The organism is Neorhizobium alkalisoli (assembly GCF_002968635.1).
Classification (GTDB): Bacteria; Pseudomonadota; Alphaproteobacteria; order Rhizobiales; family Rhizobiaceae; genus Neorhizobium; species Neorhizobium alkalisoli.
Map to the genome: position 1 here is coordinate 401,006 of NZ_PVBN01000003.1, position 57,671 is coordinate 458,676.

General features: G+C 59.2%; 50 protein-coding genes and 2 pseudogenes (2 of these 52 running past the window's edge). 17 read left to right on the top strand and 35 right to left on the bottom strand.

Annotated features, from left to right (window positions below; all coding sequences use genetic code 11):
• Positions 1–134 carry the end of an iron ABC transporter ATP-binding protein gene (locus C5L13_RS09255; protein ID WP_105382978.1) on the top strand. 625 nt of this gene lie to the left of the window's left edge, so only the last 134 of its 759 coding nucleotides appear in the window; the start codon falls outside the window, past its left edge; the stop codon is at positions 132–134.
• Between the two features lie 52 nt (positions 135–186).
• Here C5L13_RS09255 and C5L13_RS09260 read toward each other — a convergent pair whose 3' ends face one another.
• The 5 genes from C5L13_RS09260 to C5L13_RS09280 form a co-directional block, all read right to left on the bottom strand.
• Positions 187–1,905, bottom strand: coding sequence for an ATP-dependent acyl-CoA ligase (locus tag C5L13_RS09260; protein WP_245571184.1), 1,719 nt, complete (start codon positions 1,903–1,905; stop codon positions 187–189).
• 29 nt (positions 1,906–1,934) lie between these two features.
• Complete coding sequence (locus C5L13_RS09265) at positions 1,935–2,993, bottom strand: ABC transporter ATP-binding protein (RefSeq protein ID WP_105382979.1); 1,059 nt, start codon at positions 2,991–2,993, stop codon at positions 1,935–1,937.
• An 83-nt stretch (positions 2,994–3,076) separates the two neighbouring features.
• Entirely contained in the window at positions 3,077–3,967 is an 891-nt protein-coding gene (locus C5L13_RS09270) for a carbohydrate ABC transporter permease (protein ID WP_105382980.1), read from the bottom strand.
• A 2-nt stretch (positions 3,968–3,969) separates the two neighbouring features.
• Positions 3,970–4,938 carry a carbohydrate ABC transporter permease gene (locus C5L13_RS09275; protein ID WP_105382981.1) on the bottom strand — a complete coding sequence of 323 codons (969 nt, stop codon included), beginning with the start codon at positions 4,936–4,938 and terminating at the stop codon, positions 3,970–3,972.
• 62 nt (positions 4,939–5,000) lie between these two features.
• On the bottom strand, positions 5,001–6,290 hold the full coding sequence (locus tag C5L13_RS09280; RefSeq protein ID WP_158693421.1) for an ABC transporter substrate-binding protein: 1,290 nt from the start codon (positions 6,288–6,290) through the stop codon (positions 5,001–5,003).
• A 466-nt stretch (positions 6,291–6,756) separates the two neighbouring features.
• Here C5L13_RS09280 and C5L13_RS09285 point away from each other — a divergent pair, with 466 nt between their 5' ends.
• From C5L13_RS09285 to C5L13_RS09330, 10 genes are all read left to right on the top strand, one after another.
• The gene (locus tag C5L13_RS09285) at positions 6,757–7,689 is read left to right on the top strand and encodes a LysR family transcriptional regulator (protein ID WP_105382983.1); all 933 of its coding nucleotides are present in this window, start codon (positions 6,757–6,759) and stop codon (positions 7,687–7,689) included.
• 231 nt (positions 7,690–7,920) lie between these two features.
• Positions 7,921–8,841 carry a sugar phosphate isomerase/epimerase family protein gene (locus C5L13_RS09290; protein ID WP_105382984.1) on the top strand — a complete coding sequence of 307 codons (921 nt, stop codon included), beginning with the start codon at positions 7,921–7,923 and terminating at the stop codon, positions 8,839–8,841.
• Positions 8,842–8,871: 30 nt separating this feature from the next.
• Positions 8,872–10,551 (top strand): GMC oxidoreductase, encoded by a 1,680-nt coding sequence (locus C5L13_RS09295; protein ID WP_105382985.1) that lies wholly within the window; start codon positions 8,872–8,874, stop codon positions 10,549–10,551.
• 148 nt (positions 10,552–10,699) lie between these two features.
• Entirely contained in the window at positions 10,700–12,250 is a 1,551-nt protein-coding gene (locus C5L13_RS09300) for a UbiA family prenyltransferase (RefSeq protein ID WP_280952608.1), read from the top strand.
• A 53-nt stretch (positions 12,251–12,303) separates the two neighbouring features.
• Positions 12,304–12,702 carry a GtrA family protein gene (locus tag C5L13_RS09305; protein WP_105382986.1) on the top strand — a complete coding sequence of 133 codons (399 nt, stop codon included), beginning with the start codon at positions 12,304–12,306 and terminating at the stop codon, positions 12,700–12,702.
• A 7-nt stretch (positions 12,703–12,709) separates the two neighbouring features.
• Complete coding sequence (locus tag C5L13_RS09310; RefSeq protein ID WP_105383145.1) at positions 12,710–14,035, top strand: FAD-binding oxidoreductase; 1,326 nt, start codon at positions 12,710–12,712, stop codon at positions 14,033–14,035.
• Positions 14,032–14,781 carry an SDR family oxidoreductase gene (locus tag C5L13_RS09315; RefSeq protein WP_105382987.1) on the top strand — a complete coding sequence of 250 codons (750 nt, stop codon included), beginning with the start codon at positions 14,032–14,034 and terminating at the stop codon, positions 14,779–14,781. Before C5L13_RS09310 ends, C5L13_RS09315 begins: the two co-directional genes overlap by 4 nt.
• Positions 14,778–16,391 (top strand): hypothetical protein, encoded by a 1,614-nt coding sequence (locus C5L13_RS09320; protein ID WP_105382988.1) that lies wholly within the window; start codon positions 14,778–14,780, stop codon positions 16,389–16,391. Before C5L13_RS09315 ends, C5L13_RS09320 begins: the two co-directional genes overlap by 4 nt.
• Positions 16,388–17,923 carry a hypothetical protein gene (locus C5L13_RS09325; protein WP_105382989.1) on the top strand — a complete coding sequence of 512 codons (1,536 nt, stop codon included), beginning with the start codon at positions 16,388–16,390 and terminating at the stop codon, positions 17,921–17,923. Before C5L13_RS09320 ends, C5L13_RS09325 begins: the two co-directional genes overlap by 4 nt.
• A 7-nt stretch (positions 17,924–17,930) precedes the next feature.
• The gene (locus C5L13_RS09330; RefSeq protein ID WP_245571185.1) at positions 17,931–19,499 is read left to right on the top strand and encodes a hypothetical protein; all 1,569 of its coding nucleotides are present in this window, start codon (positions 17,931–17,933) and stop codon (positions 19,497–19,499) included.
• 24 nt (positions 19,500–19,523) lie between these two features.
• Here the strand turns inward: C5L13_RS09330 and malQ are convergent, their stop codons facing one another.
• The 3 genes and pseudogenes from malQ to C5L13_RS29240 form a co-directional block, all read right to left on the bottom strand.
• The gene (malQ, locus tag C5L13_RS09335; RefSeq protein WP_105382990.1) at positions 19,524–21,446 is read right to left on the bottom strand and encodes a 4-alpha-glucanotransferase; all 1,923 of its coding nucleotides are present in this window, start codon (positions 21,444–21,446) and stop codon (positions 19,524–19,526) included.
• Positions 21,447–21,605: 159 nt separating this feature from the next.
• Positions 21,606–22,346, bottom strand: a pseudogene (locus C5L13_RS09340) (SDR family NAD(P)-dependent oxidoreductase); the annotation flags it as partial.
• Between the two features lie 39 nt (positions 22,347–22,385).
• A pseudogene (locus tag C5L13_RS29240) lies at positions 22,386–22,755 on the bottom strand (DoxX family protein).
• A gap of 141 nt (positions 22,756–22,896) precedes the next feature.
• Between C5L13_RS29240 and C5L13_RS09350 the strand changes: the two are divergent.
• Together C5L13_RS09350 and C5L13_RS09355 are read left to right on the top strand one after the other, a co-directional pair.
• Positions 22,897–23,283 (top strand): winged helix-turn-helix transcriptional regulator, encoded by a 387-nt coding sequence (locus C5L13_RS09350; protein WP_105382992.1) that lies wholly within the window; start codon positions 22,897–22,899, stop codon positions 23,281–23,283.
• Between the two features lie 185 nt (positions 23,284–23,468).
• Positions 23,469–24,371 carry a MurR/RpiR family transcriptional regulator gene (locus tag C5L13_RS09355; protein ID WP_105382993.1) on the top strand — a complete coding sequence of 301 codons (903 nt, stop codon included), beginning with the start codon at positions 23,469–23,471 and terminating at the stop codon, positions 24,369–24,371.
• A gap of 9 nt (positions 24,372–24,380) precedes the next feature.
• On the opposite strand, the gene C5L13_RS09360 is transcribed toward C5L13_RS09355, so the two are convergent.
• The 16 genes from C5L13_RS09360 to C5L13_RS09440 form a co-directional block, all read right to left on the bottom strand.
• Positions 24,381–25,094: an aspartate/glutamate racemase family protein gene (locus C5L13_RS09360; RefSeq protein ID WP_105382994.1), complete on the bottom strand. Its 714-nt coding sequence runs from the start codon at positions 25,092–25,094 to the stop codon at positions 24,381–24,383.
• A gap of 18 nt (positions 25,095–25,112) precedes the next feature.
• Positions 25,113–26,018: an ABC transporter substrate-binding protein gene (locus C5L13_RS09365; RefSeq protein WP_105382995.1), complete on the bottom strand. Its 906-nt coding sequence runs from the start codon at positions 26,016–26,018 to the stop codon at positions 25,113–25,115.
• Between the two features lie 13 nt (positions 26,019–26,031).
• Positions 26,032–27,180 (bottom strand): ABC transporter ATP-binding protein, encoded by a 1,149-nt coding sequence (locus tag C5L13_RS09370; RefSeq protein ID WP_105382996.1) that lies wholly within the window; start codon positions 27,178–27,180, stop codon positions 26,032–26,034.
• A 4-nt stretch (positions 27,181–27,184) separates the two neighbouring features.
• Complete coding sequence (locus tag C5L13_RS09375) at positions 27,185–28,018, bottom strand: carbohydrate ABC transporter permease (protein ID WP_105382997.1); 834 nt, start codon at positions 28,016–28,018, stop codon at positions 27,185–27,187.
• Positions 28,018–28,923 (bottom strand): carbohydrate ABC transporter permease, encoded by a 906-nt coding sequence (locus tag C5L13_RS09380; RefSeq protein WP_105382998.1) that lies wholly within the window; start codon positions 28,921–28,923, stop codon positions 28,018–28,020. Before C5L13_RS09380 ends, C5L13_RS09375 begins: the two co-directional genes overlap by 1 nt.
• Positions 28,924–28,946: 23 nt before the next feature.
• A complete protein-coding gene (locus C5L13_RS09385; protein WP_105382999.1) occupies positions 28,947–30,203 on the bottom strand; it encodes an ABC transporter substrate-binding protein in 1,257 nt (418 codons plus the stop codon).
• Between the two features lie 54 nt (positions 30,204–30,257).
• Positions 30,258–31,694, bottom strand: coding sequence for a M24 family metallopeptidase (locus tag C5L13_RS09390; RefSeq protein WP_245571186.1), 1,437 nt, complete (start codon positions 31,692–31,694; stop codon positions 30,258–30,260).
• Positions 31,695–32,293: 599 nt separating this feature from the next.
• The gene (locus C5L13_RS09400) at positions 32,294–32,719 is read right to left on the bottom strand and encodes a hypothetical protein (RefSeq protein ID WP_342588164.1); all 426 of its coding nucleotides are present in this window, start codon (positions 32,717–32,719) and stop codon (positions 32,294–32,296) included.
• Between the two features lie 611 nt (positions 32,720–33,330).
• Positions 33,331–33,654 (bottom strand): hypothetical protein, encoded by a 324-nt coding sequence (locus C5L13_RS28715; protein WP_158693422.1) that lies wholly within the window; start codon positions 33,652–33,654, stop codon positions 33,331–33,333.
• 404 nt (positions 33,655–34,058) lie between these two features.
• Complete coding sequence (locus C5L13_RS09410) at positions 34,059–35,864, bottom strand: ABC transporter ATP-binding protein (RefSeq protein WP_105383003.1); 1,806 nt, start codon at positions 35,862–35,864, stop codon at positions 34,059–34,061.
• Positions 35,865–35,867: 3 nt separating this feature from the next.
• Positions 35,868–36,797 (bottom strand): ABC transporter permease, encoded by a 930-nt coding sequence (locus C5L13_RS09415; protein WP_105383004.1) that lies wholly within the window; start codon positions 36,795–36,797, stop codon positions 35,868–35,870.
• On the bottom strand, positions 36,797–37,771 hold the full coding sequence (locus C5L13_RS09420; protein WP_105383005.1) for an ABC transporter permease: 975 nt from the start codon (positions 37,769–37,771) through the stop codon (positions 36,797–36,799). Before C5L13_RS09420 ends, C5L13_RS09415 begins: the two co-directional genes overlap by 1 nt.
• 4 nt (positions 37,772–37,775) lie before the next feature.
• The gene (locus C5L13_RS09425) at positions 37,776–38,750 is read right to left on the bottom strand and encodes a nucleoside hydrolase (protein ID WP_105383006.1); all 975 of its coding nucleotides are present in this window, start codon (positions 38,748–38,750) and stop codon (positions 37,776–37,778) included.
• Positions 38,747–39,706, bottom strand: a complete 960-nt coding sequence (locus tag C5L13_RS09430; protein ID WP_105383148.1) for a nucleoside hydrolase — start codon at positions 39,704–39,706, stop codon at positions 38,747–38,749. Before C5L13_RS09430 ends, C5L13_RS09425 begins: the two co-directional genes overlap by 4 nt.
• Positions 39,707–39,745: 39 nt before the next feature.
• Positions 39,746–40,627: a dihydrodipicolinate synthase family protein gene (locus tag C5L13_RS09435; RefSeq protein ID WP_105383007.1), complete on the bottom strand. Its 882-nt coding sequence runs from the start codon at positions 40,625–40,627 to the stop codon at positions 39,746–39,748.
• Positions 40,628–40,648: 21 nt separating this feature from the next.
• Positions 40,649–42,199 (bottom strand): ABC transporter substrate-binding protein, encoded by a 1,551-nt coding sequence (locus C5L13_RS09440; RefSeq protein WP_105383008.1) that lies wholly within the window; start codon positions 42,197–42,199, stop codon positions 40,649–40,651.
• A gap of 135 nt (positions 42,200–42,334) precedes the next feature.
• On the opposite strand from C5L13_RS09440, the gene C5L13_RS09445 reads away from it, so the two are divergent.
• Both C5L13_RS09445 and C5L13_RS09450 read left to right on the top strand, forming a co-directional pair.
• Positions 42,335–43,228: a LysR substrate-binding domain-containing protein gene (locus C5L13_RS09445; RefSeq protein ID WP_105383009.1), complete on the top strand. Its 894-nt coding sequence runs from the start codon at positions 42,335–42,337 to the stop codon at positions 43,226–43,228.
• A gap of 132 nt (positions 43,229–43,360) precedes the next feature.
• A complete protein-coding gene (locus C5L13_RS09450; RefSeq protein WP_105383010.1) occupies positions 43,361–43,726 on the top strand; it encodes a VOC family protein in 366 nt (121 codons plus the stop codon).
• A 40-nt stretch (positions 43,727–43,766) separates the two neighbouring features.
• Here C5L13_RS09450 and C5L13_RS09455 read toward each other — a convergent pair whose 3' ends face one another.
• Positions 43,767–45,026: an MFS transporter gene (locus C5L13_RS09455; protein ID WP_105383011.1), complete on the bottom strand. Its 1,260-nt coding sequence runs from the start codon at positions 45,024–45,026 to the stop codon at positions 43,767–43,769.
• A 139-nt stretch (positions 45,027–45,165) separates the two neighbouring features.
• A complete protein-coding gene (locus C5L13_RS09460) occupies positions 45,166–46,368 on the bottom strand; it encodes an MFS transporter (protein ID WP_205836819.1) in 1,203 nt (400 codons plus the stop codon).
• 659 nt (positions 46,369–47,027) lie between these two features.
• On the opposite strand from C5L13_RS09460, the gene C5L13_RS09470 reads away from it, so the two are divergent.
• On the top strand, positions 47,028–47,657 hold the full coding sequence (locus C5L13_RS09470; RefSeq protein WP_342588165.1) for a MarR family winged helix-turn-helix transcriptional regulator: 630 nt from the start codon (positions 47,028–47,030) through the stop codon (positions 47,655–47,657).
• 103 nt (positions 47,658–47,760) lie between these two features.
• On the opposite strand, the gene C5L13_RS09475 is transcribed toward C5L13_RS09470, so the two are convergent.
• The 7 genes from C5L13_RS09475 to C5L13_RS09505 all read right to left on the bottom strand — a co-directional run bounded on the left by C5L13_RS09475 (position 47,761) and on the right by C5L13_RS09505 (position 54,604).
• Positions 47,761–48,597 carry an inositol monophosphatase family protein gene (locus tag C5L13_RS09475; RefSeq protein ID WP_105383014.1) on the bottom strand — a complete coding sequence of 279 codons (837 nt, stop codon included), beginning with the start codon at positions 48,595–48,597 and terminating at the stop codon, positions 47,761–47,763.
• Positions 48,594–49,421: a glycerophosphodiester phosphodiesterase family protein gene (locus C5L13_RS09480; protein WP_105383015.1), complete on the bottom strand. Its 828-nt coding sequence runs from the start codon at positions 49,419–49,421 to the stop codon at positions 48,594–48,596. Before C5L13_RS09480 ends, C5L13_RS09475 begins: the two co-directional genes overlap by 4 nt.
• Before the next feature lie 20 nt (positions 49,422–49,441).
• A complete protein-coding gene (locus tag C5L13_RS09485) occupies positions 49,442–50,272 on the bottom strand; it encodes a glycerophosphodiester phosphodiesterase family protein (RefSeq protein WP_105383016.1) in 831 nt (276 codons plus the stop codon).
• Positions 50,269–51,411 carry an ABC transporter ATP-binding protein gene (locus C5L13_RS09490; RefSeq protein WP_105383017.1) on the bottom strand — a complete coding sequence of 381 codons (1,143 nt, stop codon included), beginning with the start codon at positions 51,409–51,411 and terminating at the stop codon, positions 50,269–50,271. Before C5L13_RS09490 ends, C5L13_RS09485 begins: the two co-directional genes overlap by 4 nt.
• Positions 51,412–51,413: 2 nt before the next feature.
• Positions 51,414–52,331: an ABC transporter permease subunit gene (locus C5L13_RS09495; protein ID WP_105383018.1), complete on the bottom strand. Its 918-nt coding sequence runs from the start codon at positions 52,329–52,331 to the stop codon at positions 51,414–51,416.
• Positions 52,332–52,334: 3 nt separating this feature from the next.
• Complete coding sequence (locus C5L13_RS09500; RefSeq protein ID WP_105383019.1) at positions 52,335–53,225, bottom strand: carbohydrate ABC transporter permease; 891 nt, start codon at positions 53,223–53,225, stop codon at positions 52,335–52,337.
• 68 nt (positions 53,226–53,293) lie between these two features.
• Entirely contained in the window at positions 53,294–54,604 is a 1,311-nt protein-coding gene (locus tag C5L13_RS09505) for an extracellular solute-binding protein (protein WP_407070415.1), read from the bottom strand.
• Positions 54,605–54,787: 183 nt separating this feature from the next.
• Here C5L13_RS09505 and C5L13_RS09510 point away from each other — a divergent pair, with 183 nt between their 5' ends.
• Complete coding sequence (locus tag C5L13_RS09510; RefSeq protein ID WP_105383020.1) at positions 54,788–55,948, top strand: ROK family transcriptional regulator; 1,161 nt, start codon at positions 54,788–54,790, stop codon at positions 55,946–55,948.
• A gap of 117 nt (positions 55,949–56,065) precedes the next feature.
• Here C5L13_RS09510 and C5L13_RS09515 read toward each other — a convergent pair whose 3' ends face one another.
• Together C5L13_RS09515 and C5L13_RS09520 are read right to left on the bottom strand one after the other, a co-directional pair.
• The gene (locus tag C5L13_RS09515; protein ID WP_105383021.1) at positions 56,066–57,016 is read right to left on the bottom strand and encodes a sugar kinase; all 951 of its coding nucleotides are present in this window, start codon (positions 57,014–57,016) and stop codon (positions 56,066–56,068) included.
• A 13-nt stretch (positions 57,017–57,029) separates the two neighbouring features.
• On the bottom strand, positions 57,030–57,671 hold the 3' portion of the coding sequence (locus tag C5L13_RS09520) for an ABC transporter ATP-binding protein (protein ID WP_105383022.1). Its footprint extends 420 nt past the window's final position; 642 of the gene's 1,062 nt are visible here — the last part of the coding sequence; its start codon lies off the right edge, out of view; its stop codon occupies positions 57,030–57,032.

Below are 57,671 nucleotides of genomic sequence, written 5' to 3' on the forward strand. Positions count from 1 at the left end.
TGAAAACCGGCCGCGTGGTTGCCGATGGTGCGCCGTCAGAGCTACTCACCCCGGAAACCTTGCACGCCATTTTTGGATTTGAGATGCGGGTGGAAACGATCGACGGCATCCCGATGGTGGTGCATCTTCGTTAGGCAACCACGCCCTTAAAGGGTTCGCCTGGCATCCTGAATCGAACAGTTGCTTTCACCGTGAAAGTACGTAGCCAACCTTCTCCCGATCCCAGGTGGTGTCCGTCACACCTTTCGCTATGAGCCTGTACTTTTGAACTTTACCATTCTCTGTAAGCGGCAGTTCATCGACAAAATCGATGAAGCGGGGGACGGAAAAGTACGACATGCGGGGCTGACAGAAATCGAGAATTTCCTCCGGAGAAATGGTGGAATCCTTCTTGAGAACGATGGATACCATCACCTCATCCTCCGCTAATTCCGACTGAACAGGGAAGACCGCGGCATTTTCCACGGCCGGATGAGCAACCAGAACCTGCTCCACTTCAAAGGAGGAAATGTTCTCTCCACGTCGACGGATTGCATCCTTCATCCGGTCAAGAAACCGCACATATCCATCGCTGTCTCTGGTTACCCGATCGCCCGTATGGAACCAAAGATTGCGCCAAGCCTCGACGGTCCTCTCCGGCATGCCGAAATAGCCGGTCGCGATCGAGAACGGTGCCACGGATCGGACGACCAGTTCTCCGTGGGTACCGTCGGGTACCTCATTGTCGTCACTGTCGAAAACGGCAATTTCAAAGCCGGGCCTGACCTTGCCCATCTTGCCCGGCTTCTGTTCATGAAGAAGACTGCCGATAACAAAGTTGGTTTCGGTTGAACCGTATCCGTCGATAATCGAAACACCAAAACGTTCAGTGAAGGGCGCATGAAACTGTGGCGGGACGCCTGGTGCAAGGGCGGTTCGGGTCTTGTGCCCCCGATCGGCCTCTGAAGCCTCCTTGGACAGCAATATCGGGATCATTGCGCCGAGGAGATAGGTAACGGTAGCTCCTGAGCTCGCCAGAGACGTCCAGAACCGAGAAGCTGAAAACTTTGGTTCGATAAACACCGGAGCGCCAGTCAGAAGCGCCTGGAAGAACGTGTTGAGGGCATTGGTGTGAAAAAGCGGCAAGCAGGTCAACAACACGTCGTCTTCGGAAACACCGAGCAGGGCAGCGGTATGCACACCCCACCAGAAATACTGCGCATGAGGACAGCATACACCTTTTGAAAGCCCTGTCGTGCCGGAGGTATAGAGGATCGCCACGGTGTCGGAAGGACGACTTGCGTGAGGCTCCATATCGCCCGTTATTTCCGGCAGAGGCGCGTGCGCAAATTGCACGTCCGCGCCTTCAGGAACTTCACCGACGGTCCAGATTTGCTGAAGGGGCACGCCAGCGGACGCCAAATTTCCGAAAACCTGTAGATGGCTGACCTCCACAAGTGCGAGCTTGGCCCCGCAGTTCTTCAAGATATGCTCGAGCTGGACGCCGCGGGAGGCCGTGTTGATGGGCACAGCGATTGCACCGGACCATGCGCAACCCAGGAATATCTGCAGAAACTCCAAGCGGTTGCTACACATGATCGCGACGGTATCGCCGGGATTGATACCGGCAGCCCGCAAGGTCTTGCCGGCGCTCGATGCCAACCTTTTGATTTCTGAAAAGCTCAGCGTCGAATTGCCGATTGTGATCAGTTTCCGGGCGCCATAACGCTCTGCCTGCCGGATCAACATCTCGGGGACGGTTCGCGTCGAAGGAGGAAAAACATTGGTCAGGCCGAAGACACTAGCCTCCTTCAACAACTCGATCTCTTGCGCTCTCATCATCGTTTCCTGGTGCCGGTTTTGCATAATATTCCCGCGCGCGTCTTTCTGAAGCGATCCCCATCCCATTCGCAGCTGACTGTGCAACAGCAGCGTTTTCGGAAGAGAACGATCGCTTAGTTTATTCGTTGTTCGGTTTGGTGGTCGAATAGATGGACCTTGCCAAGGTCGACCGCGACGCGAAGGATGTCGCCGGGGCGCGTCATAACCCGCTCCCGGAACACACCGGTGATCCGCTGCCCTGCCATGTGCCCTACGACATGCGTCTCAGCACCTGTCGGCTCGATAACCTCAACGACAAGCGGCAAGCCGCCTTCCTCAACAATGGCCAGATTTTCAGGCCGGATGCCATAAATCACCTGTCGCCCTTCGTTTGCGGAGGCCGGAGGCTCCGAAACCGGAAGCGCGAGATCCCCGGTCCGCACCGCCCCTTGGCTATATCGGCCTGTCAGAAAGTTCATGCCCGGAGAACCGATGAAGCCAGCGACAAAATGATTGGCGGGCCGGTCATAAAGAGCAAGGGGAGAGCCGACTTGCTCGACAAAGCCGTCCCTCATCACCACGATCTTGTCGGCCATCGTCATGGCCTCGATCTGGTCATGCGTCACGTAGATCATCGTGCTTGCCAGTCTCTGATGGAGCGCCTTGATCTCGCCGCGCATCGTGACGCGCAACTTGGCATCCAGATTGGATAGCGGCTCGTCGAACAGGAACACCTGGGGATTACGCACGATCGCTCGTCCCATGGCAACGCGCTGCCGCTGGCCGCCTGATAGTTGCCGTGGATATCGCTCGAGCAGCGGCTCGAGGTTGAGAGTTTGGGCGGCCTTTTCGACCTTGACGCGGATATCTGCCTTTGTGGCTCCGCCAAGTTGGAGGGAAAACCCCATATTCTGAGCGACGGTCATATGCGGGTAGAGCGCGTAGCTCTGGAAGACCATGGCGATGTCGCGGTCCTTCGGGGACATGTCATTGACGACCCTCGAGCCGATATGAACCTGGCCGTCGCTGATTTCCTCCAGCCCGGCGATCATGCGCAGCAATGTCGACTTCCCACATCCGGACGGCCCGACCAGAACGACGAACTCGCCGTCGTCGATATCGACATTCACGCCATGGATGACCTGGGTTTGGTTATAGACTTTTCTGACGTCGCGGAGATTTACGTTGGCCATTCTCAATTCCTCGTCTTGTGCGCCCGACTCTCCGTCCGGCGCAGCGGATTGCTTCGCGTTGCAGGGATCGCAAGCGTCGATGATTATCCCTTGACGGCGCCGCCGAGCACGCCGCGTACGAAGTATTTCTGAAGGGTCACGATCAGGACCAAAGGTACGACCACGGAAATGAAGGTCGCCGCGGTCAGCGTGTTGAGGCCACCAGCGTTGGTTTGCGCCAGGCTCGCGACCTGCACCGTCAGGGGCGAAAGCGAGCCGGATCCCAAGAAGATCAGCGGGATCAGAAGGTGGTTCCAGGCAATCATGAACTGCAGGATTGCCAACGATGCGAGGACGGCTCCCGAGAGCGGCAGAATGATCTGGAAGAATATCCGCGGTTCGGAAGCGCCGTCGATGCGTGCGGCCTCCACGAGATCGGACGGAATGCTGGCGAAGAAGCCATAAAGGAGGAAGATACCGAAGGGCACCGTCAACCCCATCTCGATGATCCAGACCGGGACAAAGGTCCCCGTGAGGCCGAGCGCAAGGAAAAACTTGAGCATCGGCACCAGAACGAGCTGGGGCGGGAGCACCTGGAAACCGACCATCGCAAGGAACAGGGCCGTGCGCCCCCGAAACCGCATCCGCGCCAGGGCAAAGGCGCCGATTGCGGAAAACAGGACGGTACCCAGGACGGTCGGAATGGTCAGCACGATCGAATTCACGATGCTGCGGCCGACGCCGGTCAGATACATCGCCTCGACATAGTTCGACAGTACCGGCCGCCACTCGACGAAGGCATACCACCAGCCCGTCAGCGAGGAGTCGCTTTCGGTTCGAAACGTCGTCACGAAGAGCGACAGGATCGGCGTGAACCATACCAGACAAAGCAGGAAGACTGCGGTGTGGAGACCTATCTGCTTCAGCCTGTTTGTCAGCTTGGAGGTCACCTGTAAGGATACGGGCATGGTTTCGCGGTTTTCGACAACGGTCATCCTTATTCTCCTCCTTCCGACCTGATCTGCCTGATATTCATGAAGATCACCGGCGACGCGAGTATGAGCAGAAGGACAGCGATGGCGCTCGCCGTTCCGAGATTCTGCTTCACGAAAAGCTCCGAATACATCTTGTTGGCGATCACATCGGTGCCGAAGGATCCATTGGTCATCACGTAGACGATGTCGAAGACCTTGAGGGAGAATATCGCCTGGGTCGTCAGGACCACCAGGATCGTTGGCCACAACGAGGGAAGCGTCACATACCTAAAGATCGCCCACTCTCCGGCCCCATCGATGCGGGCGGCTTCGACCAGTTCCCGGGGAATGTTCTTGACACCCGCCGAGAGGATCAGCGTCGCAACACCGATGCTCATCCAGACTGCAACAAAGATCAGGGCATAGTTGTTGACGCGCTGATCGATCAGCCAGGCGATCGGCATACCACCGGTGATCTTTGTCCAGAGCGCATTGAGCGTACCGGTCTGGGGCTGCATGGGCGGCGCGTAGGTGTACATCATCTTCCAGATAACGGCACCCGCGACGAAAGACATCGCGGTGGGCAGGATCAGGAAGGTCCTGGCGATGCGTTCGTATCTGACCCGGTCGAGCATGATGGCGGCCGAAAGGGCGAGCAAGGCGGTGAGCAGAGGGAAGACCACGATCCACAAGACGTTGTTGATCAGGACGGGCCGCATCGCGGTCCCAAAGGCCCAGACGAAATTGCTAAGCCCGACCCATTTGCTGGCAGTGGCGTCGCGGAAACTGAAGACGATCGATGCCACGAGCGGATAGGCGATAACCAGGCCGACCAGAGCCAGAACCGGCGACAGCCAGATCCACGGCCGCAGGCTGTTTTGACGTTTCTGAGGAAATCGTCGCAGAGCCAGTTCGCCCGGCAAGATGATGACCAGGGCCACGGCGGGCAAGGCGAGGAGCCCGAAGAAGAGTTGCAGAATCTGACTGCTCATGAGGCTTATTCCGTCTTTTGCCGGGAGTAGCTTGAAGCCACTCCCGGAATTGATCGCCAGGCTTATCTCGCGGCGTCGATGGATTGCAGCACGCCGTCGAGGCTGTTGGGGTCAAGCACATATTGTACTATCCCCTTCCATAAGGCCTGGATCACGGGCGGGTCGACGACCTGCGTCGGTTGGGCGACAAGCGTGACGCTCGGCTTAAGCAACGTTTCACGAGCCCGCTTGAGGAGCGGATTGGAATAGTCGCCTGGCTGAACAGCCTGGCTTGCGACGGTCCAGTTGCCGGCGGAAGCCACGAGCTTCTGCGCCTCGTCCGAGACGAGATAGGACAGGAACGCCTTGACCTGCGGGGTATCCTTGAACGCCATGTAGAGTGTGCCGCCGAAAGTCTCATAGGCCGCGTTTTCCGGCTTTCCGGGTACCGGCATGAAGTCCAGGTCCGCGATCGGCTTGACTTTCGGATAGATCAGGGTGGTCAGACTGCCTGCATATGTCCCCCAGAGAAGGACCGAACACTGGGGCGGTTCATAAAAAAGTCCGGTCCCGACTTTGACTGCGGGTGTCGACATGGCCGCAACCGGACCGCCTGGAACCATCTTGGGGTCATGGGCGACTTTACCGAAGGCTTCGAAGGCCGCCTTGACCTCCGGGGCGGTCCAGGAGACGGAGCCATCGGCAAGACCCTGCAGCGCCTCGGGGCCGGAATTCTTCAGGATATACGCCTGGATCCAGTTGCCGGCGAGCGCGCCGGAGGAGGCGCCACGCTCATCGCTATAGCACCAAGGCGTTTTGCCGGCGTCCGCCCGCTGCACGGCCCAAGCATCGAACTGTTCCCAAGTCGGGGAATCCTTCGGGCCATCATAGGTGTGGACGTTGTACCAGACCATGAAGTTGTTGAGCTCGGTCCAGACACCGTAGATCTTGCCATTCAAGCTCGCAGCGTCGACGAGGCCGGTATCGAACTTCCCCTTCAAAGCGCCTTCGCCGATCATGGCGCCGACATCCTTCAAAGCCCCCTGCTTGGCAAAGCGGACGAGGTTGTTGATGTTGGTGGAGCCCGCAAGATCCGGTGGATCGCCTGCCTGAACCCGGGTCTGCAGCACGGCGGCAAAGTCGGTGGTCCCGGTATAGTCGACCGTAATGCCGGTCGCCGCCTGAAAAGGCGCCCAGGCGGCCTTTAACATCTCGAGCTCCCGGCCACCATTGACGCCCAGTACCGAGACCTTACCGCCGATCTTCTGCCCACCGGTGAGTTTCGACGCATAGTCTTGCGCGGCATCGATAAGCGGCTTCGGAAGCTCAACCGCCTGGGCATGCGCTCCTCTTTCGGATGATGCCAGAGCCATGGCCGCCACGAGACACGTGGATAGCCGGGTCGATACGCGCGATGTCGTTTGGATCTTTCGGAACATCATAATGCAATTGCCTCCTCTTATACGGTCTGTTCGTCACTCTGACGTCTGCGCACACGACTTCATCGGCATCTTCAGGATGCTGGCCATTCGGTCGTCTGATTAGGTTCCGGCACGGCTGCGGCCGGCCGTTTTCACGTTTTCCGTGACTTTAACGCTAAGCCTGTGGGTTTCGGAATTTCGTGCGTAGTCATCATGTTCCCCTATCGTGGCCAATGTTTTGGCCAACCATATCGCCGTGACTGCTTCTCGGCGGCGATATCTCATGACGGTGTTAAGCCCCGTCTTGTTACGCGACAGTCTGTTCGCCGGCGGCTCGAAGTCAAACAACTAACATTGCCCGAGGTATAACCTTTAGTCATACTGTCTCGGTAAAAATGTCTCTTCGCGACTAGGAATCATGAACAGAAACCTTTACCGGCTCGATCTTCGGCAGCTCCGGCATTTCCTTGCGGTCGTGCACACGGGAAGCTTCAGCATGGCGGCCGAAAACCTGCGGCTCACCCAACCTGCGCTCAGCAAGAGCATCCGCAGCATGGAGCAGGCGCTCGGAGTTCGTTTGCTCGACCGGGGGCCAAGCGGCGTTCAAGTCACGCTGTTCGGTCAGCGCCTTATCGGCTACAGCGAATTGCTGTTGTCATTGGCCAACGAGGCGGTCGATGAAATAGATGCACTTCGCGGCGCGCGCCGTGGCTCGCTTCGGATCGGAAGTATGGCCGCCGCCTTGCGGCAGCTTATCCCCGACGCGTTGACCCAATTTGCGGTCGCCCGCCCGGATGTAGGCCTCATGGTGCATGAGGGCATAAATGAAGTCCTGCTTCCCCAGCTCTTCGCGGGAAAGCTCGACGTGGTTTTCACCGTAAAACCCAGCGAGATCCTGAACGAGGATTTTGAATGGCGACTTGTCGCGAGGGAGCCGGTGCGAATCGTTGCACATCAATCACATCCGCTTGCAGATCGCGAAAATCTGACAGTCTCCGATCTCGCAGAATACAGCTGGGTCCTGCCGCCGCTACCGGAGACAGACAGGCTGCTACTCGAATCCCTTTTCCGCAGCGCGGGCTTGCCAAAACCTGTGGTAGCCGTCGAAACGACATCAATAAATTTTCTGACGTCGATGGTCTCGCGCACTCACCATCTGGCCTATCTGACGCGAGCGAACCTTCAAGGAAGCGGGTTGGGGTTGGTTGCTCTCGACTTCAACGAGATTTCACTGACCCGAGACATATATGCTGTCTTTCGCCGCAAGGGTGAGGTCCGTCCGACAGTTTCGGTGCTTCTGCGGGAAATCGAACGATCCAGCGGTATAAACGCATCCCCTTCGCCGGAATAAGCGCCCTATGACGATGAGTTATACCTTCGCCAGTCGAAGTTATTTTATTCGATGAACGCACTCATGTACCTCTTGGCCCGGTCGTCGCCAGCCAATCGTTAACCCGGCGAACCCAACGTCCATCCGTGCCGTGAAGGCATTTCACATCATCCGGGCACCTCGTCCGGCTGCGTGCGAAAGCATGCCTGAGCACGGGGACGAGGGATATGGAAACCAAAGCGGGCATCATCCATGACAGAACCTTTCCTTGCTTCCGGCGGCTACAGATTTGCTCTCAACCCCATGCAGTGGTTCGCCACAGAGGACGGTTGGCTCGATCCGACCAAGGGACCGGCGCCGCGGGACCTGTTGAAGGAGATCGCACGATCCGGATTTCAGGCCGTCCACGCGCAGGTCCCGGCCGGGTGGACGATAAAAGAATATAAGAACGCCTTGGAGGACGCTGGGCTTCAACCTGCGCCGGGCTACCTGTCGATGGCGCTCCCGGAACACGGCGTCGAAATGGAGGCGACGCTCGAAATGGCACGTACGAGTGCCGCGCAGCAGGCGCAGCTCGGCCTCACCGACATGTTCATCGCCACCCGAATGACCAAGGATGCGCCGCGCGTTACACGTCCAGGCGTCGGGGCGGAGTTTGACGAGAGCCGCTTTGCATTGATCTTCGATCTCGTCGATCGGGCGTCTTCCATACTGAAGGAAGAAGGCATCAGGGCGGCCCTCCATCCGCATATCGGCACCTGGATCGAGACCGAGGCCGAAACCCGCCACCTCCTGGACAATATCAGCTCCGATCAGCTCGGTTTCGGCCCGGACACGGGGCATCTGTCATGGGCAGGCGCCGACGTTATCGGGCTGATCACCGATTACCGAGACCGGACACGGGTGGTGCATGTCAAGGATTGCCGGCTGAGTGTGCGCGATGCAGCCAGGACCACGGGAATGACCTACCAGGAGACCGTCGTTTCGGGTCTTTGGGCCGAGCCCGGTACCGGCGAACTCGATCTTGCCGGGATGATAGCTGCCTTGGGCAGCGATTTCGACGGCTGGCTGATCGCAGAAGTCGACTTCCCGACGCTGCCGCCCTTCGAGTGCGCCAGGGTCAGCGCCGAATGGCTGGCGAAGTTGCGACGCCCTTCACGCTCCTCCCATTGAGCAGCATGGTGGACAGGATACTGAAAAACGATGTCTCAAGTCATTTATGATGCGCTGATAATCGGATCAGGCGCGGCTGGATCCTTTGCCGCCAAGGAACTCACCGCCCAGGGTCTGTCGGTCCTTCTTCTTGAGGCAGGCCCTTCGATCGGCCCGAAGGACTTCGACCCTTCCCGCAAGAAGGCGTCGCCAAAGGACATCAATATCTGGGATCGGGCTCTGGCCACGGCAAACGGGCAGGCGGTCCAGGCGCGCGCTGTCTTCTTCAAGGAGTGGATGAGCCACCTCTTCGTCAACGATCGCAAAAATCCGTACACGACGCCGCCGGATGCTCCGTTCCTGTGGATCAGAGGGCGCCAGGCCGGCGGAAGGCTGCACACCTTCGGTCGCGTTCTTCTGCGCTGGAGCGACGACGATTTCAGGGCGCAGACCCAGACCGGCCAGGGTGTCGACTGGCCCTTGTCGTATGCGGATCTCGACCCCTTCTATGCGGAGGTCGAATCCTATCTTGGCCTCTACGGCCAGAAAGACCATGTCTCGACGTTGCCCGACGGCGTTTATGCGAAGCGAGCCAAACTCACGCAGGCAGAGGAATCTTTCAAGGTCGCTGTCGAAGGACGTTGGCCGGAACGGCGTGTCGTTTCCTGGCGCTATGTTGCGCCCGAAGCGGAACGCATTCCCCGTGCCCTGCGAGATGCACAGGCAAGCGGCCGGCTGACTGTCCGGTACAACGCAATCGCGCGCCGCATTACAACAGATGACAACACCGGTATGGCAACCGGCGCGGAACTGACAGACATTGTCACCGGCAGGACCGAAACAGTTCGCGCATCCAACGTGGTCGTGTGTGCCTCCCCGATTGAAAGCATCCGGCTTCTCCTGAACTCGGCCTCGTCGAGCCACCCAAATGGCCTCGGCAACAGCTCTGGGACCTTGGGCCGCTACTTCATGGATCAATTGCCGTGCCTGGCGGTCGGTTCATTTCCGCCAGTCCCGGGTTGGTCGAAGGATGATTCTGCTCCACCGGATCCATTTTACAATGCCTCGGGCGGTATTTTCATTCCGCGATTCGAGCCGTCGTCGAACGGCGGGCAGAGGGGCGATTTCGCCTACCAGGGGACGATCGGCAGGGGGCCGGTTTCCAGCGATACGCCGGCTCGTTTGGCCTTCTTCGGTTATGGCCAGATGCAGCCGCATCCGGACAACAGAGTCACGCTGGATGTCCGCAAGACGGACGCCTGGAAAATTCCGGTTCCACACATCCGTTGCGTTATGCGGACCGAAGAGCGAGATCTCCTGGCTAGGCAGGAGCAGACATTGGTCGATCTGGTGAACACGGCCGGCGGCGAGTTGGAGTTCGTGGGGTCACCGCTTGGCCTCAAGGAGATGGGCAAGGGCGCTTATCCCAATGCCGACGCTTTTAGCCGCTTCCTTTTCCGAAGAATGTTCCACAGGAGCATGTCGATGGGTGCGGCCATCCACGAAAGCGGCGGAGTGCGGATGGGAGCTTCGCCGAAGACGTCGGTTCTAGACCCGTGGAACCAGAGCTGGGACGTTCCCAATCTTCTTGTCACCGACGCCAGTTCGTTTCCTACCAGCGGCGTCGCCGGAACGACGCTTACCGTGATGGCTTTGACCGTCCGTGCCTGCCGTCGGCTGTCAGAGCAATACCGATCGGGCCGACTGCGGACGGCAACGGCGAAGTATTGAACTACCCATCCCGCCTCAATCTGACACTGTCTGCTGTTTTCGATATCCCGACAGACAGCTCGGCCGTCGATGGAACCTAACAGGCGGGAATGCTGTTAGCACACCTCGAAGCCTCCGCGCCCTTGGGGGCTGCAGGAAAGGGTGCGATGTGAGCGAACTGCAGCAGGAGTTTCCCGAATCACCCACACAATTCCGCTTTCGGAACCCGGAAGAGGGCCGCCAGAAGCATCGCCGTCAGACAAAGGCAGTCGCCACCGGAAACTCATCGGCATCGGCGCTCTCAGGACCGGCACGGCCGCTGGTGGTAGATCTTGACGGCACGCTGGTTCGTTCGGATCTCCTGATCGAGACGGCCTTTTCAGAACTCAGTCACCGCCCCTATTCGATCATCGACATGATCCGCGCGCTGTCAAAAGGGAAGGCGTGCCTAAAGCACCGCATTTCCGAACCCGCCGATTTCGATCCGGCCATGCTGCCCTATGACGGGACGGTTCTGAAGCTGATCCAAAACGCCCTGGACGAGGGGCGATCTGTTTACCTCGCATCGGCCAGCCATGAGCGCCTGGTGTCCGCGATTGCCGACCATCTCGGCTTTTTCACAGGCTGGTTTGCGACCGACGCCGTTACGAACTGCGCTGCCGAAATCAAGGCGGAGAAACTCGTCGCAGCCTTCGGTGAAAGGGGCTTCGATTATATCGGCAATGATTCCGCCGATCTCCCGGTCTGGCGTCGCGCCGCAAAATCCTATGCAATTCGAACGCCAACGGTGGTGGCGCGAAAGCTTTCGAGCCAATGTAGCGACGTCGAACATCTGTCGCATGACAAGCCGACGTGGCGAACCTGGGCAAGGCAACTGCGGGTACACCAATACGCCAAAAACGGGCTGGTGTTTATTCCCCTTCTGACCGATCACCTTTTCGATTGGCAAAGTGTGCTGCAGGCACTCCTCGCCGCGGTCGCCTTTTCCCTTTGCGCTTCAAGTGTCTATATCTTGAATGACCTCGTCGATCTGCAGGATGACCGGGCGCACCGTACCAAATGTCGGCGGCCGCTGGCATGTGGAGACATCGCCCTGGGCCAGGCACTGATGGCCATCCCGATCCTGTTTCTGCTGTCACTCACTATAGCAGCCTGGGTTTCATTGGATTTTCTCGGCGTTCTCGCGGCCTATTTCGCACTGACCACCGCCTATTCATTTCTTCTGAAGCGCAAGATGATCATCGATGTGGTGGCCCTTGCGGGGCTTTATACGATGCGGGTGATTGGCGGCGCCGTGGCGCTCTCCGTCTGGGTTTCCCCCTGGCTGCTCGCCTTTGTCATGAGCTGGTTCCTGTCGCTTGCTCTCGTCAAGCGCTACGTCGAACTCAAGGCCAGGCGCGAGGCGAACCTGCCGGATTCGAAGAGCCGGGGCTACCGCAACAGCGACCTCGATGTGGTCGGCGCCTTGGCAACCGCATCCGGTCTGAATGGGCTCACTCTGTTTGCTCTGTATATTTCAAGCGACGGCGTCCAAGACCTCTATGCCCGGCCCGAAATCCTGTGGCTCGTCGGCCCGATCCTGACCTATTGGATGGCCAGGGTATTGATGCTCGCACACAGAGGTCTGATGAATGACGATCCCGTCGTCTTTGCGCTGAAGGACAAAATAAGCCTCGCGACGCTCGGTGCAGTCGGGGCCGTCGTCATCGGCGCAATTTGAGGTCACAGCCACATGCCCATTACTCTGTTCGCTGTTGCCCGAGGTCACGCCTGATGAGGCTTGCCGCTCGTTATGTCGTCTTCGCCGTCGCCTCAACCGTTGTAAATTTTGCAGTCCAGGAGACGGTTGTGCAGACCGCGCCGACCGAGCCATTGGCACTGTCGATCCTGGCCGGCACGGTTGCCGGCTTCGCCGTCAAATACGTCCTCGACAAGAAATGGATCTTCTTCGACGACTATACTTCGCATGAAAGCGAGATCCGGAAGATCGCTCTCTATGGCATGTTCAGCGTACTGACGACGGCGGTATTCTGGTGTTTTGAAGTCGCTTTCTGGTCGCTTTGGCGGACGGAGTTCGCGAAATACTTCGGTGGCGCCCTCGGACTCGCGATCGGATATATATCGAAATACGCCCTGGATCGTAGGTTCGTATTCAGGTCGGAGAGGACGTGACATGAGCCTGCAGGGCTGGGGGCGTTATCGGAACTACGACAGCGAGGTGCTGGAATGCCTCCTTCCGCAGTCTGTGGGAGCCATGGTGCCTTCCCGGGCGGGCCTCATCGCACGCGGTAATGGTCGCTCCTATGGAGATGCCGCAGTTGGCGAGCTGGCGACATTGATATGTGGCGGTCTCAGCCGGATGAAAGCTTTCGATGCGGGCAACGGCATTCTCACTGTGGAAGGCGGCACTTTGCTTTCAGACATATTACGGGCCTTCATTCCTCGCGGCTACTTTCCGCCAGTGGTGCCGGGCACCAAGTTCGTCACGGTCGGCGGCATGATCGCATCCGACGTGCACGGTAAGAACCACCATCGGGTAGGCGGGTTCGGCGATCACGTGACGCAGTTCAAGTTGGTCGTCGCAAGCGGGGAACTGGTGACCTGCAGCCGCACGGAAAACCCCGAGCTTTTCTACGCGACCATCGGCGGCATGGGCCTGACCGGCGTCATCGTCGAGGCAAGTTTTGAAATGAAGCCGATCGAGACCGGCTGGATCCTGCAGAAGACGACGGTCGCGCAGGACTTGGCCGGGGCTTTGAAGGTGCTGCAGGCGACGGATGAACTCACCTATTCGGTCGCCTGGATCGACTGCCTGGCGGGGGGGAAGTCGATGGGCCGATCACTCGTCTTTACCGGCGAGCATGCAACGCGGGAGCAGGTTTCCGCTCGAATGCCGCAAGCGGAGTTCTTTCCAGCGGCAAGGGAACCGAAGCTCGGCCTCCCGTTTGATTTTCCCGCCTGGATGCTCAATGGCGTGAGCGTGTCCGCTTTCAATGAGATGTATTTCAGGGCCGGTGCACGGAAGGCCGGATCTCCATCGCTGGTCCACTGGAACCCTTATTTCTTCCCACTGGACGGCATTCATCGATGGAACCGCCTTTACGGCAGGCGAGGCTTCCTTCAACACCAATGTGTCGTGCCAGAGGGCAACGCGCTTGCTGTCCTCGGCGAGATGCTCGAACGGTTTGTTCGCTCGGGCAAAGGTTCCTTCCTCGCCGTACTCAAGAAGCTTGGTCGGGGCGGCGGTCTCATCTCCTTCCCCACGTCGGGCTACACTCTAGCCCTCGACCTTCCAGCGACCACCGACGTGTTTCCGCTTCTGGAGGAAATAGACAAGATCGTTGTCCAGGCAGGGGGTCGGCTCTATCTAGCCAAGGATGCGCGACAATCCCGTCATACATTCGAAGCCGGTTACCCGCAACTTTCGGCATTCAGAGAGCTGCGGCGGGTAACCGGCGCCGATCGTCGCTTTCGATCCCATCTTTCGACAAGGCTCGGCATATGAACAGAACCGGGAAAACCCTTCTCCTGATCGGCGCGACCTCGGACATCGGCCGGGCAACCGGGCTGGTCTATGCCATGGCCGGCTGGGACGTGCAGCTTGCGGGGCGAAACCTCGAAGCCGTTCACCGCGAAGCGGATGACATCGGAACGCGAAGCGGCGCCTCGGTCTCTGTCCATCAGCTGGATATTCTGAACACCAGCCGATTTGAGGACTTCTGTGACACCTTGCCGAAATTGCCGGACACGGTTGTCTGTGTTGTTGGCCAGCTTGGCGAACAGCGGCGTGCCGAACGCGAACTCGATCATGCAACGGAGGTGCTGCGGACGAACTTTGAAGGACCGGCGCTGCTTCTGGGCCTGTTTGCCGAACGCTTCGCGAAACGGGGCTTCGGTACGATCATTGGCATCAGCTCGGTCGCAGGCGACCGCGGTCGGGGGTCGAACTATGTCTATGGCGCTGCAAAAGCAGGTCTTAGCGCATTCCTCTCCGGGTTGAGAAACCGGCTCGCATCTGCGGGTGTTCGAGTCCTCACCGTCAAACCCGGCTTCGTCCGCACCCGAATGACGGCAGCAATGAAACTCCCACCTCTGCTCACGGCCGAGCCGGCCCAGGTTGCCGACGCAATCTTTTCCGCGTCCGAGACGAAGAAGCAGCGCGAGGTCATTTACGTCCGGGGTCTGTGGTGGCCAATCATGCTTGCAATTCGCTCGATCCCGGAGCCGATCTTCAAAAGGCTGCGGTTATGAGCGAATCTCTGACCGGTACGAAGACATTCGGAACCTCCAGGCGGCTCCGGCTCTCGCCGACCATGTGCATCTTGCTGCTTGGTTTTTTGTTGGCAGCGCTTCTTGCGATCCCTGGGGTTACGGTCACAACAAAATCGCTCGATCAACTTTTTCTCGCTTTCGACTGGATACAGCGCCTCTTGAAAGGGCAGGTGCCAAGCGCCGACTTCCACAGCAGCCTTGGCCCCCTCGCCTATTTTCTGCCGGCGCTCGGCTATCGCCTCACCGGAAGTTTTGGCGGCGCCCTGCCGGCGGCGCTTGCGCTCGTCGTTGTGGTCATGACGATCGTATCGAGCCATGTGCTCGTCACCCGACTGCGACCTTATCTAGCAATTCTCTTTGCAGCCTTCGTGCTGCTGATACTGTCGGCCCCGATAAAGCTCGGCGAGCCTGTCACCGCGTTATCCTTCGGCTTATACCACGACCGGATTGGCTGGGCCGTCATAGCGCTCCTGTTCGCCATGTATCTACGGCCAAATCATCCGGTGGGCTGGCAAACGGTTATCGACGCGGTTTCCGCTGCCATCATGACGATGGTCCTGGTCTACATACGTGCCACCTATGGGTTGCTCGCCCTCGCCTTTCTCATCTTCATGCTCACGGACAAGCGCCAGCGCCTATGGGCTGCCGCAGCTCTTTTTCTTGTCTTTGTCGCAATCATCACCGTCGAGACGACCTTCATAGGCTCCTTCGCCTATGTGAATGACGTCTGGCACCGGATCAAATCGGACGGCGTTGCGGGTGGAGGTCTGCCGGATTTGCTCGACAAGGGGCTCGGAAACCTTGCCGATCTGTTGCTTCTTTCGGTTCTAGCCTCGCTTGTGCTTTGGCGAAATCGAAGCTTCCGCGATCTTGTTTTCGTGCTTCTGTGTGCCGCCGGTGGCTTGTGGCTCTTAAGCCATAACCTGCAGCGCTGGGGCATCATCACGGTTCATGCAGGAGCCCTGGTGATGACAGAACTCCTCCTGCGCCGAATGGACGAGGATCCACAATACCGGGAGAGACTCGTGGTCAATCCCGCAGGGGTCAGCCTGTTCTTCCTTGCCTTCGTGCTGCCGACCATTCTCCAGTGCGGGATGGCCTTGGCGTTGCACGCTGGCGCTGCAGTCGCCAAAGCGGGCCAATCCCTCGCTCTGCCGCGCATGGATGGTATTCAGCTCGCCGATCTTTGGACTACGGGAGATTTCCGAGCAGCATCCTTCTATCTTGAAATGGTGCAGGAGGGGCGAGGCCTGCTCGACCGGCATCAAGAGCCGATCAAGAACCTGTCCGTACTCGGCAGCGTCAACGTGTTTTCCGCCGCTCTGGACCTTGAACCCACGCAAAGGGTCATTGCGGACGTTCGGTGGGATTTCGCTGACCAACAGCCTAAAACCGCCACGCCGGCAGAATTGCTCGGATCAGCCGATACGGTTCTATTGCGGAAGTTTGAAGACCCCGCGGACGATTTGCGGCAGCTCTATCTGCCGTACCTGCAGCAAAACTACCTGCAGGTCGGCGAAAGTGAGAATTGGATGCTCTTTCACCGGCAACAACCGGTTCCCGGGCAGTCACGGCAGACCTCACCATGACACGCAGTGTTCAGGCAGCAGTTCCGATCGCGGCAATAGCGATAGTTTGTGCGGCAATGCTCTGGCTGCCGGGCCGCACGATTACGGCCGGCTTCATCAACGACGTGCTGATATTCGTCGACGGTGCACATCGCATCGCCTTCGGACAGGTGCCGAACCGCGATTTCCATTCGGCGCTCGGACCGCTTGTTTTCTACCTCCCCGCACTTGGATACTGGCTATCGGGCAGTTTCGGCGCTGCGATGCCGGTCGGAATGGCAATATTGCTGATCGGCTTTCTCCCCGCGATGATCCGCATCCTCCCATCGCGCCTTTCTCCTTTTCTGGCTGTGGTGCTTGGCGCCCTCTTGATCGTTATCCTCGCCGCCCCGATCAACCTTGGCAGCCCGGTGACGCTGCTGACCTTCGCCATGTTCTATAATCGCATCGGCTGGGTGGCCTTGGCGCTGCTGCTTGTGATGTATCTCCGGCCCGCCGAGCAGACGGCGAAATCCCGCCTCTTCGACGCGTTGGCCGCAAGCTTCCTCCTCCTGGTGCAGATTTACACGAAGGCGACCTACGGCGTGGTGGGGTTGGGCTTTGTCGTCATTCTGCTTCTCGACGGGCGGCAGCGTGGCTGGGCAATGATGTCCCTGGTTCTGACGGCGAGCGCCATGATTGCGATCGAGCTGGCCTGGGGCGGCTCCCGCCAGCATCTGGCGGATCTGATGGCGGCGGCGAGCGTAAGCGGCGGGCGCGATGTGGCGAGCCTGATCCGCAACATGCTGGACAACATCTCGGACCTGACCCTGTTTTGGTTGGTCGCGGGTATTGCGGTTTGGCGAGCGCGCAGTATCGCTGACCTTCTCTTCTACGGGTTCTGCTTCGTTGCAGGTCTGCTCATCCTAAACCAGAACGCCCATGGCTGGGGCATCATCACCCTTTACAGTGGCGTCGCTGTTGCGGTGGAGCGCACTGTGCGATTGGCTTCCGCTGAAAAACCGAACCCCGGGCTGCCGCAGCTCATCTTGGGCCTGCCGCTGCTTGTCCTCTTCTTCTTCCTCCCCCCCATTGCCCATTATGGGGCGGCGTTGGCACTTCATTCAGCGCTTGCCGGAGCAGATGCCGGCGAGCCTCTCGGACCGCCTCTCTTTGACGACCTGAGAAACTTCGAGCCGCCGGAGGGCCAGCCCCGGTTCATGATGCAGTATGTGGACAGCATAAAGAGCGGTGGCGACCTGCTACAGACGCTTGGCGTTGATCTTGAACGGGTGCTGGTGCTCGATTTCGTCAATCCCTTTTCGGCGGGATTGAACATTCGTCCCCCGACGGGAGACAGCTCCTGGCTGCACTGGGAGCGAAACATCAACAAACGAAACCATCCGCCTGCCGAAGTCCTCTTTGCCGACGTGAAGATCGTAATGATCCCGAAGCCCGGCATCAACGGCCTTCCGTTACAGGACCTTTACGGGAACTACATCTCGAGGGAGTTCCAACTGCTAAAGGAGACCAGCGAGTGGACAGTCTACCTGCGACGTCAAGCGGGTGATTGAGGTGAGCATGGCAGAAGTCCCGGAAGCCCCTACCCGCCTGACGGCCATCTGCAACTTTATGGGGCTGCGTGGGACTATCATCTGTATCGGTCTGTTGCTTGCAGCCGCCCTTGCACTGCCCGGCCGGACCGTTACGACGAGATATGTCAACGACCTGTTCATTTTTCTGGACGGATTATACCGGATCTGGTCGGGCCAGGTGCCGAATCTCGACTTCCACAGCTCCCTCGGCCCGCTTGTGTTCTATCTGCCCGCCGCGGGATTTGGCCTCACCGGCAGCATGGGCGCTGCAATGCCCGTGGGCATGGCTATCATGGTTCTCATGCTGGCGGTGGTCTCTGCGGAGATAATCGGCAGCCGCATGGGTTGGATGACCGGTCTCCCCCTATCACTGTTCCTGCTTCTGATAGCAGCCGCTCCTGCCAACCCGGGCGAAAGGATCGGCGAACTTTCCTTCGCGATGTTCTATAACCGCATGGGCTGGGCGGCGTTGGGTCTTTTGCTGGTGATGTATCTGCCGCGCCCGGTGCGGTCGGCAAAAACGGACCTGCTGGACGGGATCTGCGCGTCTTTTCTCGTGCTTCTCATGCTCTACACGAAGGTCACCTATGGTTTAGTCCAGCTCGCCTTCCTGGTTTTTATGCTGTTCGATCGGCACCAGTTCCGCTGGGTTCTGCAGGCTCTGCTTACCATTGTAACCGTGCCGCTCCTCATCGAGTTGATCTGGCAAGGTGGGGGGATGTATCTCTCTGACATTCGCTCGGCGGCAGAGGTCAGCGGCGGCTTGCCGACATTGCAAGGGTTGGCGGATGTCGTTTCCAAGAACCTGCACGATATTGTCGTCTATGGAATATTTGCGTGCATCCTTGTCGTTGCCCGAAGGAGGTTCAGGGATGTCTTTTATATCGTCTTCTGCGCAGCAACCGGGCTGCTGATCATCGACCAGAATTTCCAGTTCGTGGGTATCTTAACGCTTGGGGCGAGCGCCGCGGTGATCGCCGACCTGCTTTTGCGATCGCGACTGCCAAGCAAATATCGGGCTTTGGCAACGGGGCTTCCTCTCCTTCTTGTGATGCAGCTTTTGCCAGTGACTTTCAGCAATGCCGCCACGCTCGGCATCCATGCGGGCACGGCGATCTCTGGCAATGGCGAGCGGATTTCGCTTGGGAATTTTTCCGGTATCCGTCTGGTAAAGATGTGGGACGAAGATCAGTACCGGTATTTCCACCTCTACAACGAAACGCTAGCCGACGCTGCCGCAGCTCTCTGGAGGATCGAGGCGGCGCCAAAGCCGGCCGTAGTGCTGGATTTTGTCAATCCGCTCTCGGCCGGCATGCCGCTTCCGGCTCCGGAAGGAGACAGCGTTTGGTACCATTGGGGCCGCACCCTCCACGGTGACAGCTATCCCCCTGCAGAAGAGCTTTTTGCACATGCAGAATTCATCCTCGACCCGAAGTCGCCCATCGAAATCTGGACCGCTTTGGGGATGCGGAACGTCTATGCCGGCTATATCGCACAGCATTACACCTTGGCGGCTGAGACGGAGCATTGGCGGATCCATCGACGGCGCCGTTGAACCTGGGGCATGTCTCTCGACCACTCAAGCTTGATCAGCGCCGCCAGAAAGAGAATGAGGGCCTAGCCAACGGTGTGGTTTGGGCCGCTCTTCTGATAGAGCCGCGGAGATCGTTCTGTAGACTGGATTGGCTGGCAGGTCTTCCACCAGTACTTTCAGTTTCAGCTGCCAGTTCGGATATTCGCTCGATGTGCCCGGGATGTTCGTCGCGAGGCTCTCGCCTATCAAATCGGATAGGCGCGCGGTCACCAGCATGCTTGATACCCGTGCCAGCAAGCGGTGCAGGCCGACCGCGATTTCGGGGGCAATTGCCTCGTCGTCGGTCGGGATGACCATGTCGGACGGAAGAAGCCCAATATGCACTAACCCTTGAAGCAATGCCCGTTTCCGCTTCTGCCTTTCGGAACGCAGTTGCAAGGCGACCTGCGGATCGATACGGCCAAGACTTTCCTCCAAGGAGATATCGTCACTGCGCCACCAGCCGGCAAGCGGCGAAAGATCGTGAGTCGAGAGACAGGCGAGCGAATGATAGGGGATAGCTTCGAGATTGAAGCCCTGATCGTCGTAATCTTCGAAGTAAAGGACCCGGTAACCCAATATTCCCGCCTTCTCCATAGCGGGGCGGAATCCCTCTGGAACGTTTCCGAGGTCTTCCCCCACAATGAGCGTTTGCTGGACCTGAGAAATTTCCGCCAGGCTTTGGATCATCTCGGGGAACGGGTAGCGCATATACCCCCCAGTCGCCGGTGTTTCTCCCTCGGGGATGAGAAAGAGCTGCCATAGGCTCATGGCATGGTCGAGCCGGAGAGCTCCCGCAAATGACATCGAGGCGCCGACCAGCTTTTTGTAGTGAGAGGTGGATTGGTCGGTCAACTGCGCAGGCGACAACGGCACCAGTCCCCAGTCTTGCCCCGCGGCACTAAAGGCGTCAGGCGGTGCGCCAATATGCATTCCCCGAAGCACAAGGTCAGACCTAGACCAGGTGGAAGACCCATCGGGAACATCGCCTACGGCAAAGTCGAAATAAAGACCAATGCCAAGGCCAACGGCCCTGGCGTAGGTCACGACCTCCTCGATCTGCAGCGTTGTCAGCCACTGGAGCCACGCGTGGAAGTCGACGTCTTCCTCATACGCGGTCGCGAAGTCCTGAACCTCCCGGCTTTGACAGTCGCGAAACGGCTGGGGCCAATCCAGCCAACCACTCCCGTAACCTTTCTCCGTCATCTGGCCCGAAATGGCTTCGAACAGGCAATGCCCACAAAGGTCATGGCCGCCGGCGGTTTTGAAATCTCTGAACGCGCTGCTGCTGAAGCGGGGATTTGATGGATCGCTGCCTTTCCACCGCTGCCAGAGCGTTTTGAGCGCCGCAAGCTTGACGTCGGCCACTCCAACATAGTCCACGGTCTCAGAGTATCTGAGTCTGGCGGCCATTTTCTGGTCGATCATATCCTCGGAAAACCCCGGGACGTTGTCGACGGCAAGGTAGAGAGGGTTGAAAAACAGACGGTTGGAAGGTGAGTATGGGCTGCAGCGGGACGGGTCCGACAAAAAGAGCGCGTGGAGGGGATTGAGCCCGATGAAGTCTGCCCCGGCGTCTGCCGCGATCCGACAGAAGTTTTTCAGATCTTCGAAGTCCCCTATTCCATGGTTACGCGACGACCTAAGTTCATAAAGCTGTAAGGAAATCCCCCAGACCCGCTTCTCTTGAAGCATATCCGGAAGATAGCATTTCGTGCCCTCCGGCACTTCCAGTCGGGGTGTTTGCCGGTTCTCAACCGAGCCCCGCGGGACTTGATCGTGAAATCCGAGTGCTTGCAGCAGCCGAAGCCTCGTCGAACGTGGAACCTCCTGCACGACGCCTTGAAGATCCTCATAAGTCGCCTGTATCCCGAGCTTCTCGGCAAGCCTGTCGATTGCGATCTCGTTCTCGGCTTGATTGTTTGTCATCGAGGTGATCCTTGCCGGTTACGCCGACCTAGCGTTGCGCAAACCGGCTTCTCCTCCCAAGGTTCCCGGCAAGTATCGAAAAGCGTCTGGTTGGCCCGGCAGAATCTCCGTTGAGCTCACCGGCGTTGCGCCCCGGAACAGCAGCGTTCTTAAGCTCAGCGCGCTATCGATGATCGAACCGCCATCTGGAGTGAGGCTGTACCCGGTGATGTACTGCCCATCCTTACTGGCGAGAAACAGGATCACCGGCGCAATGTCTTCCTCCGGCGAGCCAAAGCGGGCGAGCGCGTTGTTCGGCGGGGGTGCATTGGAAGTGGCCGCGCCCCAGGTATCCGCGACCGGCAGCACATTGTTCACGGTGATGTTGTCGCCGCCCCATTCTCGCGCTGCTGTCCGCGTCAGCGCGCGAACCGCCTCCTTGGCCATGTTGTAGGGTCCATAGGGCAACAATCCGGTGATACCTGCAAGCGAGGCGAAGTTGATGACACGGCCCTCTCCGCTGGTCTTGAGGTAGGGATAGCATGCCTGCATCGTCCGCAAGTAGGCGATCGGCCCCATGTCGAAATTGCGCTGCAATTGTTCGACGGAAAGGTCATTGGTCGACGACTGGACCACGGACGGATCGAATGCATTGTTTACGAGAATGTCGAATCCGCCGTAGGCGGCTACCACCTTCTCCACCGCTCGGTGGATTTGTTCGTGATCAGAAACATCGCAGACGAGGCCCAGTGCAGAACGGCCGTCGGCAACGATGTCGGCGACGACTTTCTCCACATTCGTGGCCGTGAACGAAACCACGGCGACCTTTGCGCCTTCCGCCGCAAACAGCTTGGCAACGGCGCGACCGATGCCGCGGCCGGCGCCCATGACAATGGCTACTTTTCCGTCAAGTCTACCCATCTTCGTCTCCATTCCATAAAGTATTGGTGGTGTGCCGCGTCAGAACATCATCGCCTGCACATAGGGTGACGGGATTTCCCGAGCGGCGTTCTGCGTGACAAAAGAAGCGATCAGCAAAGCAAGCCCCGCGATCGCCGGCACTGCACCCGAAGGCTTGCGGACGCCGATATGGGCCAAGCCCGACAGAAGCAGATGATAGAAAATGCCGGCATAGGCGAGATCGCTGAGTACCTGCAGCTACTCCCAGGACCTTCACGACGATCATGACCGGTACGAGATAAGCGGGGTATCCGAGATCGGCGAGTGCCTGGCGGATCCAGTCTCCTTTGGTTGCGTACATATAGGCAGAAGTCACGTAGAGCAGAGACAGAAGCGTCGTACTGATCCAGTATATGTATATCTCGAACATAAATTTCCTCCGCATCAATATTTCTTTGTTCAACTTATGATTGCTGCTGAATAATAGCGGTTATCTTTCAATTTGCAGCCTATATTGAAAATGACAACTAATATCGATGTTATCAAGTAGGATGATTTACTTGCAGTTAGTATGGAAAAGCAGACTATGGGCGACGAAGAGATCAATATGCACGAGGAGATGCGGCGCGCATTCGCGCTGCTCTCAGGCAAATGGAAGCTGGAGATCATGTGGCTCCTCAACCAGCGGGTCTATCGATTCGGTGAACTGAGGAAGGCCATCCCCGGCGTCACCCAGCACATGCTGACGGCGCAGCTGCGGGAACTCGAAGCCGATGGTCTGGTCTTGCGCACCGTGTTCCCCGAGGTGCCGCCCCGTGTCGAATATGAGATCACACCCAAAGCACGGGGGCTCGGCCCCACGATGGAGGCGCTGACGGCCTGGTGGAACGAGTACGGAAAAAGCGTTCCGACCAAGGCGACGGCGCGCGGTCGAAAACCTTCAGGCGAGAGGGTTTGATTCCGGCTCCTGGGCGAACGAACCTCGCGGCCCTGTAGTCTGCTTTCCAGTTATGAAACTTAGTGACTTCGTTTCGGCCTTCGTTCGTCGCTGGCCGGCTGTCGCACGTCACCGCCCAGCGTTGGCCTTGCCGGTGCGCAATTTTCCAGGTTAGATCGGAGAAGGACGCAAGTAAGGGAAGTTTCGTGAGATCCGCAACAAAGCTAGAGGGCACGCAACGCCCACGATCACTCGAAGCCCGCATCTATGCCATCTACTCCTCGCTGTCCCCGGCCGAAAAACGGCTGGCTGACGTGTTGTTGCAGTACCAGATGGATCTTCCCAGCTACACTGCCGGTGAACTTGCGGACAAGGCGCATGTCTCGAAGGCGACGGCTGCCCGTCTCATCCGGACCCTCGGCTATAAGACCTATCCCGACGCGAAGCGGCAGATTCGCACCGACCAACATTGGGGGGCCCCTCGAGGCGGCCTTGCCGATCCCGATCGCGCTCCTTCTGAGAAAGTCTTGATCGCCCAGACAGTGCAGATGGATCTCGACAACATCCGTACGACCGCCGAGAGCTTGTCTGACAAAACCCTCCAGGATGTCACAGACGCGATAGTATCAGCGCGACGCGTTTGGATCATGGGCCTGCGAAGTGGCTATGGACTGGCCCATCAGGCCGCGCATTACCTAACCCTGATGAAAAACGATGTGCAGGTTCTTCCAGCCGGCGGGGCGAGCTATTCCCACGAAATTGCCTCCATCGCCGAGGGCGACGTGATGATCGTCATTGCCTTTCGGCGAAGGCCTCGCCTGCTGCCGACGATCATCAAGGAGGCGCGGGCCGCGGGCGCAGTGACCGTGCTGATTACCGATCTCAGCGCTGCCGCAAGCGCAAAGGCCGCCGAGCACGTGCTGCGCTGCAGATGCCAGTCCCCCTCCCCGTTCAACTCGTTCGTGGCGGCGCTGACGATCATCAACTATCTCGCCTGGAGCGTGGCGACGGCGATGGGCGAAGACAGCTTGAAACGCTACGAAAAGATCGACCGTCTGGTGAAATTGCTGGACGACGTGTCGACGCCGCAGACTAACGTGGGTCGCTGAGTAAAAATTTCAGAATTTTTCAAGGATGTGACGCCGCGTAGGCTGTGCCCAGACGCCGGCCTTCGACGTCGTGAGGCGGCATTTCACGAGCGTTTCAGCGAGCCCGACGGCAGCCGTGACGCCATCGACAACGGGAATGGCATGGGCGCGTTGCAGGTCCTCTGCGAATTCCGCCATGCCGGCGCAGCCGAGAGCGACCCCTTCGGCGCCGATCTCCTTGCCCTTGCGGATGAAAGCCGAAATTCGCTCGGCGGCGCCGTTTGTCGGATTCTCCAGTTCCAGCACCGGAATATCCGTCGCAAAGACGCGGCGGCAGCGCTGGCTGAAACCGTAACGCAGGATATTGTCCTCGATCACAGGTGCGGAACGAGACAAGGTCGTCACCACGCAGAAGCTGTGCGCGACGAGGCTGACAGCGTGAAACGACGCCTCGCCGATGCCGATGACAGGCTTGGTTGCAATGGCACGCGCGGCATCGAGACCGGTGTCATCGAAGCAGGCAATGATGTGTGCGTCGGCGCCATCGACTTCGGCGGCGACGATCTCCCTCAGCAATCCCGGCACCGAAAGCGCACCGTCAAAGGGTCCTTCGATTGCTTCCGGTCCGAGCGCCGGCTGGCGTCCCAGGATTTCGGTACTGGTGCCCGCCACTCGGCGCGCCGCAGCAGCGATGCGATCGGTCATGGAAACGGTGGCGTTCGGATTGATAACGGCGATGCGCATCATTTTCCTGCCCTACTGTTAAGACTTGGCGAAAACCGCCGTCGGCCGCTCGTCAATCAGTTCGCCGTAAAGAATTGGCGCCGTCGTCAGATGTCCTTCAGAAATTCCCCGCTGCCAGCGAGCGTAAGCATCTGGATCTATGTGCGGTGTGGTCCACATTCCGTTGGAGCGATAGACGTTGGTCAGTCTGACCAGAATATCGGGAGCGAATTTGGGGAAGGTTTTCGCCAGGAATTCGCGGTAGCATTCGGCATCGTTGGCGAGGATCCATTCCATGCCGCGCCGGAGCGCACGCGCAAAGCGAGAGTGCGTTTCAAGCCGCACATCGTCTGCCTCGCCATCCGAATAGTAAACGCTCCAGGGGACGTTGCCGCCGGTGACCGGCAGTGCCTGCACCACATGGCCAAGGCCTGCCGCCTCGAGCGTCACCGCCGACGGATAGTCGATAACCAGATAATCCCCCAGGCCGCCCACGAACAAATCCGTCAGCATCTTGCCGTCGAGGTCCTGTACGAAATGTACATCGGCTGGATCGACCCCGCGTTCACGTAGCAACAACTTGATGAACAGGCCGACGCTGGCACCGTTGCTGCCCTTCATCGAGACGGTCGTTCCTGGCATGGCCTTCCAGTCGAATTCTGCGGGCTTTTGGCGACCAACGATGGCAAGCGGGGCACGTGCGGCGACCTGGGCGAAAGGCACGTAGCGCTTGCCACGGCCATGAAACATTGAAGGCACCCAGATACCCCCGAGTGCGACATCGGCCGTGCCAGAGCCGATGTCGCCGAGGACGAGATCCCATGGCGAGGGAACGCTTGCGGTGACGTTCAATCCCTCTTCTTCGAAGAAGCCCTGCCAGACGGCGACATATTCAGGAAGGTAGTTGAGGCTGTGACCCGTGGCGGAAATATGGAAGTTCTGCATGTTCTATTCTCTCTCAAGATAGCCGCTGCCCGGTATCGACGTCGAACCACAAGACATCTTCGGCCCGGTAATCCAACGAGCAAGGCTCGCCGATCTGCATTTTCGGGTTCCCCGACACGCGCACGAAGACGAGGTCGGTTTCCAGCAACCGCCCGCTCTGATCGTCCTCTCCGGTTAGCAGACGGCAGCCGATCACGGTTTCGGCGCCAAGCCGTTCGACCACGGTAACCCGGGCGGGGAGCCGGCCTTCACCGGCGGCATGGAGAGAGAGCTTTTCCGGCCTGATGCCGAAGGTGACTTCGCGCTGACTTGGCAGCGCCGTGCCGTGCTCGACGGCAAGCTTTCCCGACAGTTTGAGACCCTTGTCTCCAACCGAGGCCGCGATCAGGTTCATTGGCGGCGAGCCGACGAAGCGCGCGACGAAGGTGTTGGCCGGCCGATCATAGATCTCGTCAGGAGTATCCACCTGCTGCACGATACCCTTGTTCATGACGATGATACGGCTGGCCATCGTCATGGCCTCCACCTGGTCATGCGTCACATAAACGAAGGTCTTGCCGACCTTGTGGTGCAATGCGGAGATTTCCGACCGCATTTGGGTACGCAGCTTAGCGTCGAGGTTGGAGAGCGGCTCGTCGAGGAGGTAGAGCGACGGGTTGCGCACCAATGCGCGTGCCAAGGCCACACGCTGCCGCTGGCCGCCGGAGAGGCTGGCCGGACGGCGGTCGAGCAAGGACTCCAGTTCGAGCTGCTGCGCGATCCGCAGAGTGCGTTCGGCAATATCCGGCCGCCTCATCAAACGATGGCGCGCTACGATGTTGACGATCGGCAGATGATACCATTTGCGGAATGCATCCATGATCAGCGGAAAAGCGATATTTTCGCGGACCGTCATGTGGGGATAGAGCGCATAGGTCTGGAAAACGAAGGCGACACCCCTTTTCTTCGGTTCCCAGTCGTTGGCAATATCGCCGTTGAAGAGCAGATCTCCCGAGGTGATATCGCTCAGCCCCGCGATCATACGCAGCAGGGTCGACTTCCCGCAGCCGGACGGGCCGAGAAGAACCAGGAATTCGCCGTCATGAATATCGGCGCTGAAGGCATTGATAACGGTGTTGTCGCCGAACGTCTTGGAGACATTCGTGAAGGTCAAAGCGGGCATGGAGCTATCCCTTTACGGCACCGGCGGTCAGGCCGGCGACGATTTTGCGCTGGATAAGAAGGAAGAAGACGATGGCCGGAAGGCTGAAGACGAGCGCAGCCCCCATGACAGCCGACATCGGAGTTTCGTACTGGCCGACGAACGAGGCAAGGCCAACGCTGGCGGGCCAGTTGCCCCGATCCATCAGGAAGGTGGAGGCAAACAGGAACTCGTTCCAGCCCGCGAAGAAGGCAACAACCGCTGCCGCCGCGATGCTCGGCATGATCAGCGGCAGGATGATCATCGTCAACACGCTGAAGCGTGGGCAATTGTCGATGATCGCGGACTCCTCGATCTCATAGGGAACGGCATCCATCGCTCCCTTGAGCACGAAGCAAGCGACCGGCAATGAAAAGCCAACGTTGGCGAGTACCAGCCCGGTCAGACTGTTCAGCAACCCGAAGGTGATGAACATGGCATAGAGCGGAACGAGGATCAGCGCTTCGGGCACGACCTGTGTCATGAACAGCAGGAAGCCGACCACTCCCTTGCCATGAAAGCGGAAGCGGCTCAGCGCATAACCGGCAAGGGAGCCAAGGGTCAGGCTAAGCACCGTGCCGCCCGCCGCGATCAGGAGAGTGTTGAAGAGCCAGAGGCCAATGGGTACCTGGCCAAGCTCGAGCATGAGCTCGGGAAAGTTCTGCGGCTGCGGCCAGACGACTTGGCCGGTGCCGTAGAGTTCGGAGTTCAACGACAGGGCGGTGGCTGCCATCCAGTAGACGGGAAAGCCGGCAAGAACGACCAGCACGCCGATCAGCAGGTAGCGCAGGAATTTGAGTGTGAGCTTATTGAACGACATCAGCGAGACATCCACTTCATGCGGCGTTGTTCCACAACGTAGTGCACAGAGGCGATCGCCAACGCCAGGACCAGGCCGACGGCGCCATAGGCGCTGGCCATGCCCAACTCGTGACCCTCGAACGCCGTTTGTCGGATCTTGACGACGAGCGTGCTGGTGGTGCCGACCGGCCCCCCACCCGTCAGCAGGTAGATGATATCGAAGCGGCGGATGGACCAGACGCAGACGAGAAGCGAGGCAAGCTGCACGGCCGGCCTGATGTGGGGCAAGGTGACGGCCCGGAAGGTATTCAGGCCATCGGCGCCGTCGATGCGTGCAGCCTCCCTCACCTCGTGCGGCACCGACTGCAGTGCCGCCAGAACGACGAGCATCACGAATGGTGCCACCTGCCAGACAGTCACAGCCAGGATCGCGCCGAGCGCCAGATCAGTGCTGGTCAACCAGCCGAAACGGCCGATGCCGAGGTATTCCGTGATCCGATTGAAGACGCCCGAACGATCGTTGTACATCCACAACCAGATCAACGAAGCAGCGACATTCGGCACGGCCCAGCCGAAGAGCAGGATCGCACGCACGATTGTTCTGCCCTTGAATGGACGATCGATCGCCAGCGCCGATATCACACCAAGCGTGACGCCGAAAATGACCGCCAATACGGCATAGACAAGCGTCGCTCTGAGCGACAGGTAAAAGGCCGGATCCTCGAAAAGCCTTTCGTAGTTGCCGAGGCCGATAAATCGGCCCCGGTTCGGATTGATGATCCGCGTGTTGGTAAGGCTCATGTACATTTGCCGTGCCAGCGGCCAGAACATGAACACCATCAGGTAGATCATAGGCGGGAGAATGAAGGCATAAGGCACGAGACGCGTCGTGCCGTTACGTAGCTTCGAGCCTCTCATGCTCATTCAGGTTCTTCCTCTGACCCGGCTCAAAACTGCTTGCCGACAGCAGATTGGGCTTCGGCAAGAGCAATCTTCGGATCCATGTTGGACAGGATCGCCTTTTCCACGGCCTGCATGACGAAACGCATGATCTGCGCGGTTTCCATCTCATGACCGGGAATGAGCGTGCTACGCGAATTCTGAGCTAATTTTGCGAAGGTCGGAGCCCAGGGGTTGGCCGCCGCAAAGGCATCGGTGACCGGGACGTCGGTTGCCAAGGCATCCGGACCGGAAGCCTCACGCAAAGCCTGCTGGCCCGGCTTGCTCACCAGCCACGAGAGGAACTTGATCGCCTCTTCCGGATGCTTGCTGTGTGAACTGACACCGAGGAAGATCTGCTGGTGCGCTCCCGGATGCTTGAAGGGCATCGGGGCAGCGCCCATATCGGCGCTTGCAAGCGCGCCGCCTGAGGCAATGTTGAGGGTCCCTCCCGAGTTGTCGATCGAGAACGCAACGTGCTTTTCCTTGAAGCGGGTGCGCTGCGTCGGCATGCTGTCGCCGATCGGGATAATGCCCGACGCATAGGTCTCCTTGAAGGCCGTGACGGCGGCGACAGCCTCCGGCGTATCGATGGTCAGCTTGCCGTCCTTGTCGACCCAGTTCACGCCATAACCGTAGGCCCAGTTCTGGAAATCCATGAACCAGCCGCTGAAGTCGTTGATCTGGTGGCGAGCGGTGAAACCAATGACGCCTGGCGTTTTCGCGGAAGCGGCCTTGGAGGATGCGATCAACTCTTCCACCGTCGCCGGCACCTTGGCGCCAGCGCTTTCGATCACCGGCCTGTTGTAGATCAGTGCATAGGCAGCGCGCTGCCAGGCAATGCCGTAATGGACGCCATCGATCATGCCGTTGTCGTTCGTCTTGTTGAGCGCGACGCCGTCGGCCGCCTTGGCGATGTCGACCAGGAAACCGGCATCCGCCAAGGCATAGAAGAGGCCTTCCTGCATGATGGCGATATCCGGACCCTGGCCTGCGCCCATCTCGGTCGTCAGCTTGTCGGCGAATTCGGCGGACGGGATTGCCTCCTGCTCCAGCGTCACGTTCGGCGCCACTTCCTGGTATTTCTGAACGGCGACCCACAGGTTCTTGCCGCGCAGCGCGTCCAGCCACTGCGAATTGGCGATTTTCAAAGTGAACTTTTCACCCGACTGGGCATGGCTGCTGTCGGCCATGCCGGCCGCGAGCGCTACACCCAGGACGGCGGCAGTGGCCAAAAGCTTTCGGCGGCGAATATTCTCTGACATTTCGGTTCTCCTTCTGGGGTTTGTTTTCTTGTTTTTTTATTGTGGGTCTGATCGTCAGCCTGCCTTGACGCGGTGGGGCGCAAGCGGCGTATGGCAGCTCAGGTTCTCGGCGCCGTCGGCGGTGACGAGATAACAATCGCCGACGTTGCAGCCGGCCACCTCCGGCTCCAACCACTGCGCATGCAGGACGAAGGTCATACCCTCTGCAAGCCTGTCGTGGTTGTTGGACTGGATGTTGTAGTTGGCGAACTTCTGCATCGAGACCGAATGCCCGACATTCGGATTGTGGGGTCCAAGTGTCGCGGGATAGACGTGCATCAGCTTGCGACCTTGACGTTCCCAATCCTCATCCACGACATGCCTGCGCGGGATGAGTCTCGGCGTGCCGTCGTCTTCAGAAACCCAGTTATAGGGCATGGTCCGGCTGTCGGCGGACGTGAGATAACCACGAGCGAGATAGGGTTCGAACGAGGCGTTGGCGATGTCCGAGACAAGCCGCCCGGGCTGGACCAGCGCGGCGGCCTTTTCCACGCCCTCCACGCACATCTGCAGGACTTCTTCCTGCTTGTCCGTGATATCGCCAACGGCGATCATTCGGGCAATCTGGGCGGTATATCCCTGGTAGATAACCGCCGAAATATAGAGGTTAATCAGATCACCATCACGCACCACGTGGCCGTAGGGCTTCCCGCAATGGGTGCCGTACCGGTTGATGCCGATCTGGTAACCGTCACCCGTTTCACCACCGCGCGACATCTGGGCATAGGTGAAGGCAGCATAGATTTCGTAGTCCGTGACGCCTGGCTTGATGACGTGATAGGCAGCCTGAATGCCGATATCGGCGAGCTGGGCCGCGGACCGGACGACAGCCTGTTCGCGCGGCGATCGGATCTTCTGCATGCGGTCGATGATCCCCTCGCTCCTGACGAAGGAATTTTTCGGCAGCCGTGCCTTCAATCCACTCCAGTAAGGCGCCGAGGTCGCGTCGCCGATCACTCCGACCTGCGCGATTGAAAAGCCTTCGCGCTCCAGGAAGGAGGCTACAGCCTCCACGACTTTGTCGATGGTCTTGCCAGGGCGGTTATAGGTTTCCCGACCCCAGGTGCCGACCTGCCAGATATCCTCGACCAGAACCGGTTCGCCTGCAGGCGGCAGCAGGACGGAACTGCTGAAGATGGAGAACATGGTCAGCGGCTTGTCGTCATCCGTCGGCACGACCAGCACGCCTTCACGCGCCCAATCACAGACATAGCGCAAATAGGAATTCGAGACCTTATACGACCCGATAGAGTCTGCGTGGATGAGGATCACGTCGTGGCCAGCAACAACGGCCTCGCGCCGGATACGTCTGAGCCGATCCACAAATTCGGTTTCCGGCAAAGGGCCGACCGGCTCGAACTCGAAAGAAGGTTTAAAGCCATCGAGCAGACGCTCGAAGCGCAATTCGGCCCGGGGCGATACATTTTGGAGCAGGGAAGTCGAGGCGATCATGACATGTCTCATCAAAGAACTACATGCCAGTAGAGTAGCGATGAAACTTATTTTGCAAAGCCGGGATTACGAGGAAACTTGGGGCGATCTGCTTGCTATTTAGGCATTTCGAAATATGAAGGCGTTTTGGACTTAAATCTGAGCACCGCCTCGATAGCCTATCGCCTCCAGGAGCTTGTATAATTTAGAAAGTTCGCAGAACCGTAAGTCGAGACATGAAAAATAATTTGCAAAAAACTTCAAAAATGACTCATCCTGTGGCGTAACCGCTGCTCAATATGTCAGCATCTCCCGCCAGAAGTGCCGTGAGAAAGGCCACAGGGTTGATGGCCTCACTTGTCGGCATCGCCCTCGTGGCCCTGACCTCCCACAGAATGACCCGGGCCGAGCCGGCCTGCCTGTTGCGTGACAACGCCACACGCACGCCTAAGGAAATCACCCGATCGTCATCAGGCTGGCGTTGCCCCCAGCGGCGGCGGTGTTGATCGAGATGGAAACTTCCTCCACAAGCCAATTCAAGCAGTAGGCTTCGACGTCTGTTTCCAGTTCCCTGGTAGTCGCGGACTAGATGGGCGTTAGGCGGCGCCCTAGAGAACCACTCAACGTCGCTGCAAGTCTAACTGAGTTGTGACGATCGACTTGCCCGATGCGGGATCTTGATCAATCGTGCGAATTCGAAGCCCGTCTTCTCCCACCTTCTCTATCGTCATTTTCGCTTTGCGATCCCCGTAGATGGTATTCGCCCAGGTGACGTTGAGATTAATGGTGTTCCCGTCTCGGCTACCCGCGAGCGTGGAGGGTTTTCCGGACACTCCGACATAGTTTCCGGAATAAGAGTCCCCGGATGCCTTGACGCTCGCTTTGAAGCTGCGCGTGACGACGGCTAGAGCTCGGCATGTGCCGTTCATCGAGAAATTGGAGGATTCAGCGTCGGATTGCATCCTACACGAGACGTCTACCTTGTTTCCGCCGATCTTGGTCAGGACCTCGCCGCCGCCCGCCCACTGACCTTCGATCGACTTCAAGAAGTCCTCCTCCGAAGCGGACACGTTCGAAGAAAGACACGTGGCGCAAATCAAGGTTATGGCGGAAAACGCTCGCATGTTGGAATCCTATTCGGTTGAAATGGCAAACATCCAACCGAACCCTTTGTTCCGCCACTGGCTCACTTGTCATTCACGGGTTTGCTCGGATTGGAGCAGGACGGTTTCCCGATACTTCAAAGGGGCGGCGGCACCCTAGCGCCTACCGTTGCTCCGGACGAAACCAGCCTCCGGCTCATACCAGGCAGCCGAGCGACCAGGTGAGAATGGAGGCGCCACGCCGCATGTTTATGCGGTTTGGTTTGTGGCGAGTGGGCCGCGGACGTTCGCGCGAGAACCACCTAGACATTGTCGGCGGCGGCAGGGTCGTAACGACGATCGGCAATCAGGACGTCGTCGGGGCCACTGATGACAAGCTGGTCGAAAAGCTCCGCGGGCTGTCAGAAGATACGACGGGGAAGTCTGGAGGCGAATTGGCCCAGGAGCTGGCCAGGCAGATCGCCGACCTCCTCGGAGGCCGGGTGGTTAAATCTGATACGGCACTCCAAAGAAAAGCAGGCCGACTGGGTGAGGCCTGCTTTTCTTTAGTATTGTCAACGGACGTAGACGGTCCTGCTTCCATCTGCTGCAACACCGATATCCACGACGTTGTTAAGCTCCACATTGTGTTGAACGAGCGTGGCCCGCAGAGCCGCATCCGTGCGTATTTCTTGCTGCGCGGCGAGAATGTCCGCCTTGGAAGGGTTTGAAGCGGCATCCGGCATATAGGGCTGATCGGCCTCGGGTTCTATGTACATGATGCTGACGTTACTGGCAGGCAGGGCATGACCAAGCTGCTTTGCATAGGCTCCTCCACCGGCAAAAGTTGACAGGGCGAGAGCGACAATAACGGTATGGGTATTAATAAGCGAGCGCATCACATATCTCCTTATGAGATTGTAAACAAGCTTCATATAGGCTGTCTATACTGTCGCGTCGCGGTGAATACCGCCGGCAATACCAACCTGAAGATCAAGTTAACTCCTATGCGTCAAAGTGTCATATTAAACTTATTTAATTTATTGCCGGACTATCTCGTCTTATTTGCCCTGATTGCCTTAATTCCGTCCCGAGACTTTGGATACCAGCGGTAAGCGTGGAGCTTCGAGTAGCCCCCGAGTCTCGGGAAGCGCTGTCCAAGGCGGGGCAAATGCGGACATTCATCGCTCCCAGGCGCCGTTGTCACTCACGTCCATGCGAAAGGCGTTTGCAAGCCACGCGGCTCGAGCTGTGGCATATCCTCAGGCGGTCCAGCCGAACGTGATGAATATCGCGAACTTCCTCAGGCAAGCTGGAAGAAATGACCTTCACCGGCCTGCTCATAGGAGCGCTTGGGCGGCGCGTAGTTGGCCGCACGGAATGGGCTTTTGATCTCGTCGTTCGAAATCCGGCGCGTCTGGCGGCGCGACGGATCGGCGATCGGTACTGCTGCCATCAGACGCTTCGTATAATCGTGCTGCGGGTTCTCGAATACGGCCTGGCGTGGACCGATCTCGACGATTTCACCGAGATACATCACCGCAACGCGGTGGCTGATCCGCTCGACCACCGCCATGTCGTGACTGATGAACAAATAGCCGAGACCATACTTTTCCTGCAGGTCGAGCATCAGATTGATGACCTGCGCCTTCACCGACACGTCGAGCGCGGAAACGGATTCGTCCGCGATGATCAGCTTTGGTTCCAGTGCCAGCGCACGGGCGATGCAGACGCGCTGGCGCTGACCACCGGAAAATTCGTGCGGGAAGCGGTCCGCCATCGATGCCGAAAGGCCGACACGTTCCAGCAGTTCGCCCACCCGCTCCTTCGCTTCGGCCACGCCGGCCAGCCCGTGCGTAACGATCGGCTCAGCGATCGCATCACCGATGCGGATCCGCGGATTGAGACTTTCGAACGGATCCTGGAAGATCATCTGCGCTTCCCGGCGGATGCCTGCGAGCTGGGATTTGCCGGCGCTCAACACATTCTTGCCATCGATCTCGATCGTTCCGGATCGTGCATCCGTCAGACGGATGATGGAACGGCCGGTGGTCGACTTGCCGCAGCCGGATTCCCCAACGAGCGACAGGGTCTCACCCTGCTTCAGTTCAAGCGAAACGCCTTCCACGGCGTGGATACGGCCGATCGTGCTGCGCAGGAAACCCTTCTTGATGTCGAAACGAGTCACCAGTTTGTCGACCTTGAGGATCGGCCCCACATCGCGCTTCACCGTATCCGCCGTCGGCTTGACCGGCTGGAGTTCACCGCTTGCCATGTCGACCTGCGGGAAGCGCAGCGGCCGGTCAAGGCCGGTCATCGAGCCCAGCTGCGGCACGGCGGAAAGCAGCGCCCGCGTATAGGGGTGCTTGGCGCCGGCAAAGATTTCCTGCGTCGTACCCGTCTCGACCGCATCGCCGCGGTACATGACGACCGTCCGGTCGGAGATCTCTGCGACCACGCCCATGTCGTGAGTGATGAAGAGGACGGACATGCCCTCCTCGTCCTGCAACGTCTTGATGAGTTCCAAGATCTGCGCCTGGATCGTCACATCGAGCGCCGTTGTCGGCTCGTCCGCGATCAGCAGCTTCGGATCGCAGGCGAGTGCAATGGCGATCACGACACGCTGGCGCATGCCACCGGAAAAGTTCATCGGATATTCGTTGAGGCGGGATTTCGCCGATGGAATGCGAACCTTTTCGAGAAGCCGAACCGCCTCGGCTTCCGCCTGTGACTGCGACATGCCGCGATGATGAACGAGGACCTCGGTGATCTGCTGGCCGATCCTCAGTACCGGATTGAGGCTCGTCATCGGCTCCTGGAAGATCATGCCGATGCGGTTGCCGCGGATGGATTGCATCTGTTCGAGCGGCAGATCGAGCAGGTTCTTGCCCTCGAAGTCGATCCGGCCGGTGACGCGAGAATTGCCCGGCGAAAGCAGGCGCATGATCGACATGGCAGTGACACTCTTGCCGGAGCCGGATTCGCCGACCACCGCGACGGTCTCCTTCGGGCCGATATCGAAGGAGACGTCGTGCACGACATTGCGCCATTCGCCGCCAACTCGGAACGAGGTGCTGAGATTGGAAATCGAAAGGATTGGCGTGGTCATGTATCAGCCTTCCCGCCGCGGATTGAGGATGTCGCGAAGCTCGTCACCAATCAGGTTGATCGCGACGATGAGCAACAGAAGGACGAGGCCGGGGAAGAAGCTGATCCAGTAATCACCGGAAAGCAGGTATTCGAACCCGTTGGAGATCAGAAGGCCGAGCGACGGCTCGGTGACCGGCAAACCGATACCGAGGAAGGAGAGCGTCGCTTCCAGCATGATCGCATAAGCGACGCGCATGGTGGCGACGACGATCAGCGGCGGCAGGCAGTTCGGCAGGATATGCCGGAAGAGGATGCTCCTGTCCGGTAGCGCCATGGAGCGGGCCGCATCCACATACGCGCGCTTGCGTTCCACCAGCGCCGATCCGCGGATCGTGCGGGCGTAATAGGCCCATTGGGTGACGATCAACGCCAGGATGATCTTGTCGACCCCCTGTCCCAGGATGGCGAGGAAGATCAGCGCGATCAGGATCGCCGGGAAGCTCAGCTGGATGTCGACGACGCGCATCAGGAAGGAGTCCAGCCGACCGCCGGCATAGGCGCTGACGAGGCCGATCGAGGCGCCGATCACCAGAGCGATCGCCGCGCTGGAAATGCCGACCAGGATACTTGTGCGTAGGCCATAGAGAATGGCGCTCAGCAGATCGCGGCCCTGGTCGTCGGTGCCGATCAGGTAGACCATGCCGTTCACGCTGGTGGAACCGGGCGGTAGGCGGCCGTCGAGGATGTCGAGTTGCGACAGGTCGTAAGGGTCCTGCGGCGCGGTCAACGGCGAGAAGACCGCGGCAAGAATGAAGATCGACACCATAACAATGCCGATGAGCGCCAGCTTGTCATGCAGAAGAGCCGTGATCATCTGGCGAAACGGCGAGCGGGAACGCCGGGCCGGGCCGCCGCCATGAACGGACGTTGCGGAATTGGTATCGTGGCTCATCACGAATTCCCTTCAAGACGAACGCGCGGGTCGACGATCGAGTAGAGGATATCGACGAGGAGGTTGATGATGCTGAACATCACGACGGTGATCATCAGGTAGGCGAGGATGACGGGGCGATCGAGTACGGCGATGGCGTCGATGATGAGCTTGCCCATGCCCGGCCAAGCGAAAATGGTTTCGGTAACGACGGCGAAGGCGATCAGCGAACCGAGCTCCAGGCCGATCACGGTGATCAGCGGAATCAGCGTGTTCTTCAGCACGTGCACGCGCACGATGCGGCGCTCGGGCAGGCCCTTGGCGCGAGCGAACCGCACGAAATCGAGCTGCATGGTTTCGAGCACGCCCGCGCGTGTCAGTCGGATGATCAGCGAGATCTTGAAAAGCGCCAGATTGAAGGCCGGCAGCAGCAGATGCGAAAGCCCATCCAGCGTGAAAAGGCTGAGCGGCACTCCGAAGATCGGGACGGTATCACCTCGCCCAGACGCCGGTAGCCAGCCGAGCTTGACGCTGAACAGCATGACCATGACGAGGCCAATCCAGAATGTCGGCAGGCTGAAGCCGAGGATGGAGAAGGTCATGACCGACTTGGAGACGAGGCTCTTCGGTTTCAGACCGGCATAGATGCCGAGCGGAATTCCGAAGACGAGACCGATCAGCAGCGCCACGAAAGCCAGTTCCAGCGTCGCCGGCATGCGGTTGAGGATCAGCGTCAGCGCCGGCTGGTTGAAGACGAAGGAATTGCCGAGATCGCCGGACAGCGCACGGGTGAGAAACAGCCCGTACTGTTCCCAAACCGGCTTATCCAGCCCGAAGGACTGGATAACCTGCAGGCGTTCGGCCGGCGTCGCCGTCGGGCTCAGCAGCACGTCGACCGGGTTGCCGACGAGATAGAGGCCTACAAAGACGAGGACCGACATCACCAACAGGGTCAGGACCGTCTGGATCGATCGGCTCAAGAGATATCCGCTCATAGATTTAAGCCTCCCGGCGTTTCGGATCGGACGCAGAACTTCCGTAAAGCGAGATGCGCTCGATCAGCAGATTGATGAACCCGGCCTCGTCGACATCGGTCACGACGATGGCGTTCGGAGCCCGGCCCATCTTTTGGTGGAAATCGGCATAGGTATAACCCATGGTGAGACCGGTTACCTGAGTGCCGACCGTAGCCTTGCGGCTGATGAAGAGTTCCGGCCTGATCAGCCAGGCGATCGTCGTCGCATCATGGATCGGCCCGCCGGGCCGTCCGAAGCGTGCGACATCGCTTCGATCGAAGGTTGAGAAGAGATTGAAGAGCGCCCCGCCGGCGACACCGCCGCGATCGCCGAAGCTCTTGAAATGCTCGGCGGTGAACAGCGCCTGAAAGGTCATGTCGAGCGGCATCACCACGATCGGGATGCCTGAACGATAGACGATCTCGGCTGCATGCGGGTCCGCAAGCACGTTGAATTCCGCCCAGGGCGTGCGATGGCCAAGTGCCGTAAACGCCCCGCTCATGGAGACGATCTGCCGGATACCTCGCGCGACATCCGGGTGCTGGACGAGCGCGAGTGCGATATTGGTCATCGGTCCGATGGCGCAGATGGTGATCGAATCCCCGGCTTCTGCCGCCTCGCGCGCCTTGCGGATGATGAAGCGCACCGCGTGTTCTTCCGATGGCACTATGCCACCACGGGCGACGAACTCGTCGCTGAACGAGCCGATCTTCGCATACTTGCCAAAGACCTGGTCGCGCACCAGCGGTCCGGCAGCACCCGCATGGACTGCCACATCCGTACGACCCGAAATCCCGACGAGCTTGCAGGCATTGGTTACGGTATCTTTCAGCGATACGTTGCCGGCCACGATCGAGAGACCGAGCACATCGATCTCAGGCGACGCCAGCGCCATCAGGATGGCTGCAGCATCATCCAGGCCGGGATCCGCATCGATGATGATCCGGGCGCGGCTCATGCGACGGCCTTTTCGGCGTAACGCGACAGACGCTCCAGGAAAAAGGCGATCACGCGTTCCGCATCCACCTTGGTGACGATATCCGCGTTAGGCTCCAGGCCGCTCTTGCCATACCAGTCGGCGACGGTCTGACCCATGCAGAGCTCGCTCTCGTGCTCGACGAAGACGCGGGCGCGTTCGGTCTGGAAAAGCTGCGGCGCCAACAGGTACGCGATAACCAGTGGGTCGTGCAGCGGGCCGCCGCGCGAGCCGTAGCGGCGCACGTCGTTGCGGTCCCAGAACGCCATGAGTTCGGCAAGCGTTTGGGAAATACGGCCGCTGACGGCGGAAAACTGTTCGACATGCTCCGGCTTCAGCATGACCTGATGGGTCGCATCGAGCGCCAGTGCAACAATCGGGATGCCGCTCGAGAAGACGACATGCGCGGCGTGCGGATCGGCCAGAACGTTGAATTCCGCCGTCATCGTCCGGTTACCGGGCTCGCGATAGGCCCCGCCCATCATCACGATGCGCTCGATACCGTCAGCGATCTGCGGATTCATGCGTAACGCCACGGCGAGATTGGTCATCGGCCCGAGACAGCAGATGGTGATCCGTTTCTGCAGGATCGCCGCGGCCGTAAGCGTATCGATCAGGAAGTCGACGGCCGACGCCTTCTCGACCGTCTTAACCGGCTCCGGCAGCACGGTATTGCCGAGCCCGGTCGTGCCGTGGAACTGGCCGTGGATCGGCTCGCGAAACATTGGCCGGAAACAGCCGGCGAAGACCGGAATATCCGTCCGTTCGCCGAGTTCGCAGACCTGCAGCGCGTTACGCACGGTACGATCCAACGGCTGGTTACCGCAAACCGGGGTGATGCCCAGGATTTCGAGTTCCGGGGAAACGAAAGCGGTCAGAAGCGCGATCGTGTCATCGATCCCTGGATCGCAGTCGACGATGATCGGAATAGGGGTCATTTCGAATTGCCTTTGCATAATCAGGTCGTCTGCCGGCGCTCAGAGCGCGCCGACATCACGCAGGACCGCACCGATTTCCGTGCGGGCCGCTTCACCGAGCGGCATCTGCGGCGCGATCGGCGCGCCGACCGGAAACCCCTGGAGTTCGAGCGCCGTCTTGATGCATGCGGCGATCGAATATTTCGCGAATATCTCGTTGACCCGCCAAAGCGGACGCTGCAGGTCCATCGCCTTCGCCCAGTCACCGGACTTCGCGGCTTCATAAAGGGCGATGCTCTGGCGCGGCACGATACAGGCCGGACCGGCCATCCAGCCGACGCCGCCGATCATCATCACGCAGACCGGAATATGCGCGGAGGCTGCAAACACCTCCATCCGTCCGCGGGTCCGCTCGATGATGGAAAGAAGGCGCCCGGTATTGGTCGAGGCATCCTTGATGTAACGGATATTCTCGACCCGGCTCAGTCGCTCGATAACCGGGAGAGAAAGGTCCGAACGCTGGAACTGCGGGTTGGTGTAGAGCACGACGGGCCGGCCCTTCGCCGCTTTGGCGATCGCGGTGAAATAAGCCTCGACGCCTTCGTCGCTGACCGGGAAATAGGCTTCGAGAATCGCAAGAATGCCGTCGGCTCCCGCCTCGACCATGTATTCCGTCTGAGCGACGGCATCGCTCACCGACGTAGACGCCACGCCGGCGACAACGGGCACCCGGCCGTGATTGGCCGAGATTACCGTGTCGACGACGTGACGCCGCTGCTCTTGGGAGAGATAGGCAAATTCACCAGTGCTGCCGAGAGGCGCCAGGCCGTGCACACCGGCCTCGATCAGATGATCCACCAGGTCGGTCAACACGCCTTCCACGACCGCACCCGACCGATCGATCGGCGAAACGAGATAGGGAAAAACACCGCTGAATGACATGACGGACCACCGCTTTCCGGATCAGTTCTGCTTCACGTAATAGGGGAGCGTATAGGCGTCCGAACGTCCTTCATAGGACAGGTCGTTATTCACCGCCCAGGTGTTGGCGAGATAGAAGACCGGAATGACGCCGAGGTCCGTCATTGCGATTTCCGTCGCCTTTTTCAGCAACGCCTCGCGCTTGGCATCGTCCAGCGTACCGCGAGCCTCGGTCAGGGCCTTGTCGAATTCCGGGTTGGAATACCGACCGCGATTGCCCTGCCCCGCCTTCTCGCCATAGGTCTCGAGGATCGGGCCGAGGACGCCGGAGGCCTCACCGGTTTCGACCGCAGCACCGCCCATGATGAAGCTGAATTCCAGGTTGGAAGCGCGGGTGAAATAAACGCTGCCCGGCAGCGTCACGACTTCCGTCTTGATGCCGACGCGGCTGAAGAACTGGCCGATCGCCTGCGCGACCTTGGAGTCGTTCGGATAACGGTCGTTCGAGGCGTGGAAGGTCAGCGAGAAGCCGTCCGGATAGCCGGCTTTCGCCAGAAGCTCCTTCGCCTTGTTCGGATCGTAGGCATCGACTTTGACCGCCGGGTCATAGCCGAAATAACCTTCCGGAACGACCTGGCCGGCCGGCACGCCCTGCCCGTCCATGATACGGTCGACCAGCGCCTCGCGATTGATCGAAAGCGAAAGCGCGCGGCGCACGTCCGGCTTCAGCAACGGGTTCTTGCCGTCCGCTCCCTCGGCGAAGGGGGATTCCTCGCGGCCCTGGTCCATGTGCAGGTACATGATGCGGTTGCCGGCGACGTTAACGACCTTCAGCTTGTCAGAGGCCTGCAGCTTGCGTGTATCGGCAGTCGGGATGTTCTCGATCATATCGACATCGCCGGACAGCATGGCGGCGACGCGGGCACTGGCATTCTTGAAGACGCGGAACGTCACCTTGTCCCAGACGGCCTTCTCGCCCCAATAGGCATCATTCTTCGCGACGACGACATTGTCGTCCGGCGTCCAGGAGACGAACTTGAACGGGCCGGTGCCGATGACGCCCTTGCCGGAATTCATCTCTTCGGTCGTCGTCTTTTCCATCTCGGCCGGCAGGATAGCAATGCGGCTGAGGTTGTTCAGAAGGAGCGGCGTCGGGCCGTCCGTCTTGATGCGGACTGTGAGCGGATCGACGGCAGTGATCTCCGTGATCGCCTTCACATAAGCCGCAAACGAACTCGGGCTGTTCTTCGAGGCAAGCGGCACGCGCTTGATACTGGCCACGACATCTTCCGCCGTGAAGTCGCTGCCGTCGTGGAACTTGACGTTCGGCCGTAGCTTGAACTCCCAGGTCGTATCGTCGATCGTCTTCCAGGACGCGGCGAGTGCCGGCTGGATCTGCTGCTTGGCATCCTGATTGACGAGGCCGTCGAAGATATTGCGCGCCATCGCGCTGTTCGGGCCGACGACATAGAACTGCGGATCCATGGACGTGGTCGAGGCTGACAGCCCGACCGTCAAATCTTTCGCCTGGACTGCGAACGGTACGGCAAAGACTGACGCTGCCAATGCGGCTGCGATCGTAAGAAATTTCATGATGGAGCTCCTCCGGGGTTTCCGAAATCCGCGCTCTCCCTGCGGATTGGAAATGCAATTAAAGCGTCTGCTGAGAAAAGAAAAATTGCATTTGGTATTCCATTCATGCCCTAATGTTATGGGAGCCCCAAGCGGATGCGATTGAAACCACGACAGGTCGAAGCCTTCAGAAGCGTGATGATGACGGGCGGCATCACCGCCGCCGCCGAGGCGATGAACGTCACGCAGCCTGCCGTCAGCCGCCTCATCCGTGACCTGGAGGAAATCGTCGAGATCAGGCTATTCGAACGGGTCGGAACCCGGCTTATGCCGACAGCGGAAGCGACGCAGCTCTTCCGGGAGGTCGAGCGGCTTTATCTCGGCCTCGACCAGATCGCCCAGGCCGCAGACGATATCCGCCGTCACAAGAACATCGTGTTGAGGATCGCGAGCGTCACATCGCTGGTCCGTCCCTATCTTCACCAGGCGATCATCGACGTCGTTGGCAATCGACCGGACATACCACTGGTGATCGATGTCGAGAACAGCCGGCACATCTGGGACATGGTCGAGAAGAACCGCTACGATCTCGGCTTCGTGTTTAGTTCGCCGCACATGGGCGACAAGAATGTGACCCGGCTTCATAGCGCACATGCCGTCGCCGCCATGCCGGCCGGTCATCGCCTCGCCGGGCGTTCTGTCATAACGCCAGTCGACCTTATCAATGAGCGGGTGCTTATCCCGGGTAGAAACTCGCCGCTGCGTCTTTCTCTGGATAGAGCTTTTTCGCGCGAAGAGCATCAGCCGGTCAGCACGATGGAAACCTCCATGCTGAATTGCTGTTACTTCGCGGCGGCTGGCATGGGCATCGGGATCGTGGACTACACCAGCCTAAGGGCGGCCGGTACAGACGTCGTCGCCGTGCCTTTCGAGCCGCGGATTGAAGTATCTTACTTCGCAATTCGTCCATCTGGTGCCCAACGCATCATGGTGCTCGACAATATTGTCGAGCGAATGAAGAACCTAATGGATATTAAAACGAGCTCTTGATGAGGGTCGGGCGGCCCATCCGGTCAAAGAGGTTGGCGACCTTGATACGCGTGCCATCCACTGCAACTATTCTTCCGAATCCTGAATAGTCCAGCGCTCGGCATCAGCCGCGACCTTGGAAAGAGATAGTCAATGAACCTGATTGCCCATGTCGAGATACCTGTTACCGATCTTGAAAGGGCGATGCGTTTCTACAACGCTGTGTTCGGCGTGAGCTTCGGAGACGTCGCGAGCATCCACGATAACAAGATGGCTTACTTCCCTTTCGAGGAGGGAAAAGACGGCGCCAGCGGAGCTCTCGCCCAAGGGGACGTTTACGTGCCAACGCGGGATGGGGCGATCGTCTATCTCAGCGTCGAAGACATCGACGCTGTCCTCGCCAAGGCTGTGGAACATGGAAGCGAAATACTCTTTGCGAAGACGCCAGTTGGCAAAAGCGGGTTTGTCGCCGAAATCACTGACAGCGAAGGAAATCGGATCGCTGTTCAATCCATCTGATCACAGACGAACGCTGGAGGTTTCAGCCAGTCTGCACAATTCATGCGACAAGATAGGCGCCTCGCAAATATGGCCCGGTTGCAGCTTCCGGCAAACCTGCCGAGGGTTGCAGGGCGGCTGCTTTCGGCGGTGGCATATGTGTGCCGATGGCGAACAGAACTGCGCTGACGGCCGCGAATCCGGCAAAGAGCAGGAACATCCCAGCCCCGCCAAAAGCGCCAAGCATGGCACCGCCCAGAGTCGGTCCAATGAAATTGCCGATCGTTGAAAACGAGTGAGCGCCGAAGTAGCTGCCTCTGTTCCGATTATTCGAGATACCATCGACCAGCATATATTCCGAAGGCACGACGAGGATCTCTCCGATCGTGAAAACGGCCATCGAGATTGCCAGCCCCCAAAAGCCGGCGGCGCTGAGAAAACCGAGTTCGCCGAGGGCAAACAGCGTGCAGCCGATCACAAGGCCGTTGAGAGCGCCTGCGCGTTCGATGAACCTGCGGGCGAACGGATTCCCAATCAGGACAACCGCACCGTTGATCGAAACGAGGTAGGCGTAGATTTCCATGCCTCCGGCGACATTTCCGGTAAGGTACGGGGCGAGTGTCGCTGACCATTGGCCATAAACCGCAATCAGCAATGTGCCGCCCCCAACAAAGAATGCCAACCGTGGATCGCGGATCGCCGCCTTCAGGCTCTCAAGCAATGGTGCGGAGGCGGGTGCTTTGGAAATATCGTCGCTTTGGTGAATCGGAACGTGCAACATGTGCAGGATGAGCGCGAACATCGCGTAAACAACGCCTGCAATGACGAAAAGAGTGGTGGATGCCGCCCCAGCTGCGATCCCAATCAGCGGCCCGATGGCCCAGCCGACATTCGTCGCCGTATAACGCCACGAAAAATACTTTAGACGCAGCGGCTCGGGGCAGACGTCGCTCATCAGCGCGCGTGAAATCGGCTCATAGATCGCAAGAGCCACCGCAGCGGCGATCTGAGCAATGCAAAATGCCAGCACGGTTTCGGCCAATCCCATACCGATTAGCGCAAGGGCCATGGAAAGCAGGGTAAATGTCAGCACGGTCTTGCGCCCTACCCTGTCCGACAGCGAGCCTGCGAAGGGAGCCGCGACGGCGCCCACCAGGGGACCTATCCCCAGAAGCGCACCAATCATGGCGGGACCGAGCCCGAATGACTGCTGCAACTTGATGGCAAGGAATGAGAGCGTCGTTGCGCGCGCGATGGTCACGAATCCTGACCACGCGATGAGGAGCAGGACGTAGTTCAATCGCTGTTTATCGTGCCTCATCTGCGCCCTCGGCAATGGTAGTCGGCAATGCGGCTGTGCCGGTATTTTTGCACTTCCGGTCCCTCCATCAAATGAAAAGGGAATTTTTGCAACCCACGAGCTCAGCGATGACTGCAACCTCGCTTGCCGCCAAATGCAATCAAGCGATGCGCTTTTCCGGAGAGAAGCGCAGCGAGAGCAATAGGAGCAGCACGATGCCGACAGCCATCATGACCCATGCCTGCGACAGGTTATCTGAATGGCTTCGCAGCCAACCAGCGGCAAAGGGCATGATGCTGGCGATGATGTACCCGCCCCCTTGCACGAAGGCGGTGAGCTGGCCGGCACGGACAGGTCCCTCGGCGTGGTCGAGTGTGACGATCAACGAAAGCGGAAACAGTGCGCCGATACCCAGCCCAAGCAGGAGCATCGCCGGAAAGGCAAGTGCCAGGGGCATGGTGACGAGACAGACCAAGCCTCCGAGAATGGCAAAAAGAGCGGCAGCAAGCGGCCCCCGCCGATCTGGAAACCGATTGATCACGGCTGAGACAACAAGGCCGGCTACGACCTCCATCAGCGTGAGCCCCGCGAGCAGATAGCCTGCTGTATCCTCGCTGCGGCCTAGCTCAACATAGAAGGGTGGCAGCCACGCCAGCACGAGCGTGTAGGCACCTGTGCCGACACCGAAGAAGAAGAGCAGAAGCCAAGCCCTGCCGCTGCGCCAAAGAGGCGCGGCATTGACACTGGAGACCGCTCCTTCCCCGTGCGCTTCCGAAGGGGGTGACACATGCCACACAACAACCGCAAGAAGCGCAGGCACTCCCCACAATCCCAGCATCGTTTCCCAACCCAAGTGGCGGGAAAGGCCAGCTGCCGACGCGGCGGCCAACGTCGCGCCGCCCATGATGCCAGTTGAGTACAGACCCATGATACGGCCTGCATCGAGCGGGAAGACCCGCTTGATGAACCCCGGCATCAAAGCCTGAACGGCGGCTATACCGATGCCGCTTACCGCGGCACTGGCGAGAAGCCCAACACTGGAAAACCAGAAGAGCCGCGCAATGCAGGCAAGCGCGATGATGCCAGCCCCCAGCGCAATGCCGCGTCGCTCCCCAATCCCCCGCTGGAGGGATGAGCCCGCGAGCGCGCCGAGGCCCATCAGAAAAACCGGGAGGGTCGTGAGCAAGCCCGTCCCGGTGGACGTAAGGCCAGATGCTGCTTCGATGCGGTCGAGAACGGGGCCTATCGCGGCAAGAGCCGGCCTTAGGTTCAGCGCAACAGCAACGACCGCGACTATCGTAAGGGCGCTGGAAATGCGGGTGGGTTGATACGTTGTACGTTGATCAGTCTGGAAACTCGACATATGCCACTATCTTGCTATTAAGAATCTTGACGTCGAGATATATGATGTGGTTGAAAGCATCAACAGTTTCGTAAAACAGCGCCGCAGAGAGCGGAGACCGCCTCACCCTGTTTTGCGGAGCATTCAAAAACCGACGGACCAAATTGAAATGCTATTGAAAATCCTTCCTTACTGCGTCCTGGCACTGTTCAGCCTCTCCGCGGCAGCAAACGCTACAGACCTTCCAAAGCGACAATCAGGTCTGTGGACGTTCGACTCTCCGGATAATTCCTTTGTCAACGGAAGTTTGTGCGTTGATGATACAAACACCAACTTTATGAGCACTGATGTCTGGAGTGACTTTGAGCATGAGTGCGAGATAACCCGTAGCGTGACGGATCGCTCGAACGGGGAGCTGACATTGACTTGCCGCACAGCCACGACCGGCGAAACAAAGCTCGCCGTGACGTATGACGGGGATTTCCAATCGCGCTACCGGTATGCGTTTGTCGCTTCGTTCACGGGAGTTGACGGTAAAGATGAGAGGATTTCTTCAATAGTCGAAGCAACGTTTCAGGGACAATGCCCCGCCGACATGAAGCCTGGTATGCGAACGCTCGGCCGTAGTCCGTACGATCACGGCGGGGGTCGAGACTAAATGCTCCAGGATTGGAGGGCGCGTGAGCGATCCAAGGGCTCATACATTGGCGAGTGGTTCATGGACGTTTATCCAATCTGGTCCGCGGCCCTACTCACTTGAAAAGAAGCTTAGTGTCGAGATATTCAATATGAACGAGCCTATCGACAATTTGGATCCCGCAGCGGCAGCGGCAGAACAGTGGCGGAGGGAGCGTCCGGACATTGATCCATTTCCGATGGAGCTGCTCGGTCGCCTGGGCGAGATCACGCTGCTCATCATGCGTGACCGTCTCACCCCATTTTTTGCGGAGCATGGCTTACAAAGCGGCGAATTTGACGTCTTGGCAACGCTGCGTCGCTCAGGCGCGCCGTACGAACTCACCCCCACCCGGCTTTACGAGTCCGCAATGCTCTCATCCGGAGGGATGACGGCTCGCATCGACCGACTTGAGCGCGAGGGTTTGGTGGAGCGGCGAAGCCATCCGACCGATCGACGCGGCACTCTGGTGGCGCTGACTCCGAAAGGGGCCTCGTTGATCGATGCAATGCTCGCAAAGCATGTCGAAAACGAACGCCTCGCATTGGCAGGACTAACGATGGCCGAGCAACAGCAGTTCAATGCGCTATCCATCAAGCTTCTCGCAGGCTTAAGGCATACGCCAATACGGTGACCGGTCAGAGGCAAAAATGTTACGGTTGCAGCCGTAAAGACCCAGGGGAGCGTACCGACAGCCGTATATCCAGCTAAATTCAAGAGTCCGTTTGGATCTGTATTCATGTTCTAGCCTCCGATAGTGCACCATGTATGGCCAACCAGGACGCTTTATCCGGCGCCGACAGGAGGTGACCTTCGGTCATTGTCGGCCGATAGATTTCACCGTCCACCACCGCTGCATAACCACCGGCCTCCGAATGGATCAGTACGCCGGCGGCGTGGTCCCAGGGCTTCAGGCTTTCGTTGAGGCAGAAGCTCATCGCACCGGTTGCGAGCATCCGGTATTCATAGGCAGAGCAGCGCCAGGTCGTGGTACGTCCGAAGCGCGTCATGCGTGGCGCGAGTTTTGCTTGCAGATCCGGTTCGAACATATGCAACGGAATGAACCCATGCATTTCCTCGATCGGTGTCGGTCCAGCGACGGAAAGGCGCGTCTGTGTCCCATCAGCGCTGAGATGCCAGGCTCCCTGCCCCGACCGCGCAACAAGACAGTCACCAAGGACCGGGTAATGGATGATGCCTGCAATCGTTTCTCCGCCGGAGATGATGGCCAGAATGCTGCCGAACATCGGTGTGCCGTGAGCAAAGTGCCACGTGCCGTCAATCGGATCGATGACGGCAGCAATGTCGGCATCGGCAAGGCGCGTCAACAGCGAGGGATTGTCCGACACGGCCTCCTCGCCGACGATCGTGATCCCCGGTAGGCGCACGCTCAACCTGTTGCCGAGTACGCGTTCGGCGGCGATATCCGCGTCCGTGACTATATCGTCGGCCGCCGTTTTCGCACGGATCGTTTCGGCCTTCACGGCGTGGAAACGCGGCAGAATCTCTGTCTCTGCAACTATGCGCATATCTTCGATGAATCCAGCCAGGAGTTCGTCGCTGACGGCCTTCATGTGCGGCGCGCCTCGATATAAGCCTTCAAGGCTTCCGGCTCGTCCGTCTGGAAGACGCTGATGCCGGCGTCCAGCAAACTGCCCCAAATACGATCCGGGTCGACAAGCGCGGTCTCATCCCGCCATTCGCCGCTGGCGGCCATGTTCAACGTGTTCATCCAGAGCGCCATGCCTGCATCGCTGAAAAGCTGCCTGTTGCCGGCAATCGTCTCGATCCGATCGAAGCGCATTTCGGACATGAACGGCTTGATCTCGGAGAGAAGCGTCATGGTTTCGCGAATTCCTTCTTTGGAAAAATGCGCCATTGCCATGAAGGGCACGCCTTCGATCTCCTGGGCACGAACCCAGTCGAGTTCCTCGCGGGTCATGACGCGGGTCTTGAGGTCGACATAGGCTGCGGCATTCATCTCGCGGGCGCAGGCGGCGACTTCGGGAAACAGGCCGCGATCTTTGAGGTCGAGATCTGCGAAAACGCGACCGCGGATGATTTCGAGCGCCTGCTTTAGGGTGGGGATGCGCTGGTCCGTCGCGTTGCGGTCCTCGCCGCCATCATCCTCCCGCAGGGCGATGGACTGCAATTCGGCCATGGTGAAGGTTTCCGCATCACGATCGATGCCGGCCATGCGCAGCAGCGTATCGTCATGCATCAGGAAAAGCTCGCCATCAGCACTTTTGCGCACGTCGAGCTCGACGATATTTACACCAAGAGCAATCGCCCTTTCGATTGCGAGAAGGCTGTTTTCCGGTGCCCCGTGCCATGCGCCGCGATGGGCAACGATGGCGCAATCCCGTGCCGGATCGGCGATGTAATCCTTGTAGTGCATTGTCATTCCCTTTGATTGATTCAGGTGCGGCGGGCCGCGAGATAGGATTTGAGAGCGGCCGCCTCGTCCGTCTGGATGACGGAGACGCCGGCGTCGATCAGCCGGCCCCAGACGGCGTCCGGGTCGGCCTGCGCGGCCATGTCGGTGAAACCGGCGCAGGCGACGGAATCGAGCGTGTTGACCCAAAGTGCCATGCCGTTTTCACGCACGAGGCCATCGACGGCAGACAGTTGCTCGAGACGGTCGAAATAGATCTCGCAGACGGGAGGAGAAAGCTCGGACAGAAGTGCCATCTGGGATGCAGCAGTCGGCACGTTGAGGTGTGTCTTGGCCATGAAGAGAACGTCGTGCGGCTCGATCGTTTCGCGGATCCAGGTGAGGTCCTCGGCGCTCTTCAGTGAGGCCCAGAAATCTACCTGGCCGGCAACGCCCATGCCCTTGGCGAGAGCGACGACACCGGGGATGACGGCGCGCTGCTTCACGTCGAGATGCAGGAAGATGCGGTCGCGCGTCAGGTCGAAAACCTCTCGGAGACTCGGCACTCGTTCCTGGGTGAAGCTATTTTCGTCGCCACCGTCGCGGTTGCGCAGGCGCAGCTCCTTCAGCTGTTGCGACGACAATTCTTCCACTGCATGAGCGAGACCAGTCATGCGGGTAAGCGCCTCGTCATGCAGCAGGAAAAGTTCGCCATCGGCACTGCGCCTTATGTCGATCTCCACCACGTCATGACCGGCGCTGATCGCCCGTTCGATTGCAAGAAGGCTGTTTTCCGGCGCGCCCCGCCAAAGACCCCGATGCGCAACCACGGCACAGTCACGGCCAGGATCGGCGATAAATTCCCTGAAGTTCACTGGTATTCCTTCGCCGATCGCCGAACGGCTTCGGCCTGTCGGAATGAATTGGGAATAGCGCGGCCGGTTTCAGCGTCGAAAAGGTGAAGGCGCGTCTGTGGGAAAGCAAATGAGAAGGAGGACGTTTTGTCCATTTCGTCGCCGAATGGCGTGGCGATGCGCAAAGGCTGGCCGGCGAGATCGGCTTCGATAATTTCATGGGAACCGAGGTCCTCGCGGTAGCGGATCGCCGCCTTGAGCCGGCCGCCTGCACCGATGACTATGTCTTCCGGCCGGATGCCGAGCTGAAAATTGCCTTGACCCGCATAGTTTGCAACCACCTGCCCATCTGAGAGCCGCAGCGTGTCTCCGTCGCCGGTAACCCGCAGAATGTTCATCGCCGGCGCCCCGATAAATTTGGCGACGAAGACGGAGGCAGGCTGATAGTAGATCGCCTTCGGCGTATCGAACTGCTCGATACGTCCCTTGTTGAGGATGAGAATGCGGTCGGCGAGCGTCATCGCCTCGACCTGATCGTGGGTAACGAAGACGCTGGTCGCCCCGATACGGCGGTGCAGGTCGGCAAGTTCAACGCGCATATCGTGCCGAAGCTGCGCGTCAAGGTTTGAGAGAGGTTCGTCGAAGAGGAGCACGCCCGGTTCGCGGATGATGGCGCGGCCGATTGCGACGCGCTGGCGCTGACCACCGGAAAGTTGCCCTGGCTTGCGAGCGACAAGATCCGAAAGCCCGAGCATTTTCGCGACCTTCGCAACCCGTTCGGTCCGCTGCGCCTTGGAAACGCCTGCCACTTTCAGGCTGTAAGCCATGTTTTCGGCAACGGTCATATGCGGATAAAGCGCATAGTTCTGGAATACCATGGCGCAGCCGCGGTGTTTGGGTTCGAGTTCCTGCACCTCCCGGCCGCCGATGAGAATTTTGCCTTCGCTGACCCTTTCGAGCCCAGCGATCATCTGCAGAAGCGTGGACTTGCCGCAGCCAGACGGGCCGAGCACGACGGTGAATTCGCCGGCACGAAGCTCGACATCGAGTGGCGGTATGACAACGTTCCTGGCGTCATACGCCTTGGTGACGGCGCTCAGCTTGATATCAGCCGCGGCAGCGCGGATGGCGGTGCCCATGGGGGTATCTGTGGCGGTCATCGTCATTTCTCCGAAAGAACGAGGCCCTGGACGAGATAGCGCTGCAAAAGGGCAATCATCGTCAGGGGGACGAGGGAGACGAGCACGGCGCCAGCCATGATCATCGGGAAATCCGGAACCTGGCCATCGGCATCCGGTACTAGGCGGGCGAGGCCGACGACGGCGGTCTGCATGTCAGGCGTCGAAGCGCCGACCAGCGGCCAGAGATACTGCGTCCAACCGCTCAGGAAGGTGAGTACGAAAAGCGACGCGACGCTGGTGCGCGACAGGGGCAGAAGGATGTCGAAAAGGAAGCGGATCGGCCCCGCCCCATCCATGCGTGCGGCCTTCAACAGGTCCTTGGGCAGCGTCAGAAAAAACTGCCGGAAAAGGAACGTGCCCGTGCCATGCGCCACAAGCGGCGCGATCAAGCCAAAATGCGTGTTGAGTACGCTGAGTTCGAGATGAGCCGGTGTGCCGAAAACGCTCGCGATTACGTCGTTGAGGCCGGTGACATCCAGAACCGCGTTGAGCGGCGAGAATATGTTGGAGGCCACTTGGTATGTGGTGATCACGCGGATATCGAGCGGCAGCATGATCGTCACCAGGATCAGCGCGAAGACCAAACCGGCCCAGCGGACGCGGAAATAGACGATTGCATAGGCCGACAGAAAGGACAGCGCACAGGTGGCCAAGGCATTGAAGAAGGCGACCAGCAGGCTGTTGAGCATCTGGATGGGAATGCGCGTCTCGGTGATCACCTTGCCCATGTTGGCGAACAGTTGGTTGCCGGGATACCAGGCGACCCCGTTACGCAGCATGAATTCGTAGGACTGCGAGGCGGTGGACAGCGTCAGATAAAGCGGTCCGACAATGTAGACGACGCCGATCAACAGCAGGATGCTGGCGACGATATTGATGGAGCGTGCGTTCTCGACCATGGCTCAGCGCTCGTAGTTTATGCGCCGGCCGAGGAAGACGAACTGGCAAGCTGCGAGAAGGACGACGAAGATCATGAGGAGTACTGTCTGTGTGGAGGCGCCGGAGAGATCGTAGCCGCTGAAACCGTCGACATAGATCTTGTAGACCAGCAGCGTCGTCGATCCGCCTGGGCCGCCCTCGGTGATCGTATCGATCAGCGCGAAGACCGATGTGATGCTCTCGGTGAATTCCAGCACGAAGGTCAGAAAGAGCTGCGGCAGGATCAGCGGCAACTGCACGTCGAAAATGCGCCGCCAGGGCCCGGCCCCGTCCATGGCCGCCGCCTGGTACATGGTGTGCGGAATGGAGCGCAGGCCGGCGAGCAGAATGACGAAATTGAACGGAATGCCACTCCAGACATGCGCCGCGACAAGCGTGATGAAGGCGTCGGTCCCATCGATACCGGGATTCCAAAGGCCGGGGAACATGGTGTTAAGCGGCGCCATGATGCCGACGAATGGGTTGAAGATGAAGGCGAAGACGACACCGATCGAGGCGCCGGCAATGCCCTTCGGCCAGACCAGGATGTTGCGCGCCGGAAGGGACATGCCGATCTTGCGATCGGCGGCGACCGCCAGCATCAGCGGCACCACGACCGCCAGCGACGACGCCGTCATCATGAAAACGATGGTGCGCCAACCGGACATCCAGAATTCCGGATCGGAAAGCACGCGCTCGAAATTCTGGAGGCCGACGAATTGCGAGCCGCCGCCGAAAGGCTGTTCCAGGAAGAACGACCAGTAGAAGGCCTGGAAGACCGGCACATAGAAGAACAGGACGATCAGCGACATAAGCGGCACCGCCAGGAGAAGCGGCAGCCAGCGGTGGCTGAACAGGGAGGATTCCAAAGACATGGAGAAGGCCTCTACAAAGGAAACGGGGATAGGGCGGTCCGCCGCCCTATACCTTTGCTTGCGTCAGGTCAGGGAAGCTGCTTGCCCTTGTAGGTCTGCTCGAAGCGGCGCAGCAGTTGGTCGCCGCGCTTCTTGGTGTTGTCGAGCGCGACCTGCATGGTCTGCTGGCCGGCAAAAGCCTTCTGGGTTTCTTCCATGAAGACTTCGCGGAACTGCACATAGAAGCCGAGGCGGATGCCGCGGGTATCCGGCGTCGCCGGCTGGTTCATGGATTCGACGCCGACCTTGGCTGTCGCGTATTTCGGCGAATTGGCCTCGTCGCTCTTGGCGATGGCGTCGAGAACGTCGGTCGTGACCGGCACGTAGCCGGTGGCCGCGGTGAAGAACATCTGCTGTTCGGGGCGGCGCAGGAAGTCGAGGAAGGCCTTCGCCGCTTCGATTTCGTCCTTGCTGTGCCCCTTCATGACGTAGATGGAAGCACCACCGACGAAGGTGTTGTGGCGCTCGTAGCTCTTGTACATCGGCGCCATGTTGACGGTCAGTTCGTACTTGCCTTCGAAAGCCTTGGCGGCGGCGGCATAGGAACCGGACGACTGTTCCATCATCGCGCATTCCCCGGCATTGAAGGCGGCGGTGTAGTTGCCGGCCTTGGTGTCGGCGGCGAGACGGACGAGGCCTTCCTTGCGCCAATCGACGAGATTGGCGAGATGCTTGGCGGCAAAGGTGGTGTTTATGACGTATTCGGCATCGAGACCGTCATAACCATTGTGCTTGGTCGCGATCGGCAGGCCGTGGCGGGCAGAGAACTGTTCGAGCACGCGCCAGGTGTCGCCATCGGTGACGAACGGGCAGGCATGGCCTGCGGCCTTCAACTTGCGGGCGGCTTCGATGATCTCTTCCCAGGAAGTCGGGGTCTGCGTCACGCCGGCTTTTTCAAGCTCGGTCTTGTTGGTGTAGAAGAGAAGCGTCGAGGAATTGTAGGGCTGGGCAAACAGTTTGCCCCCCGAGGTTTCGTAGTAAGCACGCGTGCCGGCAATAAAATTGTCCCACTTCACGTCGGGCATCAGGTCCTGGACCGGCTCGACGGCGTCCGACAGCATCAGGTCGAGCGTGCCGGCGTCGAAGAACTGGATCAGAACCGGATGGTTCTTCGCGCGATAGGCGGCGATCGCCTTCTGCATTGCGACTTCGTAGCTACCCTGTCCGACGCAATTGACCTTATGCTGGCTCTGTGCGCCGTTGAAGGCCTCGCACTGTGCCTTGATGGCCACTTCGACATTGCCCGTGTTGCCGTACCAGAATTCGAAATTGGTTGCTTGCGCCGAACCTGCGCCTGCCATGAGGGCGGCTGCGGCCGCCAGAGTGAACCTATTCATCATTGCCCTCGCCTGATTTTGAACCGGCCGAGTTCGATCTCGGGCCGTTGCGAGCGCTTACTACACTTTGTGTGTAACAATTGAGTGACGGCTAGACGGCTTGAAATCTGCAGTTTTCGCTTGTAGTCAGAGACTACCTATGGGGCATGAGTGAATTTATTACACTTATATGGTAAAGGTTGAGCAGTGACGGATTTCTATTCGCCGGAAGCCCTGATACCGAAGCGCTTTCTTCGTTCCGACGAAGACACGGTGGTTTCCCCCAATGAGCGGAGGATTTTGCAGTTGATCTGGCGAAATCCGGGCATATCGCGCTCGGAAATCACCGGGCATATCGATCTCACGCAGCAGTCCGTGCACCGCATCCTTGACCATTTGGCCGAGCGCGGCATCATTCTTTTTGGCTCGGCAAAGCCCGGCCTCGGGCGAGGGCAGCCAAGCCCTATGTTGCGGCTGAGCAGCAGCCATGCCTATGCCTGCGGTATTTCGGTCAATACGGACGTGATCGGAATCTGCCTGATGGATTTTGCAGGCAATGTCGTTGGCGAAAGCGAGGTTCCCCTGCGCGAACTGACCATGGCTCAGGCTCTGCAACTCGTGAAAGCGCAGGTAGCCGATCTGCAAAAGCAGAATGATCTAGCCGATGAAGGCTTTTTTGGCGTGGGTTTTGCGATCGCCGGTTACCATGTCGACGGAACGCGCCATAACGCGCCGCTCCCCCTTCACGAATGGTCCCTGATCGAACTTGGCCCGATCATCGCAAACCTGTTCGACAGGCCGGCCTGGGTGATCAATGGGGGTAAGGCCGGTGCGATTGCCGAATCCATGTTCGGTGCCGGTCGCTTCATCCGGCATTTTGCATATCTGAGCTTCAACTACGGCTTCGGCGGCGGTGTCATTAGCGATGGCGAACTGATGCAGGGTGGCAATGGCAACGCCGGGGAATTCTCCGGAATGTTCGACGCCGTTGAAACGGAACGGCGGCCGGCCCTTCAATATATCATCAACCGGCTGAACCGGAACGGTGTCAACGTTCCCTCCATTCACTATATGCGCCGGCATTTCGACCCGAAATGGCCTGGTGTTCTGGAATGGGTGGACGAGGTGACACCAGCCTACAATCGTCTGGTCAATGCCATTCGCGCCGCCATCGATCCGCAGGCCATCGTATTCGGCGGCCAGATACCCACCGGGCTGGCGCAGATGCTGATTGATCGGACGGAGATTTTCGACCGCCCCCGCTACGGCATACATCGCGCCAGCCCGAAATTGATCATTTCCGAGATTGCGAGCGACGCTCCGGCGATGGGCGCGGCGATTATGCCCTTCCGCCGGACGTTCTATTGATCTGCTTTGGCAATCACATTGGAAACGGATGACGTCTCGATCGGTCTGCCTGTGCTGCGGAAGGGATCTGAGCTATCGGTCCCCGCACCCAGCTGTCTGCGATACCGAAAAACGGGTTCAAGCCTGTTCACACCACGCCCGCAACGCAGCTAGCGCTTCAGATCGGCTTGGCGCGCCTAACCGACCGCCGAAAATAGTGCATTTGAGAGCGGCGGCGGCGGAAGAAAGGCGAATGGCGGCTCGGCTCGACATTCCCTCGGCGATGGCAAGTGCGAACGTGCCATGAAAGATGTCGCCCGCGGCCAGCGTATCGATAGCCTTGATACGCATCGCGTGCTCGAAATGTAAGGTGGCATCTCCGGGCTCTTTCCAATGGCAGCCGGCGGGTCCAGCGGTCACGGCAATGAACGTCTCGGGGTAACGCTGGTGAAGACACGGCAGCATATCCACGACCCGTTCGGCACCCGTCAACAGCCTGGCAGCAGGTTCCGAAAAGATGACGTGGCTGGCCGCGGGCACCAGCTTTTCAAGCGTATCCACCGAGGCGACATCGCCATCGAGGATGGCCGGTTTGCCGATCTTGCGGGCCACGTTCAGCACGTCGAAGGCCAATTCGGGCCACCGCACATCCACCAGCACGGCATCGAAGGCAGCGATGTCGCTGGCGGTGCAGGCTCGTTTGTTTCTATGCAGCTTATGATCGTAAAACGGCACGATCAGCCGTTCGCCCTTGTCATCGACCAGAATTGTCGAAAGAGCGGACTGAGCTCCTTCGACAATCGTCACACCGCTTGTGTCGATACCGCTTTCGCTCAGATCATTCAAAATGCGACGGCCGGTCTCATCATCTCCAACCGCAGCCCAAAGGCTGGCACGGCCGCCCATGCGAAAAACCGCATAGGCGGCGCTGGATGCCATGCCTTCGGCAATCTGCATCATGGCATACGGAAGCACCTTGCCCTCGCCGCACGGCATCTCGCGCACACGAAACAACGTGTCGAGAACGGCAGCGCCCACGCACAGCACGTGTTTCGCGTGCTTTTCCGACTCTGAGCTACTCGTTTCCATGCCGGTAACCGGATCAGATACGCTTGCCCGTCTCTATGTCGAACAAATGGACAGTGGACGGATCGATGGCGATCCGAATCGTATCGCCGAAGCGCACAGCCAGCCGCTCGCGGAACAGGCAGGCGATTTCATCACTCTTGCAGGTGAGCTTGGCATAGATTTCCGAACCTGTGCCCTCCACCAGTTCCACCCGACCTTCAATACCGCCGGTTGCGACTGCGCGAATATGCTCCGGCCGGACGCCGCAGATGAGCTCGCGCCCCCCCAGCGTTGCGGGATTTGCACTTTGCGGCAGAGGTAGCGTCAGCCCGTTTCCGGTGCGGAACACGCCCTCTTCCACGCGGCCGCGGATGAAATTCATGGCCGGCGAACCGATGAAGCCGGCAACGAAGAGGTTGGCGGGACGGTCGTAGAGCTCCAGCGGCGCGCCGATCTGCTCAATCACCCCATCGTGCAACACGACAATCTTGTCGGCCATGGTCATGGCTTCCACCTGGTCATGCGTGACATAGATGGTGGTGGTCCCGATGCGCTGGTGCAGCGCCTTGATCTCGCCACGCATTTGCACGCGAAGCTTGGCATCGAGGTTCGACAGTGGTTCATCGAACAGGAAAACCTGCGGATCGCGCACCAGCGCGCGGCCCATGGCGACACG

Bases quoted from the DNA above. Each gene is read 5' to 3' on its own strand.
- C5L13_RS09350 (WP_105382992.1), top strand. From the start codon at position 22,897: ATGGAAAAGCAGACTATGGGCGACGAAGAGATCAATATGCACGAGGAG.
- C5L13_RS09315 (WP_105382987.1), top strand. From the start codon at position 14,032: ATGAACAGAACCGGGAAAACCCTTCTCCTGATCGGCGCGACCTCGGAC.
- C5L13_RS09500 (WP_105383019.1), bottom strand. From the start codon at position 53,225: ATGTCTTTGGAATCCTCCCTGTTCAGCCACCGCTGGCTGCCGCTTCTC.
- C5L13_RS09480 (WP_105383015.1), bottom strand. From the start codon at position 49,421: ATGCACTACAAGGATTACATCGCCGATCCGGCACGGGATTGCGCCATC.
- C5L13_RS09325 (WP_105382989.1), top strand. From the start codon at position 16,388: ATGACACGCAGTGTTCAGGCAGCAGTTCCGATCGCGGCAATAGCGATA.
- C5L13_RS09475 (WP_105383014.1), bottom strand. From the start codon at position 48,597: ATGAAGGCCGTCAGCGACGAACTCCTGGCTGGATTCATCGAAGATATG.
- C5L13_RS09430 (WP_105383148.1), bottom strand. From the start codon at position 39,706: ATGACCCCTATTCCGATCATCGTCGACTGCGATCCAGGGATCGATGAC.
- C5L13_RS09265 (WP_105382979.1), bottom strand. From the start codon at position 2,993: ATGGCCAACGTAAATCTCCGCGACGTCAGAAAAGTCTATAACCAAACC.
- C5L13_RS09305 (WP_105382986.1), top strand. From the start codon at position 12,304: ATGAGGCTTGCCGCTCGTTATGTCGTCTTCGCCGTCGCCTCAACCGTT.
- C5L13_RS09460 (WP_205836819.1), bottom strand. From the start codon at position 46,368: ATGTCGAGTTTCCAGACTGATCAACGTACAACGTATCAACCCACCCGC.
- C5L13_RS09365 (WP_105382995.1), bottom strand. From the start codon at position 26,018: ATGCAGAACTTCCATATTTCCGCCACGGGTCACAGCCTCAACTACCTT.
- malQ (WP_105382990.1), bottom strand. From the start codon at position 21,446: ATGACAAACAATCAAGCCGAGAACGAGATCGCAATCGACAGGCTTGCC.
- C5L13_RS09270 (WP_105382980.1), bottom strand. From the start codon at position 3,967: ATGACCGTTGTCGAAAACCGCGAAACCATGCCCGTATCCTTACAGGTG.
- C5L13_RS09320 (WP_105382988.1), top strand. From the start codon at position 14,778: ATGAGCGAATCTCTGACCGGTACGAAGACATTCGGAACCTCCAGGCGG.
- C5L13_RS09445 (WP_105383009.1), top strand. From the start codon at position 42,335: ATGCGATTGAAACCACGACAGGTCGAAGCCTTCAGAAGCGTGATGATG.
- C5L13_RS09375 (WP_105382997.1), bottom strand. From the start codon at position 28,018: ATGTCGTTCAATAAGCTCACACTCAAATTCCTGCGCTACCTGCTGATC.
- C5L13_RS09280 (WP_158693421.1), bottom strand. From the start codon at position 6,290: ATGGCTCTGGCATCATCCGAAAGAGGAGCGCATGCCCAGGCGGTTGAG.
- C5L13_RS09380 (WP_105382998.1), bottom strand. From the start codon at position 28,923: ATGAGCATGAGAGGCTCGAAGCTACGTAACGGCACGACGCGTCTCGTG.
- C5L13_RS09420 (WP_105383005.1), bottom strand. From the start codon at position 37,771: ATGAGCGGATATCTCTTGAGCCGATCGATCCAGACGGTCCTGACCCTG.
- C5L13_RS09295 (WP_105382985.1), top strand. From the start codon at position 8,872: ATGTCTCAAGTCATTTATGATGCGCTGATAATCGGATCAGGCGCGGCT.
- C5L13_RS09285 (WP_105382983.1), top strand. From the start codon at position 6,757: ATGAACAGAAACCTTTACCGGCTCGATCTTCGGCAGCTCCGGCATTTC.
- C5L13_RS09410 (WP_105383003.1), bottom strand. From the start codon at position 35,864: ATGACCACGCCAATCCTTTCGATTTCCAATCTCAGCACCTCGTTCCGA.
- C5L13_RS09435 (WP_105383007.1), bottom strand. From the start codon at position 40,627: ATGTCATTCAGCGGTGTTTTTCCCTATCTCGTTTCGCCGATCGATCGG.
- C5L13_RS09360 (WP_105382994.1), bottom strand. From the start codon at position 25,094: ATGCGCATCGCCGTTATCAATCCGAACGCCACCGTTTCCATGACCGAT.
- C5L13_RS09515 (WP_105383021.1), bottom strand. From the start codon at position 57,016: ATGGAAACGAGTAGCTCAGAGTCGGAAAAGCACGCGAAACACGTGCTG.
- C5L13_RS09450 (WP_105383010.1), top strand. From the start codon at position 43,361: ATGAACCTGATTGCCCATGTCGAGATACCTGTTACCGATCTTGAAAGG.
- C5L13_RS09425 (WP_105383006.1), bottom strand. From the start codon at position 38,750: ATGAGCCGCGCCCGGATCATCATCGATGCGGATCCCGGCCTGGATGAT.
- C5L13_RS09390 (WP_245571186.1), bottom strand. From the start codon at position 31,694: ATGATCGCCTCGACTTCCCTGCTCCAAAATGTATCGCCCCGGGCCGAA.
- C5L13_RS09330 (WP_245571185.1), top strand. From the start codon at position 17,931: ATGGCAGAAGTCCCGGAAGCCCCTACCCGCCTGACGGCCATCTGCAAC.
- C5L13_RS09490 (WP_105383017.1), bottom strand. From the start codon at position 51,411: ATGACCGCCACAGATACCCCCATGGGCACCGCCATCCGCGCTGCCGCG.
- C5L13_RS28715 (WP_158693422.1), bottom strand. From the start codon at position 33,654: ATGCGCTCGCTTATTAATACCCATACCGTTATTGTCGCTCTCGCCCTG.
- C5L13_RS09495 (WP_105383018.1), bottom strand. From the start codon at position 52,331: ATGGTCGAGAACGCACGCTCCATCAATATCGTCGCCAGCATCCTGCTG.
- C5L13_RS09455 (WP_105383011.1), bottom strand. From the start codon at position 45,026: ATGAGGCACGATAAACAGCGATTGAACTACGTCCTGCTCCTCATCGCG.
- C5L13_RS09370 (WP_105382996.1), bottom strand. From the start codon at position 27,180: ATGCCCGCTTTGACCTTCACGAATGTCTCCAAGACGTTCGGCGACAAC.
- C5L13_RS09505 (WP_407070415.1), bottom strand. From the start codon at position 54,604: ATGATGAATAGGTTCACTCTGGCGGCCGCAGCCGCCCTCATGGCAGGC.
- C5L13_RS09415 (WP_105383004.1), bottom strand. From the start codon at position 36,797: ATGAGCCACGATACCAATTCCGCAACGTCCGTTCATGGCGGCGGCCCG.
- C5L13_RS09385 (WP_105382999.1), bottom strand. From the start codon at position 30,203: ATGTCAGAGAATATTCGCCGCCGAAAGCTTTTGGCCACTGCCGCCGTC.
- C5L13_RS09440 (WP_105383008.1), bottom strand. From the start codon at position 42,199: ATGAAATTTCTTACGATCGCAGCCGCATTGGCAGCGTCAGTCTTTGCC.
- C5L13_RS09275 (WP_105382981.1), bottom strand. From the start codon at position 4,938: ATGAGCAGTCAGATTCTGCAACTCTTCTTCGGGCTCCTCGCCTTGCCC.
- C5L13_RS09290 (WP_105382984.1), top strand. From the start codon at position 7,921: ATGACAGAACCTTTCCTTGCTTCCGGCGGCTACAGATTTGCTCTCAAC.